At 63.3% G+C, this 56,900-nt stretch carries 52 protein-coding genes; 27 read left to right on the plus strand and 25 right to left on the minus strand.

Translation table 11 applies throughout. The features are described from left to right. Together FA04_RS22745 and FA04_RS22750 are read right to left on the minus strand one after the other, a co-directional pair. Window positions 1-1,362: a sigma-54-dependent transcriptional regulator gene (locus FA04_RS22745; RefSeq protein WP_034799619.1), complete on the minus strand. Its 1,362-nt coding sequence runs from the start codon at window positions 1,360-1,362 to the stop codon at window positions 1-3. Next, window positions 1,359-3,185, minus strand: coding sequence for a sensor histidine kinase (locus tag FA04_RS22750; RefSeq protein WP_034799620.1), 1,827 nt, complete (start codon window positions 3,183-3,185; stop codon window positions 1,359-1,361). Before FA04_RS22750 ends, FA04_RS22745 begins: the two co-directional genes overlap by 4 nt. Window positions 3,186-3,419: 234 nt before the next feature. On the opposite strand from FA04_RS22750, the gene FA04_RS22755 reads away from it, so the two are divergent. Then, window positions 3,420-4,349: a VOC family protein gene (locus tag FA04_RS22755; RefSeq protein WP_034799621.1), complete on the plus strand. Its 930-nt coding sequence runs from the start codon at window positions 3,420-3,422 to the stop codon at window positions 4,347-4,349. A gap of 155 nt (window positions 4,350-4,504) precedes the next feature. After that, a complete protein-coding gene (locus FA04_RS22760; RefSeq protein WP_034799622.1) occupies window positions 4,505-5,107 on the plus strand; it encodes an alpha/beta hydrolase in 603 nt (200 codons plus the stop codon). Here FA04_RS22760 and FA04_RS22765 read toward each other — a convergent pair whose 3' ends face one another. The 8 genes from FA04_RS22765 to FA04_RS22800 all read right to left on the minus strand — a co-directional run bounded on the left by FA04_RS22765 (window position 5,108) and on the right by FA04_RS22800 (window position 14,346). After that, window positions 5,108-6,220, minus strand: coding sequence for an ABC transporter permease (locus FA04_RS22765; RefSeq protein ID WP_034799623.1), 1,113 nt, complete (start codon window positions 6,218-6,220; stop codon window positions 5,108-5,110). Window position 6,221: 1 nt separating this feature from the next. After that, a complete protein-coding gene (locus FA04_RS22770; RefSeq protein ID WP_034799624.1) occupies window positions 6,222-7,370 on the minus strand; it encodes an ABC transporter permease in 1,149 nt (382 codons plus the stop codon). Further along, entirely contained in the window at window positions 7,367-9,097 is a 1,731-nt protein-coding gene (locus FA04_RS22775; protein ID WP_034799625.1) for an ATP-binding cassette domain-containing protein, read from the minus strand. Before FA04_RS22775 ends, FA04_RS22770 begins: the two co-directional genes overlap by 4 nt. Then, window positions 9,094-10,101, minus strand: coding sequence for a secretion protein HlyD (gene hlyD / locus FA04_RS22780; RefSeq protein ID WP_034799626.1), 1,008 nt, complete (start codon window positions 10,099-10,101; stop codon window positions 9,094-9,096). Before hlyD ends, FA04_RS22775 begins: the two co-directional genes overlap by 4 nt. Beyond that, window positions 10,098-10,799 carry a CerR family C-terminal domain-containing protein gene (locus tag FA04_RS22785; protein WP_034799627.1) on the minus strand — a complete coding sequence of 234 codons (702 nt, stop codon included), beginning with the start codon at window positions 10,797-10,799 and terminating at the stop codon, window positions 10,098-10,100. Before FA04_RS22785 ends, hlyD begins: the two co-directional genes overlap by 4 nt. Window positions 10,800-10,980: 181 nt before the next feature. Beyond that, the gene (locus FA04_RS22790) at window positions 10,981-12,147 is read right to left on the minus strand and encodes an HPP family protein (RefSeq protein ID WP_034799628.1); all 1,167 of its coding nucleotides are present in this window, start codon (window positions 12,145-12,147) and stop codon (window positions 10,981-10,983) included. A gap of 169 nt (window positions 12,148-12,316) precedes the next feature. Next, complete coding sequence (locus FA04_RS22795) at window positions 12,317-13,675, minus strand: sensor histidine kinase (protein WP_034799629.1); 1,359 nt, start codon at window positions 13,673-13,675, stop codon at window positions 12,317-12,319. Next, window positions 13,672-14,346, minus strand: a complete 675-nt coding sequence (locus FA04_RS22800; protein ID WP_034799630.1) for a response regulator transcription factor — start codon at window positions 14,344-14,346, stop codon at window positions 13,672-13,674. Before FA04_RS22800 ends, FA04_RS22795 begins: the two co-directional genes overlap by 4 nt. Before the next feature lie 270 nt (window positions 14,347-14,616). Here FA04_RS22800 and FA04_RS22805 point away from each other — a divergent pair, with 270 nt between their 5' ends. From FA04_RS22805 to FA04_RS22820, 4 genes are all read left to right on the plus strand, one after another. Then, on the plus strand, window positions 14,617-16,329 hold the full coding sequence (locus FA04_RS22805; RefSeq protein ID WP_034799631.1) for a phosphoethanolamine transferase: 1,713 nt from the start codon (window positions 14,617-14,619) through the stop codon (window positions 16,327-16,329). Window positions 16,330-16,471: 142 nt separating this feature from the next. Beyond that, window positions 16,472-16,843 carry a hypothetical protein gene (locus tag FA04_RS22810; protein WP_034799632.1) on the plus strand — a complete coding sequence of 124 codons (372 nt, stop codon included), beginning with the start codon at window positions 16,472-16,474 and terminating at the stop codon, window positions 16,841-16,843. Between the two features lie 214 nt (window positions 16,844-17,057). Continuing rightward, window positions 17,058-17,729 (plus strand): metallophosphoesterase family protein, encoded by a 672-nt coding sequence (locus tag FA04_RS22815; RefSeq protein ID WP_034799633.1) that lies wholly within the window; start codon window positions 17,058-17,060, stop codon window positions 17,727-17,729. Between the two features lie 113 nt (window positions 17,730-17,842). Beyond that, window positions 17,843-18,517, plus strand: coding sequence for an HAD family hydrolase (locus tag FA04_RS22820; protein WP_034799634.1), 675 nt, complete (start codon window positions 17,843-17,845; stop codon window positions 18,515-18,517). A 59-nt stretch (window positions 18,518-18,576) separates the two neighbouring features. Here the strand turns inward: FA04_RS22820 and FA04_RS22825 are convergent, their stop codons facing one another. Next, the gene (locus FA04_RS22825; RefSeq protein WP_034799635.1) at window positions 18,577-20,166 is read right to left on the minus strand and encodes an ABC transporter substrate-binding protein; all 1,590 of its coding nucleotides are present in this window, start codon (window positions 20,164-20,166) and stop codon (window positions 18,577-18,579) included. 154 nt (window positions 20,167-20,320) lie between these two features. Continuing rightward, entirely contained in the window at window positions 20,321-21,007 is a 687-nt protein-coding gene (locus FA04_RS22830; RefSeq protein ID WP_034799636.1) for a GntR family transcriptional regulator, read from the minus strand. 239 nt (window positions 21,008-21,246) lie between these two features. Here FA04_RS22830 and FA04_RS22835 point away from each other — a divergent pair, with 239 nt between their 5' ends. The 4 genes from FA04_RS22835 to FA04_RS22850 all read left to right on the plus strand — a co-directional run bounded on the left by FA04_RS22835 (window position 21,247) and on the right by FA04_RS22850 (window position 26,140). Further along, window positions 21,247-22,278, plus strand: coding sequence for an amino acid ABC transporter substrate-binding protein (locus FA04_RS22835; protein WP_051659497.1), 1,032 nt, complete (start codon window positions 21,247-21,249; stop codon window positions 22,276-22,278). Between the two features lie 171 nt (window positions 22,279-22,449). Next, window positions 22,450-23,598 carry an amino acid ABC transporter permease gene (locus FA04_RS22840; RefSeq protein WP_051659498.1) on the plus strand — a complete coding sequence of 383 codons (1,149 nt, stop codon included), beginning with the start codon at window positions 22,450-22,452 and terminating at the stop codon, window positions 23,596-23,598. A 3-nt stretch (window positions 23,599-23,601) separates the two neighbouring features. Next, window positions 23,602-24,708 carry an amino acid ABC transporter permease gene (locus tag FA04_RS22845; RefSeq protein ID WP_034799638.1) on the plus strand — a complete coding sequence of 369 codons (1,107 nt, stop codon included), beginning with the start codon at window positions 23,602-23,604 and terminating at the stop codon, window positions 24,706-24,708. Next, window positions 24,701-26,140: an amidohydrolase family protein gene (locus tag FA04_RS22850; protein WP_034799639.1), complete on the plus strand. Its 1,440-nt coding sequence runs from the start codon at window positions 24,701-24,703 to the stop codon at window positions 26,138-26,140. The genes FA04_RS22845 and FA04_RS22850 overlap by 8 nt, the downstream gene beginning before the upstream one ends. 16 nt (window positions 26,141-26,156) lie before the next feature. On the opposite strand, the gene FA04_RS22855 is transcribed toward FA04_RS22850, so the two are convergent. After that, complete coding sequence (locus FA04_RS22855; protein ID WP_034799640.1) at window positions 26,157-26,744, minus strand: YqaA family protein; 588 nt, start codon at window positions 26,742-26,744, stop codon at window positions 26,157-26,159. Window positions 26,745-26,873: 129 nt separating this feature from the next. Continuing rightward, a complete protein-coding gene (locus FA04_RS22860; RefSeq protein WP_034799641.1) occupies window positions 26,874-27,779 on the minus strand; it encodes an AraC family transcriptional regulator in 906 nt (301 codons plus the stop codon). Between the two features lie 97 nt (window positions 27,780-27,876). Between FA04_RS22860 and FA04_RS22865 the strand changes: the two genes are divergently transcribed. Beyond that, window positions 27,877-28,620 (plus strand): SDR family oxidoreductase, encoded by a 744-nt coding sequence (locus tag FA04_RS22865; protein ID WP_034799642.1) that lies wholly within the window; start codon window positions 27,877-27,879, stop codon window positions 28,618-28,620. Between the two features lie 25 nt (window positions 28,621-28,645). Here the strand turns inward: FA04_RS22865 and FA04_RS22870 are convergent, their stop codons facing one another. The 3 genes from FA04_RS22870 to FA04_RS22880 form a co-directional block, all read right to left on the minus strand. Then, window positions 28,646-29,455 carry a phosphate/phosphite/phosphonate ABC transporter substrate-binding protein gene (locus FA04_RS22870; protein ID WP_034799769.1) on the minus strand — a complete coding sequence of 270 codons (810 nt, stop codon included), beginning with the start codon at window positions 29,453-29,455 and terminating at the stop codon, window positions 28,646-28,648. Window positions 29,456-29,582: 127 nt separating this feature from the next. Then, window positions 29,583-31,862: a methyl-accepting chemotaxis protein gene (locus FA04_RS22875; RefSeq protein WP_051659499.1), complete on the minus strand. Its 2,280-nt coding sequence runs from the start codon at window positions 31,860-31,862 to the stop codon at window positions 29,583-29,585. Window positions 31,863-32,026: 164 nt separating this feature from the next. Further along, window positions 32,027-32,674: a TetR/AcrR family transcriptional regulator gene (locus tag FA04_RS22880; RefSeq protein WP_034799643.1), complete on the minus strand. Its 648-nt coding sequence runs from the start codon at window positions 32,672-32,674 to the stop codon at window positions 32,027-32,029. 133 nt (window positions 32,675-32,807) lie between these two features. Between FA04_RS22880 and ligD the strand changes: the two genes are divergently transcribed. The 6 genes from ligD to FA04_RS22910 all read left to right on the plus strand — a co-directional run bounded on the left by ligD (window position 32,808) and on the right by FA04_RS22910 (window position 39,072). Beyond that, entirely contained in the window at window positions 32,808-35,279 is a 2,472-nt protein-coding gene (gene ligD / locus FA04_RS22885) for a DNA ligase D (protein ID WP_034799644.1), read from the plus strand. Between the two features lie 26 nt (window positions 35,280-35,305). After that, window positions 35,306-36,190 carry a non-homologous end joining protein Ku gene (ku, locus tag FA04_RS22890; RefSeq protein WP_034799645.1) on the plus strand — a complete coding sequence of 295 codons (885 nt, stop codon included), beginning with the start codon at window positions 35,306-35,308 and terminating at the stop codon, window positions 36,188-36,190. Next, entirely contained in the window at window positions 36,190-37,272 is a 1,083-nt protein-coding gene (locus tag FA04_RS22895) for a tetratricopeptide repeat protein (protein ID WP_034799646.1), read from the plus strand. The genes ku and FA04_RS22895 overlap by 1 nt, the downstream gene beginning before the upstream one ends. Before the next feature lies 1 nt (window position 37,273). After that, on the plus strand, window positions 37,274-37,915 hold the full coding sequence (locus FA04_RS22900) for an alpha/beta hydrolase family protein (protein WP_034799647.1): 642 nt from the start codon (window positions 37,274-37,276) through the stop codon (window positions 37,913-37,915). A gap of 13 nt (window positions 37,916-37,928) precedes the next feature. After that, window positions 37,929-38,702 carry an exodeoxyribonuclease III gene (xth, locus tag FA04_RS22905; protein WP_034799648.1) on the plus strand — a complete coding sequence of 258 codons (774 nt, stop codon included), beginning with the start codon at window positions 37,929-37,931 and terminating at the stop codon, window positions 38,700-38,702. A gap of 163 nt (window positions 38,703-38,865) precedes the next feature. Further along, window positions 38,866-39,072 carry a TOBE domain-containing protein gene (locus FA04_RS22910; RefSeq protein ID WP_034799649.1) on the plus strand — a complete coding sequence of 69 codons (207 nt, stop codon included), beginning with the start codon at window positions 38,866-38,868 and terminating at the stop codon, window positions 39,070-39,072. A 58-nt stretch (window positions 39,073-39,130) separates the two neighbouring features. On the opposite strand, the gene tsaA is transcribed toward FA04_RS22910, so the two are convergent. The 4 genes from tsaA to FA04_RS22930 are packed head-to-tail and all read right to left on the minus strand — an operon-like array spanning window position 39,131 to window position 42,516. After that, window positions 39,131-39,652 (minus strand): tRNA (N6-threonylcarbamoyladenosine(37)-N6)-methyltransferase TrmO, encoded by a 522-nt coding sequence (gene tsaA / locus FA04_RS22915; RefSeq protein ID WP_034799650.1) that lies wholly within the window; start codon window positions 39,650-39,652, stop codon window positions 39,131-39,133. Then, complete coding sequence (locus tag FA04_RS22920; RefSeq protein WP_051659500.1) at window positions 39,627-40,451, minus strand: ABC transporter ATP-binding protein; 825 nt, start codon at window positions 40,449-40,451, stop codon at window positions 39,627-39,629. Before FA04_RS22920 ends, tsaA begins: the two co-directional genes overlap by 26 nt. Next, window positions 40,448-41,455 carry a FecCD family ABC transporter permease gene (locus FA04_RS22925; protein ID WP_034799652.1) on the minus strand — a complete coding sequence of 336 codons (1,008 nt, stop codon included), beginning with the start codon at window positions 41,453-41,455 and terminating at the stop codon, window positions 40,448-40,450. The genes FA04_RS22920 and FA04_RS22925 overlap by 4 nt, the downstream gene beginning before the upstream one ends. Before the next feature lie 23 nt (window positions 41,456-41,478). Further along, a complete protein-coding gene (locus FA04_RS22930; protein ID WP_034799653.1) occupies window positions 41,479-42,516 on the minus strand; it encodes an iron ABC transporter substrate-binding protein in 1,038 nt (345 codons plus the stop codon). 226 nt (window positions 42,517-42,742) lie between these two features. Between FA04_RS22930 and FA04_RS22935 the strand changes: the two genes are divergently transcribed. The 10 genes from FA04_RS22935 to FA04_RS22980 all read left to right on the plus strand — a co-directional run bounded on the left by FA04_RS22935 (window position 42,743) and on the right by FA04_RS22980 (window position 53,248). Beyond that, window positions 42,743-44,512, plus strand: a complete 1,770-nt coding sequence (locus FA04_RS22935) for a cytochrome c biogenesis protein DipZ (RefSeq protein WP_034799654.1) — start codon at window positions 42,743-42,745, stop codon at window positions 44,510-44,512. Window positions 44,513-44,521: 9 nt separating this feature from the next. After that, entirely contained in the window at window positions 44,522-45,262 is a 741-nt protein-coding gene (msrA, locus tag FA04_RS22940; protein ID WP_034799657.1) for a peptide-methionine (S)-S-oxide reductase MsrA, read from the plus strand. A 182-nt stretch (window positions 45,263-45,444) separates the two neighbouring features. Continuing rightward, on the plus strand, window positions 45,445-45,639 hold the full coding sequence (locus tag FA04_RS22945) for a hypothetical protein (RefSeq protein ID WP_034799659.1): 195 nt from the start codon (window positions 45,445-45,447) through the stop codon (window positions 45,637-45,639). Between the two features lie 63 nt (window positions 45,640-45,702). Further along, window positions 45,703-47,028, plus strand: coding sequence for an acetamidase/formamidase family protein (locus tag FA04_RS22950; RefSeq protein WP_051659501.1), 1,326 nt, complete (start codon window positions 45,703-45,705; stop codon window positions 47,026-47,028). A gap of 344 nt (window positions 47,029-47,372) precedes the next feature. Then, window positions 47,373-48,170, plus strand: coding sequence for an SDR family NAD(P)-dependent oxidoreductase (locus FA04_RS22955; protein ID WP_034799661.1), 798 nt, complete (start codon window positions 47,373-47,375; stop codon window positions 48,168-48,170). Between the two features lie 97 nt (window positions 48,171-48,267). Continuing rightward, a complete protein-coding gene (locus FA04_RS22960; protein ID WP_089043834.1) occupies window positions 48,268-49,596 on the plus strand; it encodes an epoxide hydrolase family protein in 1,329 nt (442 codons plus the stop codon). A gap of 53 nt (window positions 49,597-49,649) precedes the next feature. Beyond that, window positions 49,650-50,288, plus strand: coding sequence for a VOC family protein (locus FA04_RS22965; protein WP_034799665.1), 639 nt, complete (start codon window positions 49,650-49,652; stop codon window positions 50,286-50,288). Window positions 50,289-50,376: 88 nt separating this feature from the next. Continuing rightward, window positions 50,377-51,318 (plus strand): GlxA family transcriptional regulator, encoded by a 942-nt coding sequence (locus tag FA04_RS22970; protein ID WP_034799667.1) that lies wholly within the window; start codon window positions 50,377-50,379, stop codon window positions 51,316-51,318. Window positions 51,319-51,472: 154 nt separating this feature from the next. Next, window positions 51,473-52,525 (plus strand): alpha/beta fold hydrolase, encoded by a 1,053-nt coding sequence (locus FA04_RS22975; protein ID WP_034799669.1) that lies wholly within the window; start codon window positions 51,473-51,475, stop codon window positions 52,523-52,525. Window positions 52,526-52,831: 306 nt separating this feature from the next. After that, on the plus strand, window positions 52,832-53,248 hold the full coding sequence (locus FA04_RS22980; protein ID WP_034799671.1) for an organic hydroperoxide resistance protein: 417 nt from the start codon (window positions 52,832-52,834) through the stop codon (window positions 53,246-53,248). Between the two features lie 188 nt (window positions 53,249-53,436). On the opposite strand, the gene FA04_RS22985 is transcribed toward FA04_RS22980, so the two are convergent. From FA04_RS22985 to FA04_RS23000, 4 genes are all read right to left on the minus strand, one after another. Continuing rightward, window positions 53,437-54,765 (minus strand): sensor histidine kinase, encoded by a 1,329-nt coding sequence (locus FA04_RS22985; RefSeq protein ID WP_034799673.1) that lies wholly within the window; start codon window positions 54,763-54,765, stop codon window positions 53,437-53,439. Further along, a complete protein-coding gene (locus tag FA04_RS22990) occupies window positions 54,762-55,502 on the minus strand; it encodes a response regulator (protein ID WP_034799675.1) in 741 nt (246 codons plus the stop codon). Before FA04_RS22990 ends, FA04_RS22985 begins: the two co-directional genes overlap by 4 nt. A gap of 238 nt (window positions 55,503-55,740) precedes the next feature. Then, the gene (locus tag FA04_RS22995) at window positions 55,741-55,980 is read right to left on the minus strand and encodes a tautomerase family protein (protein ID WP_034799678.1); all 240 of its coding nucleotides are present in this window, start codon (window positions 55,978-55,980) and stop codon (window positions 55,741-55,743) included. A gap of 65 nt (window positions 55,981-56,045) precedes the next feature. Beyond that, window positions 56,046-56,759 (minus strand): SDR family NAD(P)-dependent oxidoreductase, encoded by a 714-nt coding sequence (locus FA04_RS23000; RefSeq protein WP_034799680.1) that lies wholly within the window; start codon window positions 56,757-56,759, stop codon window positions 56,046-56,048. Window positions 56,760-56,900: the final 141 nt, after the last annotated feature.

A 56,900-nucleotide genomic window follows, 5' to 3' on the forward strand; every position in this document is an offset into this window, starting at 1 on the left:
TCAGGTCTCGTTCTCTGCGGAGAAATCGGAAGCGACGAGTTTCTTGTCGAGCCCGAACTTCTGCATCTTTTCGTAGAGCGTCTTGCGCGAGATGCCGAGGGTCTCGTAGACCGGCTTCAGCGCGCCGCCATGGGCGGCGATTGCGCTGGCGATGAGGCCTTTTTCATAGGCCGCCACCTTGTCGGCGAGGCGGTTGCCGTTTTCCGATCGCGCGCTGTCGTCGGGAGCCGCATCGAGCCCGAGCACCAGCCGCTCGGCGGCATTGCGCAACTCGCGCACGTTGCCCGGCCAGTCGCGCTCGGCGATTTCGGCCAGCATCGATTGGGAGATCTCCACCTCATCCCGGCCGTAGCGAGCGGCCGACTCCCTGACCAGTTGCAGAAAGAGCAGCGGAATGTCGGCGCGCCGCTGGGCAAGCGAGGGGACGCGGAGCGTCGCGACGTTGAGGCGATAGAGGAGGTCCGCCCGGAAGCGCCCGGCGGCGACTTCCTTTTCGAGATCGACCTTGCTGGTGGCGATGAAACGGACGTCGAGCGGGACCTGCTCGTTCGATCCGAGCCGGGTGATGACGCGTTCCTGCAGCACCCGCAGAAACTTTGCCTGGAGGTCGAAGGGCATCGAGCCAATCTCGTCGAGCAGGATCGTACCGCCGCGACCATGTTCGAACTTGCCGTAGCGTGGACGGATGGCGCCGGGAAAGGCGCCGGGCTCGTGGCCGAAGAGCTCGCTTTCGATCAGGTTTTCGGGCAGTGCGGCGCAGTTGATGGCGATGAACGGGCTGTTGGCGCGGGTGCTCAGATCATGCAGCGTGCGGGCCAGCACCTCCTTGCCGACGCCGGTATCGCCGATGATCAAGGTATCGGCATCGGCCGCGCCGAGCGCGCGGATGCGGTAGCGCAGATCGACCATGACCTGGCTTCGACCGGGCAGCCGCTGTTCGATGTCGTCGCGTTTGCCGGCAACCGCCTTCAGCCGGCGGTTTTCAAGAACGAGCGCGCGCCAGTCCAGTGCCCGGCGGATCGTGCCGGCGAGCATCTGCGCTGCGAAGGGCTTCTCGACGAAGTCATAGGCGCCTTCGCGCATGGCCCGGACCGCGAGTTGCACATCGCCATGGCCGGTGACGAGGATAACCGGTACCTCCGCATCGATTTCGCGGATGCGCTGCAGGAGGGTCATGCCGTCCATGCCCGGCATGCGGATATCGCTGATCACCACGCCAGGAAAACTGTAGCTGATGAATTCGAGCGCGTGTTCGGCGGCCGAGAAGGCATCGACGCGGAAACCGGCCAGCTCCAGCGCCTGGGCGCTCGAATGGCGCACATCCTCTTCGTCATCGACGAGCAGGATCCGGCTCTCGATCATTCGGCGGCCTCCCGGGCATTGCTGTTGTCGGCAGCGAGTTCGATGCGGAACTCGGCGCCGCCTTCCGCGAGGTTAGTGGCGACAAGGCTTCCGCCGAAATCCTTGATAATGTTATAGGAAATCGAAAGGCCAAGGCCCAGCCCCTTGCCGACGCCCTTTGTGGAAAAGAATGGGTCGAAGATACGTTCGGCAATCGCCGGCGCAATGCCGGGGCCGCGGTCGCTGACGGTCAGCACGACTTTGCCGTCTTCCTGCTTCGCACGCAGGCGGATGGTGCGGTCGTCAAGGCCCTCGACGGCATCGGCGGCATTGGAAATGATGTTGACGAGCACCTGCTGCAGGCGGACCGAGCCGGCCCGGACGACGAGCGGTTCGTTGCCGAGATCGATGTCGATGGTCGCCGCCGCCGCCTTCAGCCGAACCGACACGATCTCCATCGTGTCGCGCACCACTTCCTCGACCGGGACCGGCCCGAGTTTCTCGTTCGGTTTGCGGGCGAAATTGCGCAGGTGCTTGCTGATCGCCGCCATGCGGTCGACAAGCCCGGAGATGCGGCGGATATTGTCCGTCGCCTCGTCGGACCGACCCCGCTCGATCAGCAGTGCGGCGCTGTCAGCATAGGTCTTGGCGGCGGCGAGCGGCTGGTTGAATTCGTGCGAGAGGGCGGCGGACATCTGCCCGAGCCCTGCCAGTTTTCCGGCCTGGATCAGATCGGCCTGCGTCCGTCGCAGTTGCTTCTCCGTCAGCCGCCGTTCGGCGATCTCTTCCTCGATCTGGCCGTTGACGCGGGCAAGGTCAGCGGTGCGTTCGTCTACGCGGCGTTCCAGCTCGGCCTGTGCTTCCGCCTGCATCGACAGGCGCTCGTTGAGCCGCGCGCGCCGCTGGAGAATGATGGCGACGCCGAGACCGGCAAGGCAGAGCAGAAGCAGAGCGGCGATAACAGTCGTCAGCGCCTGTGTTCGCACCGACGCGGTGTCGACCAGCACATTCACCGTCCAGTCGGCGTCGGGCATCCGCTGCGAAAGCATCAGGTATTCGCGGCTCGAGTTTTCGGCCGAGACGGTGAGGAAATGACGGTCGGACGAAACGCGCTCCGACACGGGAAGGGCATGTACGGTCGCATCGGCGTAGCGCCTGGAGGCCTCGGTTCGTGCAAGCCGGTCCGACGTCAGCGGCAGGATCGACGCGTAGCGCCATTCCGGATCGCCGGACATGAAGACGATGCCTTCCGGGTCGGAGACGAAGATCTTGTACTCGCCGCCCTGCCAGGACGCTTCGATGCGCTCGACATCGACCTTGAACACCATGACGCCGCGGATCTCGTTGCCGACCCGGATCGGGGAGCCGAAAAAGTAGCCGCGTTTCAACGACGTGGTTCCGAGTGCATAGAACCGCGATTGCTCGCCGCGAAGCGCTTCCTGGAAATAGGGCCGGTAGCTGAAATTCTGCCCAACGAAGCTCGTCGGCCCGTCATAGTTGCTGGCGGCGATGGTGTTGCCATCCGGCGTGATCACGTAGATGTCCGAGGACTGCAACAGGCCGTTGATGTCCTTGAGGTAGCTGTCGACGGCCTCCCGCAGTCGCCGGTCCCGTGGGCGGGTGACGAGCTCGCGGACATCGTCATGATCCGCGATCAGTGCCGGCAACGCCTGGTAGCGGTTGAGGTGGCCGTCGAGCGCGGTGACGGCGAGGCGCAGCGCCGTGGTCGCCTGAGCACCTGCCTCGCGCAAATAGCTGTCGGTCGTGACCGCATAGCCTTTCCATGCCAGCATGGTTGCAAGCAGCGGCAACAGCAGGAACGCAAGGACCAAGCGATGTTTCACAGATATGCGCGCCCCTCCTCGCGTCGTTGCAGCAAATGCCGCCCGCCGATCTTAAGCATCGGGGCGAGGGCTCACAAGTCGCCGCTGCAACTCGCTTCTGTTGACGAGTTTTAGGCGTCGTCAATGATCTGTTGACAATGCGTTTGGTTGCGGCCGTCTTTCGCCGAGAAGCGGATAGGCGCATCTAAGACCCAACGGAGCGCCCGGTGGCGCCGGAGAGAAAGGATCACGGCAATGCTCAATCAGATCAAGGGTCTGCATCACGTCACCTCGATGGCGGACGATGCGCGCGAGAACAACCTGTTCTTCACCAAGTCGCTCGGCCTGCGCCGTGTCAAGAAGACGGTCAACTTCGACTCGCCGGATGTCTACCACCTCTATTACGGCGACGAAGCCGGCACGCCTGGTACCGTCATGACCTATTTCCCGTTCCCGCAGATGCCGCGTGGCCGCGCCGGTACTGGCGAAGTCGGAACCACCGTCTTCTCCGTGCCCGAAGGTTCGCTCGGTTTCTGGAAAGAGCGGCTGGCGACGCTCGGCGCCACCGGTCTCAAGGATGAAGAAACCTTCGGTGAAAAGCGCCTGAACTTTGCCGGTCCTGATGGTGACGGCTTTGCGCTTGTCGAGGTCAGGGACGATGGGCGCACGCCCTGGACGGAAGGCGGCATTTCCGCTGATCATGCGATCCGCGGGTTCCATTCGGCAGCACTGCGCCTGCGTGACGAAGGTGCGACGGCGGAACTTCTGAAGTTCATGGGCTACGAAGAACTTGACCGCAAGGATGGTGTAACTCGTCTAATCGTGCCCGGCGGCAACGATGCCCGCGTCATCGACCTCGAAACGATGCCGAATATTGGCCGCGCCTCGCAAGGGGCAGGCTCGGTGCACCACATCGCCTTCGCGGTCGATAACCGCGAAAAGCAACTCGAGGTGCGCAAGGCACTGATGGACACGGGCTATCAGGTGACGCCGGTCATCGACCGCGATTACTTCTGGGCGATCTATTTCCGCACGCCGGGCGGCGTCCTGTTCGAGATCGCGACAAACGAGCCTGGCTTCGACCGGGACGAGGACCTCGCCCATCTCGGCGAGGCGCTGAAGCTGCCGCAGCAGCACAAGCACCTGCGCCCGATCCTCGAAAGTCACCTGCAGAAGATCGACTAAGACGCCAAGAAGGCTCGCCGCGGCGGCGAGCCTTCGCTACCCGATCTTGCACAGGTCGGTTCACAGTTTCGTCGAAACCGTGAAGTCAACGCTTTGAAATCAGGCAGGTTCGCACGAGGCTTCGACCCGTCGGAGGCCTGCCCCAGGAGACAAAAATGGTAGATCATGGCTATGTTCACAAGCTGAAGGCCGGAAAGCCCGGCCAGCCGATTTTCTTCGTGTTCCACGGGACCGGCGGTGACGAGAACCAGTTCTTCACTTTCGCATCCGAGTTGCTGCCCGACGCGACGATCGTTTCGCCACGAGGCGACGTTTCGGAATTTGGCGCCGCACGCTTCTTCAAGCGCACCGGCGAGGGTGTCTACGATATGGCCGACCTTGCTCGCGCCACCGAAAAGATGACGGGCTTCGTCAAGGCGCTGGCTACGGAGCATCAGGCTTCTCAGGTGATCGGCCTTGGTTATTCCAACGGCGCAAACATCCTTGCCAACGTGCTGATCGAAGGTGGTGTTTTCGACAAGGCGGTGCTGATGCATCCCTTGATCCCGTTCCGCCCGAAGGACAATGCGGGGCTGAAGGAGCGTAGCGTCCTGATCACCGCCGGCGAGCGTGACCCCATCTGCCCGGCGCCGCTGACCCAGGCGCTCGCGGACTATTTCCAGGGGCAGGGCGCGGCAACCGAGATCGAGTGGCATTCGGGCGGGCACGACATCCGCCAGAATGAAATCGCGGCGATCGCGCGCTTCCTGAAGGATTGATCACTCCAGCCGGCGACGGAAGAGCCAGGAGGCGGCCGAGAGGGTGACGATGGCGATCAGAAACAATGGGATCGTCTGTCGCGCCACCTCGACCGCCGGAATGTCCTTGAGGAACACGCCCTTCACGATCACGAGGAAGTAGCGCAGCGGATTGACATAGGTGATCGGCTGCAGCCAGGAGGGCATGTTCTCGATCGGCGTGGCGAAACCCGAAAGCAGCATCGCCGGCACCATGAACAGGAACGCGCCGAGGATCGCCTGCTGCTGCGTCATCGACAGGGCAGAAATGAACAGGCCGAGGCCGACGACGGAGGCGAGGTAGAACACCGCGCTGCCGTAGAGCAAAAGCAGCGAGCCGCGCAGCGGCACGCCGAAGATGAAGACGGCCGCCAGGATGTAAATGCTGATGTGGAAGAGGCCGATCATTATCGGCGGGATCAGCTTGCCGATCAGGATCTCGTGGGTTCGAAGCGGCGAGACCATCAGTTGATCGAAAGTGCCGAGCTCCCGTTCGCGCGCGATCGATAGCGCCGTGACAATAAGACCGATCAACAATGCGATGCTGGCGACGAGGTTCGGAACCATGAACCACTGGTAGGTAAGGTTTGGATTGAACCAGTTGCGGGCAACGACGGTGACCGCCCCCGATGCCACGCGCTTGCCGGCGGGCGTCTCGGCGGCAAGCGCGCCGACGATACGGCCGAGATAACCGGAGACGATCTGCGACGCATTGGAGCGGCGGCCGTCGAGGATGACCTGCACCTCCGCCGGCCGGCCGGCCTCGATATCGCGCGAGAAGGTGGGGCCGATTTCGATCGCCGCAATGACCTGCTGGGTGTCGATCGCCAGGCGTACCTCCTGCTGACTGTCGGTGAAGCGGATGCTTCGGAAGGTTGGCGAGCCGTCGATCCCCTCGATCAGATCCTGGCTCCAGTGGCCGTTGTCGCGGTTCAGCACCAGCACGTCGACATTCGTGACCTCCAGCGTCGCAGCGTAGGAGAACACCAGAAGCTGCAGGATCGGCGGTACGATCAGCACGGTGCGCCCCTTGGGGTCGCTCAGCACCGCCAGCAACTCCTTGACGATCAGGGCCTTCAGTCTCGTCCACCACATGTCAGCCGATCCTCTTGCGGGTACTGCGGGCGGCGAGCGCGAAGAACACGCTGCCGATCAGGAGCATGGCGGCAATGGACTTGCCGAACATCGGCCAGATGTCGCCAGCCAGAAACACCGTCTGCAGGCTCGGGATCAGATAGCGCGCCGGCACGATAAAGGTGATCCACTGGATGACCGTCGGCATCGAATTGATCTCGAAGAGAAATCCCGAAAGCAGAAAGGCCGGAAGAAACGCCGAAATCAGCGCGAGCTGCGAGGCGAGGAATTGGTTCTTGGTCGCCGCCGAAATCAACAGGCCCTGACCGAGCGCCGGCATCAGGAAAGTCGCTGACAGCGCGTAGAGCGCTGCGACCGAACCGCGAAAAGGAACGCCGAAGAGGAAGACGGCAAGGAGGACGCAGAGCGTCATCGAGGTGAGCCCGAGAATAAAATAGGGCAGCAGCTTGCCGGCAAGGAGTTCGGCTGCCGAAACCGGCGTCGCCATCATCGCCTCCATCGTGCCGCGCTCCCATTCACGTGCAACGACGAGCGAGGTGAGCAGCGTCCCGACCAGCGTCATGACGATGGCGATCGAGCCCGGCACCAGGAAGTTCCGGCTGGTCAGCTCCGGGTTGAACCAGAAGCGCTGCTCGGCCGAGATCGCCGGCGGCCGGCCGGCGCTGTCGCTCAACCGCTGGCGCTCCCAATTGGCTACGGTCGCCTGCGCATAGTTCTGGACGAAGTTCGCGGTGTTGGGATCGGAGCCGTCGACGAGCACCTGCAAGGCGGGGTGCCGACCGGCCGAGTAGTCGGCCACGAAGCTCTTGGGGATTACAACGATGCCGCGGACCCGGCCAAGCACTAAGTCTTCCTCGAACTCGCGGCGGTCCCGACCGACCGCCACCGTGAAATAACGCGAGGCCTGAAATCCCGCAGCGAGATCGCGCGTCAGCGGGGCCTCTTCTTCGACGACGAGGCCGATGCGGGTCTGCGTCGTGTCGAGCGAAACACCATAGCCGAAGAGAAACAACAGGATCATCGGCAGCACGAAGGCGATCAGGATGCTGCTCGGGTCGCGAACGATCTGATAGCTTTCCTTGCGCACCAACGCGGCAAAGCGTCTGGCTCTCGTGGCCCGGCCCTCGGTCGTTGCGGCGCGCGCGCTCATGCGGCCTCCTTCTCCTCCGAGCCTTGAACCAGAGCGATGAAGGCATCCTCCATGGTCGGGTCCGGAAGGTCGGGGCTGGCGACCTGCGCCTTCAATTCGTCTGGTGAGCCGAGCGCGATCGACCGGCCGCGATAAATCAGCGAAATGCGGTCGCAATATTCGGCTTCGTCCATGAAGTGGGTGGTGACGAGTACGGTGACGCCCTTTTCGACAAGGCCGTTGATGTGGGTCCAAAATTCGCGCCGGGTGATGGGGTCGACGCCGGAGGTCGGTTCGTCGAGAAACAGCGCTTCCGGTTCGTGCAATACGGCGCAGGCGAGTGCCAGACGCTGCTTGAGGCCGAGCGGCAGATCTTTCGCCGACATGTCGAGCAGGCGGGCGAAGCCGAAGATTTCCGTCATCAACTGGATGCGTTCGCGTTTGCGCGCGCCGGCAAGACCGTAGACGCCCGCAAAGAAGCTGAGGTTCTGGCCGACGCTCAAATCGCCGTAGAGCGAGAATTTTTGCGCCATGTAGCCCAGCCGGTTGCGTGCTTCCGCTGCGTCTCGCCGTAGATCGAAACCGGCGACGCGGCCTTCGCCGGCTGTGGGCTTCAACAGCCCGCACAGCATCTTGAAGGTCGTGGATTTGCCGGCGCCGTTCGGGCCTAAGAGCCCGAAGATCTGACCGCGCGGTATGTCGAAGGTGATCGCATCCGCGGCGGTGAAATCGCCGAATCGTTTCGTCAGTCCGCGCGCTTCGATGACCGGGCGTTCGCCGTCGGTCGGGAAGGGGGTCTGGGTTTCCGCGAGCTTGGAGCGGCCACCGGGACCGCCGCCGAGCATGTCGATGAACGCATCCTCGAAACGCGGCGTGGTCGTCGCCACGCCCGATGCGGACGAATGTCCCTCCGGGGTTGGCGGTTTGGTCCCTGGCTTCATGACCAGGCGGATCGCTTCGCCCTGGATGACCCCGTCGACGACATCGTCGTCGTCGAGATAGCTTGCGAGCTTCTGGCGCCGCCCATGGGGAATGCCGGAAACCTTGAAGACGCGATCGGCGACCCTGGCGGTCAATTCGGCGGGACTGCCCGTGAACAGGAGCTTGCCTTCGTTCAAGAGCAGAACGCTGTCGCAGGCCTCCGCCTCGTCCAGATAGGCCGTCGACCAGACGACGCCGATGCCTTCCTTCGTCAGGTTTTCGACCATCTTCCAGAGATCTCGGCGCGAGATCGGGTCGACGCCGACGCCCGGTTCGTCGAGGAGAAGCAGCCTCGGCTTGCGCAGCAGGGCGCAGGCAAGGCCAAGCTTCTGCTTCATGCCGCCGGAGAGCTTGCCGGCAAGGCGGCTAGTGAAACGCTTGAGGTCGGTAAATTCGAGCAGTTCGTCGAAGGTCGCTGTGCGCTCGCCAAGCGGCAGGCCGCGCAGATCGGCGTAGAGATTGAGGTTTTCCTGAACGGAAAGGTCCTCATAGAGGCCGAAGCGTTGCGGCATGTAGCCGATGGCCGCCTGGATATCGGCAGCATTCGCCACCGTATCGAAACCGAGAACCTCGACCTTGCCTTCGTCCGGCACCATCAGCCCGGTCATCAGGCGGATCAGCGTGGTCTTTCCGGCGCCATCCGGGCCGACGAGCCCGGTGATCCGCCCGCCCAAGATTTCGCCAGCGATATGGTCGAGCGCCGGCGGGGCATCGCCGAAGCGCTTGACCACATCCGCGATGCGAACGAACGGCACCTCGTCGCTCATTGCGCGGCTCCAGCCTTTTCCGGCAGATGCACGGTCACGGGCATGCCCTGCCGGAGATCGGGGCCCGGCTTGTCGACCACGATGCGCAGGCGATAAACGAGATCGGTGCGCAGTTCCGGCGTTTCCACCGACTTGGGCGTGAATTCGGCGACCGGTGAAATGAACCCGACCGTCGCCTTGTAGCGGTGGTCCGGGGCGCTGTCGGACGTGACCTCGACGGCCATGCCGGGATGCACCCGGCCAAGGTCCGGTTCCGCCACATAGGCGCGCACCCAGACGGGTTCGTTCAGCGAGACGACGTAGACGGTGTCGGAAGGCGCGACGATGGCACCAGCCTCGCGCACCCGTGACAGGACCGTGCCGGCGCTCGGCGCGAACAATTGGGTATCGGCAAGCGAGGTGCGGGCGCTTTCGAGCTTGGCTTCGGCGGCGAGCACCTGCGCCTGGGCGGCGTCAATATCCTCGATCCGGCTTCCCTCTTCGATGAGCGCCAGGGCCTCGCGGGCGGAGGTGGCGCGCGCTGCGGCTGCCGCCCTGTTGGCGTTCGCCTCGTCGAGATTGGCCTGGGAGATGGTGCCGTTCGGGCGCAATTGCCGGGCGCGTTCATAAGCGAGATTGGCGTTTTCGAGATCGGCCAGACGTTCCTCATGGGTCGCGCGCGCCTGGGCGATCTCGGTCGGGCGTGCCCCCGCCCTCAGCTTTGCAAGGTTGGCCCTGAGCGCACCGAGATCGGCCTGCGCCGCGGCGACCGCCTGCTCGAACGGGGCGGCGTCCAGCGTCGCCAGAACGTCCCCGGGCTTGACCACGTCTCCTTCGTCGACGCCAAGGCTTGCGATGCGGCCGCTGACGCGGAAGCCGAGTGAAACCTGCCGAATGTCGACATTGCCGTAGAGCACCGAGGTCTGCTCCGTGCCGATCCAGCCGAGCCGCTGCGGCACGTCGAACCACCAGGCACTGGCCGCGGCTCCGGCAAGCAATACAAGGGCTACTGCCGGCTTGTTCATGACCGGTCCTCCCGCTTGCTTCCAATGGTCGCGACCAGCTCGGCAGCATGTCGGCGCAAGAGGTCGAGCTCGTCAGGACCGACCGCCTGCCATTTCATCTGCCGAAGCACGGCTGCGTGGGCCATGCGGAAGACCAGGATGCTGCCGACGAAGGACAGGGTTTTCAGCCGGACATGTTCCGATTGAGGAGGCTCGCCAAGGATGGTGGCAACCAGCCTGCCGGCCATGCCGATCATCGGGCCCATGACGTTGGAATAGACGCGCTCAAAGGCTTCCGTCGGCTCCATCTGTTCGCGGATGATGAAGCGCGCCCAGCTTTCGGACTGACGGCTCACGAAGAGGGCGACCATGTGCTGCGCCAGCTGGGTGAGCATGTCGCGGGCTTCCCGGGGTTCCAACGGCTGGCCTTGGCTGTCGAGGTGGGCAAGGCGAGCAAGAACCGCGTTTCGAAGGTCTGCGACGTGGTCGATGATGATCGAGGCAAGGTGCTCCGCAGCGGCGATATGGAGGCCTTCCTTGCCGCCGAAGTAATAGGGGATTGCCTGGAGGTTCACGCCTGCCGTTTCGGCGAGCATGCGAGTGGTTGCGCCGTCAAAGCCGTAGCGGCCAAAGACGTCGATGGAACTGGTCAGCAGTTTCTCGCGGGTGACATCTCCGCGGTCCTGCTTGGTCGGACGGGGCGAGGTTTCTTTTTTCATGGCATACTGAAATTACATCATTCCATTGATTAAGTCAATCGAATGAATTTACGCGACGGATGACGACATGCCTTGGTTCGATGAGGTCGTGTTGCAGAAAGCGAGTCGCGCAAAGGCGCACAGCGGTTTTGCTGTGGCGCTCTATTTTGCGGGCGAGGAACCTCCGGTGAACCTTTTTGGCCTAAGCGACGTCTCGCTCTTCGCCCCGTTCGAGGCGGCGCTGAAAGAGGGCGGCGATGAGATCCGATTGGGTGACGACGCCGAGCAGCCGGTTATCCGGATCGACCACGGGCATATGGTGCAGCCCCATGTCGGACATCGGCGGCACGAGTTTGGCGATCATGGTTTCCGGCAGGGCGGATTGCACCTTGCGGGTCATGATGTCGGATACGAGCCGTGGTGTTTTCGGCCCGAAGCCGATAACGTTTCCGAGCCGCTGGCGGATGCCGCCCTGCGGCGTGAGCATCGCGTGTTTCATGAAATCGGTTTGCGTGACGATACCGACGAGGCCGTCCTTTTCAGTCACGACCGGTAGCGCCTTGATGTGATGCTTGATCAGGGTCTGCCAGGCCTGGCGCAAGGTCGTCTCGGGCGTGGCCGTGGCGACGTCGCGCGACATGATCTCGGCGCAGGTGATTTCGCCGGAGCGGCGGTTGAAGGCGCGGATCTGCGCCTGGTGGATCAACGCGTCGAGCTCTTCGGGACTGACGTCGACCACTTCACCATATTGGGCGAGAACGGCCTGCAGGTCTTCGGGGACGATGCCGAGCCTGTGCGTCGGCGCGGGGTCGCTCGTTCCATGCAGCGTCGGCGCCTGCGCAAGATGCGGGTAGCGGCGACCGGTCACGTTGTTGAACGCCAGCGCGATCAAGAGGATGACGACCGAATTGATGGCGACCGGAGACAGGACGAACCAGTAGCCCGCCTCGTGGATCGCCGGGCCACCGAGCACGGCGGTCAGCGCAACCGCCCCGCTCGGCGGATGAAGGCAGCCGAGCAGCAGCATGATCGCGATGGCGAGCCCGACGGCGACTGCGGCTGCGACGACCGGATCCGGGATCAGCAACGCCGCGGTCACGCCGATCAGCGAAGAGATGGTGTTGCCGCCGACGATCGACCAGGGCTGGGCGAGCGGGCTCGCCGGGGCGGCAAAGAGAAGGACGGCCGAGGCGCCCATTGGCGCGATCAGCAGCGGCAGGCTGGCGCCCGCCCCGAGGGCATAGCTGCTGATCAAGCCGGTAAGCAGGATGCCAAGAAGAGCGCCCAAAGACGCACGCAGGCGTTCCAGATGGCTGATCGGAACGAGCGATGGGATGAAACGCTTGATGTACGCGCGGGCCTTCGACATGGAGCCTCTCGGGAGGGGAGGTACGGACTTGGGCACGCCATTAGCACATGGCGCAGCATTGGGCATGAAATCCGCATCCAAAAACCGGCGTTGGATTGAAATATATGCATCGCGCCTAAAAAATGTGCGATGCACACGCGGGCGCGTGCTGTCCCTGTCGTCGGGCTCGTCAGCCCGACAGGGCGGCGGAAAAATCGATCGAGAACCGGGTGCCACGGCCAGGCGTCGTATCGACCGCGACGGTTGCCTGGTGCAATTCGCTGATACGCCGCACGATCTTCAGGCCGAGGCCGAGCTGCCCGGAGCTTTTTACATAGCCGAGGTCTTCGTTGTGCTCCGGAAGGTCTATCAGCCCCTTGCCGTCATCCTCGACAGAGACGACCGGGCCGGGGCCACAGGTCAGGACGATCCGGGTTCCCGGCGGGTTGTGCTTGACGGCGTTCTCGATGAGGTTGCGCAGCATGTTTTGGACGAGCGCCGGAATGGCGGTTATCTGTGGCGTGCCTTCGTCTACGAATTCGAGGGACTTGTCGTGGTCGAAGACGAAAGGTGCAATCGCCTCCGCAACGGCGGCGCCGATCTGAGACAGGCTGGTGCGCTGGTAGGCGGAGGGATCGACGGCATCGGCGCGCGCGAGCGAGGTCAACTGCTCCAGAATATGGGTGAGTGCGTCCAGGTCGCGCTCCGCATTGCGCGCCCGCGGGTCGTCGATGCGGCTCAGTTCCATCTTGGCGATCGACACCGGTGTGCGGATTTCATGGGCGATCGACGACGAGAACAGCTTTTGCGACTGGATGAGATCGGCAACCCGGGTCAGCATCCGATTGACTGCGGTGACGAGACGGGCGATTTCCTGCGGCATCCGCGTCAACGGCAGGCGCGCATTGCTGTCGCGCGGGTCGAGGGCGTCGGCGGCCTGCGCGGCCATGGCGACCGGCCGCAAGGCGCTGCGCACCGACCAGATCGTCGCGCCGATCACGAGACAGAACATTAGCGTCATCGGCACGATCATCGAATCGAACATCTCGTGCAGCAAGGCGCCGTACATGAAGCCGTTCGGATCGTTGAGGATCGCGAGTTCGACCAGGACGACCAGGCCGCCCCGTTCGAAAGTCTGGCCGCCGGCAACGCTGAAAGGTTTGCCCGGCGCGATCAGGCGTTTCCAGAATTGCGGCGCGTCGACGTTGAGCGGCAGGAAGTGCTGGGCACATTCGGCCGTGCAGTTCGAATGGATCATCTCGCCGGACGCAGTGCGGATACGCAGGAAAATCGCGCCGTTGTCGTCGGACCGGTCGAGATAGCGTTCGCGCACGTCGCGATTGGGCTCGTAACGCGCCACGCCGTCACGCACCTGGACATACTCGATCAGGTTTTCGGTTTCCTGCTGCAGCATGAGCACGCTCAGCTTGTCGTCGTCGAACCAGTAGTCGGCGAAGACGACGCCGATCTGGATCGCCATGGCCAACAGCGAGAAGGCGATGATGCGGCGGGCTACGATACCGATCAGGGAAGGGTTTCGGCTCCTCATGGAGCTTGCCTGAGGAGGTAGCCGATGCCGCGCACCGTCTCGATCTGAACGCCGCTATCGAGCGGCTGCAGGCGTTTGCGCACCCTTGAAACAGCCAGTTCCAGGGCATTGGGAGTGACTTCCTGGCCATATTCCGAAAGGGCCGTTTCGAGCTTCCGCTTCGGCACGACGCGACCGACCTCGCGCATCAGGATCTCGATCAACGACCGCTCGCGCGGCGGCAAAGGCACCACCGTGCCGTCGCAGGTGAGGTCGGCGGTTGCCGGGTCGTAGCGCAATGTCCCAGCTTCCAGTACCGGCTGTACGGCCTGGGGATTGCGCCGCAGCATCGCGCGACAGCGCGACAGCAGCTCGCGATGGTGGAACGGTTTTACGAGATAGTCGTCGGCCCCGGCGTCGAGCCCGGCGATGCGCTCGTCGACAGAGCCCTTGGCCGTGATGATCAGCACCGGCAGCCCGGGATACTCCAGGCGGACGCGGCGAAGCAGCGACAGGCCGTCGCCATCGGGCAGCCCGAGGTCAAGCAGCACCAGGTCATGCTCGCGCGCCGCGATCGCCGTTTCGGCATCGGCCACGCTTGAAACCGCATCGAGGCGCCAGCCCGCATCCCGCATGGTTTCACCGACCAGTTCAACCAGTCGCGGACTGTCTTCGACCAGGAGCAGGCGCATTGATTCGTCTCGATATTACAGGGCCACCGCCGACCATATGGGCTTTCGCCGGGACTGCCAACTGCCTGCGCGACACCTACCAGCGCGCGTATCGGCGCAACAATGAGCAATCTTGACGGGGTTTGGACAGCTTGTCCGTCGTATCTCAACGGCTGAGGGGGAGGCTGCAACCTAGCAGGTGGCCGCCACGCGGCCTCCATCTCGATTGAATGCCCGTGCCTGCAACGCCCTTCCCAGGCGCTCTTGCAGTCACCGCAGGAGACTACAGTTTTGAGATTTTCAGGTATTCGCCGCCCCGAAATCGGCAGTATTGCGCTCAGCGCTCTTGTCAGTGCCTATCTGCTCCTTGCCACCAACAAATCCTTCTGGACACACACGGTCGCCTATTTCGACGATTCCCTCACGGCGCGTCTGTCTTTCAGCGCGGCTCTGTGTCTGCTGACCTTCGCAGGCCTGACGCTGGCCTCCGTCAAATATGTGATGAAGCCGGTGATGATCTTCCTGATCATGGTATCGGCCGCCGCCTCCTACTTCATCGATACTTTCGGCGTCATCATCGACAAGGACATGATCGGCAACGCGGCGGTGACGACGCAGGCCGAAGCCAGCCACCTCCTGACCGGCAGTCTGGCGACGCATCTGCTGCTTTACGGGGTACTTCCGTCGCTGCTGGTGATCTGGTTCAAGCTCCGCTACCGGCCCTTCCTGTCGAATGCTGCGGTCAACCTGGCGGTGATCATTCCCTGCCTCCTCGTCAGCGGGGGTCTGGTCTACGCGAACTTTGCAAACGTCGCCTACGTGATCCGCGAACACAAGGACCTGATGAAGCGGTTCAACCCGACGGGGCCGGTTTCGGCTGCCGTGCGATATGCATCCTCGACCTATAAGCAGCGCAACATCGTCGTGCAGCCACTCGCAACCGATGCCCGACAGGGTGCGCGGATTGAAGCTGCCGGCAAGCCCGTGGTTGTCGTCGTCGTTGCCGGCGAAACCGCGCGCGCGATGAACTTCTCGCTGAACGGCTATGGGCGCGAGACCAATCCGGAACTCAAGGCTCTGGGCGTCGTCAACTACACCGACACCACGAGCTGCGGCACGGCGACGGCAACGTCGCTCCCCTGCATGTTCTCCGTCTACCCGCGTGATGAGTACAGCGACTGGAAGGCTCGCTCGACGGAAAACCTCATGAACGTGCTGACGCGCGCCGGAGTTTCGACCACCTGGTGGGACAACAACACCGGAAGCAAGGGCATTGCCGACCTCATCAACTTCGCCAGCATGACCGACCAGAAGAACAGCCCGCTCTGCAAAAACGGGGAATGCCTGGACGAGATCTTCCTCGGCGAGCTCGACAAGAAGCTCTCGGCGACCAAGAAGAACAGCGTGATCGTACTCCACCAACTCGGCAGCCACGGACCGTCCTATTACCTGCGCTATCCCGAGAAGTTCCGGCGTTTCACGCCCGATTGCCGCACGCCCGAACTGATGAAGTGTTCGGTTGAAGAAATCACGAACGCCTATGACAACACGATCCTCTACACCGACTACGTGGTGGCGAGTGTCGCCCGGTTGCTGGAAAAGCATCAGGACCAGATCGCGGGCGCGATGATCTATATGTCCGATCACGGCGAGTCGCTCGGCGAGAACGGCATCTATCTGCACGGCGCGCCCTATGCCATCGCCCCGCGCGAACAGACGCAGGTGCCGTTTATTGCGTGGTTCTCGAAGCCCTACCAGGCGGCAATGGGTGTCGATACGGCGTGCCTCGCCAAGGATACGGCGCAGCCGAAATCCCACGACAACCTGTTTCATACCGTGCTCGGCATGATGAATGTCGAGACCAAGGTCTACAAGCCGGGCCTTGATGCCTTTGCGAGCTGCACGAAGAAGCCGGGCGGCGGGGCGGCGTTCCAGGCCGCGGATACGACCAACGACTTGCCGGCAAGCCCCGTGCGTTCCTCAGGGTTTCCAGGCGCCCTTTAACGGCCCGTAAATTTGCCCACGGTCGGAACAAAACCCGGCCTCGACGCTTCCTTGAAAACACACCCCGATTTCGTTCCCGCCACGGCCGAGGCGGCCAACGCGGCCTCGGCCCTTCGGGACGGCCCAAGGAAGGAGAGGTCCGATGCGCATCGTCGGCCTGCAGGTCACTGCCGAAAGAGCCGGTCGCTCAGGGTTCACCGTCGAATTCATAGGCGACGGCGATGAGGTGGTGACAGTGATGTGTCCCCAGGACAAGGCCGGATCCCTTAACCGGCTGAACGCGATCGCGAAGGCAAAGGAAATTCTGCATGCGGCCATTGCGGCCGACGAAACGGTCGCGGCCGCCGGCGACCAGGCAGGGGTGCGTCGCGGCACCCTGCCGAACGCGCGCCGGGCGCATGATCGCGATGCGATGGAAGAGCAACTCGACGAAGGACTCGAGGATACTTTTCCGGCAAGCGACCCGGTGTCGATCGCCAGCTCGACCATCGCCAAGGGTCATTCCCGACGCTGACATCAGGACGGCACAATAGTGGCTCCCAAGTGCGGGCATCTCGCCCGTGGCTCCTTACACGGCGGCCCTCATTCTTAATTGTCGCACGGGTCCGCGTCGCGGCCGCCGCATCTTGCATCCTTTCCGCAAAAGGCATGTTATAGCGCCTTGATCTGGCGATATTTTCGGCCTCGAACCGGCCGGCGCCCGCTATCGGAATTTGGAGAGTGAATGCATGGCCGTCCGGCATCTGACGTTCGCCGTCGGCGATATTCACGGCTGCCTCGACCAGCTGCGCGCGCTGCTGGATGAAATCGAAGACTATGCGCCAACGGGGCGGGTGATCTTTCTCGGCGACCTGATCGACCGGGGGCCGGACAGCCGCGCCGTCATTGAACTGATCATGGCTGGTCCGACGAAGCCCGGCTGGACCTGGCTGACCCTCAAGGGCAACCACGAGGAAATGCTTTGGGGTGCCAGCAGTGGTGAAAGCGATGTCGACTGGTGGCTGGTCAACGGTGGCCGCGAGACGCTGATCTCCTATGACGGCACGGTTCCCGGGCGGCACCTGAAATGGATCAAGGAGCTGCCGACGATCCTGGTCGAGCGCTTTCGCATTTTCGTTCATGCGGGCGTCGACGACACGCGGCCGCTGGAACAACAGGACGACGGGGTTTTCCTCTGGATCCGGCCGCCCGACGACTATTCCGGCGAGTACTGGGGCCGGCACCTTTGTCATGGCCACACGCCGAGCACGGCCAATCCGCGCACGGTCGGAAACCGCACCAATGTCGATTCCGGCGCGGTGTTCAGCGGCATCCTCTCCTGCGCCATCTTCGACGACGATCAGGCGGGCGGGCCGATCGACTTCCTGACGGCGAGCAAGGCTGCCTGGCGCGTCGAGTGAGCGTTGGCATCGGTGGCGTAAATGGCATTGTGCGGGCGGCTCTCCGGTAGTAGGTGTGGCTTCTCCGCTGGGCGAAGCCTTTGCCGCCCGTCTCATCATCTCAGGGGATTGCCTTGGACGCCGCGCCTTCATCCGTTTTCACGAAGAATTTTGCTGCCCTCCTGTTCGATATGGATGGCACGTTGCTGAACTCCATGGCCGTGGTCGAGCGTGTCTGGGGCGCATGGGCGGAGCGCAATGGTCTCGACCCAGTCGAGTTTACCAAAACCGTACATGGCGTGCGCGCCGTCGATACGATCCGCAATCTCGAGCTGCCGGACATCGATCCGGAGAAGGAAGCCTACGACCTGGCGCTGGCCGAGATCGCCGACGTTGAAGGTATTGTCGAGATCCCCGGTGCGGTTGATTTCCTGAATTCTCTGCCGCCGGAAAGGTGGGCGATCGTGACGTCCGCGCCGCTGGATCTCGCCGTGCGCCGTCTCGCGGCCGCCGGCATTCCGATGCCCCAACTGATGATCACCGGTGAGGATGTTTCCATCGGCAAGCCCGATCCACAGGGCTACCGGATGGCGGCCGAGCGGCTGGGCGTGCGTGCGGAGGATTGCCTGGTGTTCGAGGACGCGCCGGCCGGAATTCTGGCCGGGCTCGCAGCCGGGGCCGATGTCGTCGTCGTCACCGGTGCGCATGCGGCCGCCGAGGGAACGCCGCACATGACGCTTGCCCGCTACCACGACATCGCGGTGGAGCGCGCAACAGACGGCACGGTATCACTGCGCCGTACCGCTTGAAAACCCGTCGATGAGAACGGGAGGCCGCGTGCGGACCTCCCGTCATTCGCGTCGCTGGTTTAGGCGTTGAGCCAGCATTTCGTCAGCGCGTGCCCGCCCATCAGTTCGCCGTTCGGATCGTCGATCCAACCGCCGACCTTGTCGTTGGTCGCGTCGATATAGTTGTTGAACATCGGTACGATGACGCCGCCTTCGTCGCGCAGCATCATCGCCGCCTGATGATAGAGTGCCTTGCGCTTGGCGTTGTCGAGTTCACCACGCGCCGCAAATATCAGCTTGTCGAAGTCCTCCCGGAGGAAGCGGGTATCGTTCCACTCGGCCTTGGAGAGATAGGCGATCGAATAGACCTGGTCCTGCGTCGGCCGGCCGGTCCAATAGGACATGCTGAAGGGCTGCTTGTTCCAGACGTCCGACCAGTAGCCGTCGCCCGGTTCGCGCTTCAGGTCGATGGTGATCCCGCATTTGGCGGCGCTCATCTGGAAGAGTTGTGCCGCATCGACAGCGCCGGGAAAGGCGACATCGGAGGTCCGAAGCAGAACCGAGCCGCTGTGCCCGGATTTCTTGTAGTGGAACTTCGCCTTGTCCGGATCGAAGACGCGCTGCTCGATATCGTTGTCGAACAGCGGATAGCCCTTGATCATCGGCGTGTCGTTGCCGACGGTGCCATAGCCGGCGAGCACCTTTGCCACCATCTCCTCGCGGTCGACGGCATATTTCAGCGCCAGGCGCAGGTCGTTGTTGTCGAAGGGCGCCGTGTTGCAATGGGTGATGAAGACATAGTGACCCTTGCCCGGCACATTCCGTATGACGACGCCGGGAAGGCGACTGATCAGGGCGACCACCTTGGGCTCGATGCGGTTGATCATGTGGATCTGGCCGCTCTGGAGGGCCGCGGTTCGAGCGGTCGAGTCATTGATGACAGCGATTTCGATCTGATCGGCATGGCCGCGCTCGGCCGAGCCCCAATAACCTTCGTGCCGCTCTGCGATATGTTTGACGCCCGGCTCGTTGGACACGACCTTGTAGGGGCCGGTGCCGATGCCCGCCGTCGGGTCGTCCTTGCCGCCGTTCGGCTGGATCATCAGGTGGTAATCGCTGACGATATAGGGCAGGTCGGCATTGGGCGCGCGCAGCGTGATGACCACGCTGTCGCCATCGACTTTGATCGTCTCGAAGTCCTGAACGAAGGGCAGGGCCGCAGACTTGGAGTCCGCGTCGCCATGACGCTCGAACGTCGCCACCACGTCGGCCGGGGTCAGCTCCTTGCCGTTGTGGAAGGTCACGTCCTTGCGGATCTTGAAGCGCCAGGTCTTGGCGTCCGGCGTCGCCTCGTAGGCTTCCGCAAGCCGGTACTCGATCTCGCCCGTCGGCGAGACTTCGACGAGCTGTTCGCCCCAGCAGCGCCCGAGCGTGTAGGGGACCTGACTTGCCCAGGTTGCCGGGTCCAGGCTGTTCGTCGATTCCCCGCCGACGAGGCCCGCCTTGAGTGTTCCGCCCTTGACCGGCCCTGCGGCGCGGGCCGCTTGGCCAAGCAGCAGGTTCGCCGAGGCGGCGGTTATCCCGAGTGCCGCGGCCCGTCCGAGAAACTCCCGTCGCGACAGCCGGCCCGCGGCAACCTGCTTGCTCATGAATTCCAGTTCAATTGGCATGTCTTACTCCCTCTCTTGCAAGACCCACCCGGTGTAACCGGTATCGTTGCAGATATTGGAGGCAGATGCCGCGCCTGGTGTGTTGCCGCGCGACAGATGGTGGCGCAGATCGGCGAAAGAAAGTCGTGTTCTCGACCGAATAGTTGAGGCGCCGTCACCCCTTGCGGGCGTAGCGTTGCAGGATCGCGGAGATATCCGGCTCGGTCTTGTCGGTGTCGAGTTCGGCGCGAAGCTCGACCGCGTCGAGGTGTTCGAGCATGATCCGTTCCGCCGTGGCGGTGTCGCGCGATTGCAGGGCGCGGATGATCTGGACATGCTCGTCGACGGCACATTCCGGCGAATGCAGCCGCGCGAACCGGGCAAGGATCAGCGAACAGCGTGAGACGATCTCGCGGACGAACCGCGTCAGCGCCTGTGAGCCCGTAAGCTCGGCAAGCAGGATGTGAAACTCGCCAGCGAGCCGGATCGAAAGCGGGCCGTGATCTGTAAGCGCCGTCTCCTCCTGCCGGACATGCTGCTGCAGCCGCTTGACGCCGGCGGCGTCGAGATCGGCGACGAGCCGTCGGATCACCTCGGCTTCGAGCATGCGTCTCAGTGCGAAGATGTCGCGGGCTTCCTCCAATGTCGGCTCGGCCACGCAGGCGCCCTTATTGGCGCGTAAATCGACAATGCCTTCTGCGTTGAGCCGGACCAGGGCCGCCCGAACGCTGGTACGGCTGACCTTGAAATGGTCGGCGATCGTATCTTCGGAAAGTTTCGTTCCGGGCCTCAGGGCCTGTTCCAGGATCGCCTGGCGCAAAAGCTTGTAGACCACTTCGCTGCGGCTAGATTTCTCAGACAAGGTTGCCTCCCCAACGGGCCGATCGGGGACCGGCCGAACATGTCCCTTGTCTTCGATAGCGCCCGTCCAAATGGTCGTCAATATTGTATACAATAATGTTGATGTTTGTATTCTCTTGTCGTATGCAATTGCAGGCGCCGACAAACAAGACCGGTGCCGGCCGGTTCGGGAGGAGGCGTGCGGAGAGGACCGCGCGACCTGAGAAGGCCTGAAAGGGAACAGCCAATGGGAGGGAATTCATGAACAGCAGGATTCTGCAGCTCTGTGCGACAGTTGCCGGCATCGCCGTCGGCCTGGTGGCCGCGACCGCTGCCAACGCCGCGACGACGCTCGAAACCGTCAAGGCCCGCGGCAAGCTGATCTGCGGCGTCTCGATGAGCACGCCGGGCTTTGCGACGGCCGATGCCAAGGGTCACATGGAAGGCTTCGACGTCGATGTCTGCCGCGCCGTGGCGGCTGCCGTATTCGGCGATCCGGAAAAGGTCGACTTCGTCCTGACCAACATCAATACGCGCTTCCAGGCGCTTCAGTCCGGCGAGATCGACATGCTGTCGCGCCAGACGACCATGACCTTTTCGCGCGAAACCTCACTCGGGCTCGATTTCGGCCCGACCGTGTTCTACGACGGCCAGGGTCTGATGGTGCCGAAGTCGCTCGGCGTCAGCAGCGCCAAGGAACTGACCGACGCAGCGATCTGCACGCTGCCGGGCACCACGACCGCCCAGAACCTCAGCGACTTCTTCCGTACGATCGGCGGCAAGTTCGAGCTGGTCGTCTTCGAAAGCCCGGACGAAAACCGCAACGCCTTCTTCTCCGGCCGCTGCGAGGCGATCTCGTCCGACCGTTCGGACCTTGCCTCGATCCGCGCCGTTGCCAACAACCCGGACGATTACGTCGTGCTGCCGGAAACGATCTCAAAGGAGCCGCTGGCGCCGGCCGTTCGCCAGAACGATTCCAACTGGCGTGACATCGTCTCCTGGTCTGCCTGGATGCTGATGGCTGCCGAAGAGCGTGGGATCACCCAGGCCAATGTCGACGAGATGACCAAGAGCGAGGATCCGGAGATCCAGCGCATGCTCGGCGTCAGCGAAGAACTCGGCAAGATGCTGAACCTCGACAACAAGTGGGGCTACAACATCATCAAGGGCGTCGGGAACTACGGCGAAGTGTTCGAGCGCAACCTCGGCACCAAGACCGCGCTTGGCCTGACGCGTGGCCCGAACACGCGCTGGAGCGAAGGTGGCCTGCTCTACGCACCGCCGTTCCGTTGAGAATCGACGGGCCCGCGCGTTTCGCTCGGGTCCACGTCTCCACATGGTGCCTAATCGGCCCGTGGAGAGTGCGCGCGGTATGCCGCCGTACTATAAACGATAGAAATCGATCAAGTTATGATCTTGGGTCGCGCCGGCCCGAGATCATTGTGCTCCAAGGGACGGGTGCCGATGCCCCTGTTTTATGACGCGCGCATTCGCGCCTATCTCTATCAAGTGATCGCCGTCGGCGTCGTGCTGCTCATCGCCTGGGTGATGTTCAGCACCGCAAGCGCCAATCTTGCCAAGCAGGATATTGCGACCGGTTTCGGCTTCCTGGCGCGCCAGGCCGGATTTGTCATTACCGAATCTGCCATCACCTATGAGCCGACGGATACGATCGGCCGCGCGATCCTCGTCGGCATCACCAACACGGTCAAGGTTTCGCTGCTCGCTGCCCTGTTCGGCACTGTTCTCGGGCTGTTGGTCGGCATCGGGCGGCTGTCGCACAATCCGGTGTTGTCGCGGCTGATGCTTGCCTATGTGGAAGCGCTGCGCAACGTGCCGCTGCTGCTTTATCTTCTGCTCTGGTATTCGCTGATCATCTCCGTGTTTCCGCCAGTCAAGCAGGCGATCGAGATGCTTCCCGGCGTCTTTCTGTCGAACAGCGGTCTGGTCACGCCGGCGCTGCACTGGCAGAGCGGTTTCGCTGCGCTGGTCACGGCCTTTGTTGTCGGCGTCGCTGCCGCCGTCGTTACCGCGCGCATTCTCGGCCGCCGCCGCATCGTAACCGGCAAGGAGCGGCCGATTGCCCTGTTCGCGACGATCGCGTTTCTGCTGCCGCTCGCCGCAACCATCCTCTTCGCAAACATCTCGGTCACCTGGGATGTGCCGGAACTCGGCCGCTTCCGCCTGAGCGGCGGCTATCATTTGCGCCCCGAATTCGTGGCGCTTCTGCTAGGGCTGACGCTCAGCGTGTCGGCCAATGTCGCGGAAATCGTTCGCGCTGGCATCCAGGCAGTCAGCAAGGGGCAGTGGGAAGCGGCGACGGCACTTGGCCTGTCGCGGGCACGCACGCTGAAGCTCGTGATCCTGCCGCAGGCGCTGCGCATCATCATTCCGCCGCTCACGAACACCTATCTGACCGTGTTCAAGAACAGCTCGCTCGCGATCGCCATCGGCTATCCGGATCTGGTGATGGTCTCAAACACGATTATGAACCAGACGGGCCAGGCGATTGAAGCCATTGCCATTTTCATGGGCGTCTATCTCGGCCTGTCGATCCTGATCTCGCTGGTGATGAACTGGTACAATGCGCGGGTCGCGCTGAGGGAGCGCTGAGCCATGACACAGGTCGACACCCTCGCGAGCAATGCGACGCTTGCGCCGAGCCGCGAAGCGCCACCGGCATCGCGCAGCCGCTGGTTCAGCGCCTATTTCGGCACGCCCGGCAATGCGCTGATCACCATCCTCTGCCTCGGCACGGTCTTTGCGCTCGCCAAGCTCGCAATCGGCTGGCTCTTCGTCGACGCCACCTTTGTGGGCACGCCGGCGGAATGCAAGGCGACCAGCGGCGCCTGCTGGCCGTTCCTGTCGGCGAAGATGCGCTACATCTTTTTCGGCTTTTATCCCTTTGAAGAGCAATGGCGTCCGCTGACGGCGATGCTTCTGTTTCTCGGCGCCTGCCTCGTCTCGATGATGCCGAAGGTCTGGGGGCGGGGACTGCTGATCGCCTGGGTCGCCGTCGTCCTGCCGGTGCTCTATGTGCTGATGGCGGGCGGCTATTTCGGGCTCACGGTCGTGCCCACGACGCAATGGGGCGGGCTGCCGCTTTCCTTCATGCTCTCCTTCATCGGGCTTGCCTGCGCGCTCCCGCTTGGCATTGCGCTGGCGCTCGCCCGCGCATCGAGCCTTCCGGCAATCCGCGTCCTCGGCGTCGGCTTCATCGAGATCGTGCGCGGGGTGCCGCTGATCAGCATCCTGTTCATGGCGACGGTCATGCTGCCCCTGTTCATGCCCAATGGCATCACCATCGACAAGCTCGTCCGGGCGCAGGTGGCGATCATCCTCTTTGCCGCCGCCTATATCGCCGAGATCGTGCGCGGCGGCCTGCAGGCGGTTCCCAACGGGCAGGTCGAGGCCGGCCATTCGCTGGGTCTGCATTACTGGCAGATCATGCGTAAAATCGTGCTGCCGCAGGCGCTGAAGAAGGTCATTCCGCCCTTGGTCAGCCTGTTCATCGGCTTCTTCCAGGATACAACGCTGGTGACGATCGTCGGTCTGCTCGACTTCCTCGACACCGTCCGCACCGCCATGCGCGACCCGCAATGGCAGGGCATCGCGGTGCTGGAGGGCTATGTCTTCGCGGCTGTTGTATACTTCGTTTTCAGCGCTCTCATGGGGGCTTACAGCCGTTTCCTTGAGCAATATTTCAGGACCACGCATGACTAAAGAGATCCACGTCATCCGCAAAGCGCATACGCTCGTCGCCTTCGACCGCAAGCTTAATGGCCATGTCTATCTCAACGACGCCGACGTCGCCTATGACGAGAAGGGCTTCGTGCATGTCGGCGGCCACTATGACGGTCCGTTCGTCAGCGAAAGCTCCGGCCGCGACCGGATGATCCTGCCGGGCTTCGTCAACGTGCATTGCCATTCCGGCGAGGAGCCGATCTCCAAGGGCATCTTCGAGGACATGGGGACGGCAGCGCTCTGGGGCAATGCGCTCTACGAATACTCCAACCTTCTGGAAATCGATGACGATGCGATCGAGGCGTCGCTGACGGTCATGGTCGGCGACCTGATGCGTAGTGGCGTCACCACGTTGCTCGATATTGCCGGCCCGCATGCGAGCTGGCTGCCGACGCTTGCCAAGAGTGGTGCACGCACCTTCGTCGCGCCGGGTTTCCGCGAAGCGCAATGGCACGTCGAAGACAGCCATCGTCTTGACTTCCGTTGGGACAGGGCGCGGGGGCGCGATGCCTTTGCGCGAGCGCTTGAGGTCGTCGATACTGCGAATGCACACCCATCGGGCCGCCTTGGCGGCGTCGTCGCACCGTCGCAGATCGAGACCTGCTCGCCGGAACTGCTGCAGGATGCGGTGGCGGCAGCGCGTCAGCGCGGCATGCCGATCACCATTCATGCTGCCCAGACCATGACCGAGCACGAAGAACTCTTGCGCCGGCACGGGCTGACGGCCGTACAATATCTTGAAAAGCTGGGTCTGCTCGGCAAGGACCTGATCCTTGGTCATTGCATCTTCGTCGACAGCCATTCCTGGACGCGACAGCGCACGGAGATCGACTTGCGTCTGCTCGCCGAACGCCAGACGACCGTCGCCCATTGCCCGGTCACCTTCTCGCGCAGCGGCATGGCACTGGAATCGGTCGGCCGCTACCGCCGCGCCGGCGTCAACGTCGCGCTCGGAACCGACAGCTATCCGTTCAACATGCTCGAAGAAATGCGCCAGGCGATGATCTGCGCGCGGCTCTCGGGCAAGTCCGTCTTCGACGTATCCACCGGCGACATCTTCGAGGCGGCGACGACCGCCGGCGCGCGGGCACTTGGCCGGGACGACATCGGCCGGATCGCCGTCGGCTCGAAGGCGGATTTCCTGGTGGTCGATCTCAGGCACCACGCCATGCAGCCGGTCTACGACCCCTTGCGCAATCTCCTGCATTGCGCGGCCGAGCGGGCGATCGAGCGTGTCCACGTGGACGGCACTTGCGTCGTCAGTGATGGCCGCCCGACCTTGATCGATTATGACGGCGCGCTCGCAAAGCTCCAGGAAGCGCAGGACTACGCTTGCCGCAAGGCGGCTGAGAACGACACGAAGGGTCGCGCAATGGGGACGCTTGCGCCGCTCTCACTGCCGCGCAGGTAATTCCGGCCGCGGTCCGTCAGGACAGAAAGCGGTGTGCGGCGAAGAGGCAGATCAGGACTGTCGCCGCCGCGCCCGCCAGCGCGCCAAGACGCCTTTCGAGGAAATCCCGGATCTCTTCGCCGAAACGGCGCAGCAGCCAGGCGAGCAGGAAGAATCGCGCGCCGCGGGCAATGATCGCCGAGACGATGAACAGGCCGAGATTGATGTTGGCGGCGCCTGAAAGGATGGTCACGACCTTGATCGGCGGCAGATGCGCCAGGCCCGAGGTGACGAGCAGCAATGCCAGCATCTCACTGTCGACCGAGGCCTTCAGATGCTCGAAGGTGTCGAGCTTGCCGTAGAACTCGAGCAATGGCCTTGCGATGGTGTCGAAGGCATAATGGCCGAGATACCAGCCGGCGATGCCGCCAAGTACCGAGCAGACCGTCGCCACGAGCGCATAGCGCCAGGCCCGTTCCGGGCGCGCCAGCGCCATCGGGATCAAGAGAAGATCGGCCGGAACCGGGAAGATCGAGCTTTCGACAAAGGCAATGATGCCAAGCCAGACAATGGCGGTTTCCCGTGTCGCGAGCGACATTGTCCAATCGTACAGGCGTCGGAGCATGAGGTGCGGTTCTCTGTTGGCCCGGGGTCCGTTTACGGGCCCCAAGGCTCGTCTATAGGCCAGAGAGCAGGGTGTAAATGTGGCTGACTTCTGTATTTGAGACAATTCTCACGAGAAGCCGTGCCGGTATTATTGGGCAGCCGCCATGCGCGCGTAGCGCCCTGGCGGTTGCCCGACATGGCGGCTGAAGGCCGTGCTGAAGGTGCTTGCCGAGCTGTAGCCGACATGTTCGGCGACGGCGGCAAGATCCAGTTCGCGTTGCCGCAGCAGGTCCTTGGCGATCGCCATGCGCCAGACGAGCAGATACTCCATCGGTGGCACGCCGACGGCGCGCGTGAAGCGCTCGAAGAAGACGGAGCGCGACAGTGCGGCCTCGTGCGCCAGCTCCGTCACGGTCCAGGGATGGGCGGGATCGGCGTGGATCTGGCGAATGGCCACCGCCAGCCGCGCATCTCCCAGCCCGCGCAACAGGCCGGGTGCCGCGCTCTCCCCTTCAATTGATCGAAGCGCCTCGACAAGCATCACTTCCACAAGGCGTGCGAGAACCAGGTCGTGGCCCGGGCGTTCGTCGCGTGCTTCTTCGCCCACAATGCGGACGAGCGTCGAAAGCCGTTCTATCCCGCGCAAATGCATCAATGCCGGCAGCAGCGAAACGAGCAGTCCGGCGTCGGGCGAGTCGAGGACGAAATAGCCGCCGAGCAGGCGCACGTCCGGTTCGCCGTCCTGCCTGCCATGGCGAACTTCGCCGACCGGTGACGGCGCCGCCTTGGGATCGATGAAGGTCGGCTGAACCGGATCGAAGCCCGAGATGGTGAAGCCGGGCGTGCGAGGCAACAACACGAAGTCGCCCGCCTGCAGCGTCACCGGCGCCTCGCCATCGACTGCCAGCCGGCACGATCCCTCGATGGCGGTACAAAAGCTCGGATGACCGAATTCGGAGTAGCGAACCGCCCAGCGGCCGGCACCGCTGATGCCTTTGGTGAACACTGTGCGTGGGCGGAGAAGCTGAATAAGCTGCGAGAGGGGATCGGTCATTTCAGGATGCTAGCAAATAAAATCAGGACTTCAAGCCGTAGAACGTCCGCAGTCCGCGCAGTACTCCGTTTCCATCGCAACCACGAAGGATACCGCTATGAAGACCGTACTGATCACTGGCTGCTCTTCCGGCTACGGGCTGGAGACTGCGCGCCGCTTTCATGCCGAAGGCTGGAGCGTGATTGCCACGATGCGCTCGCCCCGACACGATATTCTGCCGAATTCGAAGCGGCTTCGTTTGCTGGCACTCGATGTCACCGATCCCGACAGCGTCTCAGCCGCCATCGCGGAAAGCGGTCCGATCGATGCGCTCGTCAACAATGCGGGCATCGGCGTGGTGGGTGCCTTCGAGGCAACGCCGATGTCCCATATCCGCAAGGTCTTCGACACCAATACCTTCGGCGTGATGGCGATGACCCAGGCGGTGATCCCGCAGTTCCGTGCTCGCCGGTCCGGCGTCGTCGTCAACGTCACCTCCAGCGTGACGCTTGCTTCCATGCCGCTGGCTGCCGCCTATACCGCCAGCAAGACGGCGATCACTGGCTTCACCGGTTCGCTTGCCCACGAGCTTGCCGCCTTCGATATCCGTGTCAAGCTGGTCGAGCCGGGTTACGCGCCAACCACGCGCTTTGCTCACAACACGACGATGCGGGTCGAGGACCTGATCCCCGAGGCCTATGCCGAATTCGCAGCGCCGATCTTCGCCCAATTTGCAGCACCGTCTCTGGTGACGACCGAGGCCGACGTCGCGGAGGCCGTCTGGCAAGCGGCGAACGATTTGTCCGGCCAGCTCCATTTCCCGGCCGGCGACGATGCGGTGGCGCTGGCACAGGCAGGCTGACGTACCTGAACTCAACTGCGCGTCTTCAGGCGATCTCGGGGTAGCCGAGACGATGCGCGAACCGCGCCAGTTCCGCCACAGGCTCGTAATCGGCATCCGACAGAACCGCGAAGTCTTTTAGGGAAAGCACAGCGCGGGCCTCAGCCAAATTGGGCTCCGTAATCGCCCGTCCGAGTGAACTGCACAGCAGCAAAAGCTCGTCGTCCGAGGCGTCGCCGCGGGTGACGAGAGGCAGGCCCGGCGTGCTGGCAGTGGCGGTCAAGACCCGCAGACCGGCCACGCGTTCCGGATCAAAACGTTGCGTATTGCCATAGGTCACGCAGTCGATGGCGGCCACGTCGGCAGTGTCCGATGCAACCGCATCGATGCTTGCCAAATGGCTGCCGGTTTCGGCAACAGAGGAGAAGAACCGGCCATTGCGGCTGCGGGGCGCGATCGCCGCGCGCAACAGGTTGGTTCCGGAATTGCTGATCGGATCGTTGATGGCAGCCCGTGTCCCCCGGAGATCTTCAAGGGAACGGACCGGTGCGTTTGCTCGCACGATGACGAAGCTGCACATGTCGGGCCCGTCGCAGCCCGGGTGCCCGTAGACCGGCGTAGCGACAAGGCGAACCTTGCCGCGCAAATGCCGCACGTAGGGATAACCGCACGTCTGCGCGAGCAGCAGCGCCGGATGAAGCCAGGCATCGGCATGATGGAGGACGGCGTCCAATCGGTCGGGCACATCCGTCAGGCCCTCGCGCCGCAGGTCGTCGCGCAGGAACGCCCAGAGCGTTGCCGTTGCGGCCGCGAGCGGCTGAGGGCTGACATACATCGCAAGGCTGGCTATCCGCATGATTTCCCCGCGCTCCATGAGCACTCCCGCCATGGCGTAAAATGCGTTCGGCGAAGCGTCAAGGCCGTGGTCGCGGCGCCAAAGCGGTGGCAGCCATGCGTCTGGATGGCGGCGCCGATGTGCGGTGCTAGGCCGTGCGGCGAAGGCCAGCCCACTCCACCGCGGCCGTTTCAGATCGACGTCCGCTGGATGTCGTGCGGAAGCGCTCGACCAGATCGAACAGGGCGGATGCCTGGCCTGAGAGCCTGTGGGTCATGGCGGTGCTGTCCTCGACCATCGCATTGTTCTGCTGGGTCACGGCGTCCAGCGACAGCATGGTCTGGTTGATGTGCTGCAGGTCGGTTGCCTGGTTGCGCGCGTCGCCCGCGATCTGCAGCGTCTGCTCGTTGATCGCGTGGATCTGACCGGAGATTTCGTCGAGCGCGTCGCCAGCGGCCCTGACGAGAGAAACGCCCTTCGCCACTTCCTCGGCCGACGCGGTGATGATCGCCTTGATCTCCCGGGCGGCCTGCGCCGACTTCTGCGCGAGTTCCCGCACCTCATGGGCAACGACCGCAAAGCCCTTACCCGCTTCGCCGGCACGCGCCGCCTCGACCCCTGCGTTCAGCGCCAGGAGGTTGGTCTGGAAGGCGATATCGTTGATCGTGCCGATGATCTGAGAGATGGCGACCGATCCCTTCTCGATCTGGGCCATGGCGCAGACGGCGTTCATCACCACCTGACCCGAACGATCGGAACTCGCCTTGGCAGCGGCGGCGATCGTGGTTGCGGATGTGGCGTGTTCTGCGGTGCGGCCGATGGTGGCGGTGATTGCGCCGAGCGCCGCGGTCGCTTCCTCCAGCGTCGCCGCCTGATGTTCGGTGCGCTTGGCGAGTTGGCCGATGGCGTCGCGCATCTCGCCGGTTTCGCCGTCGATCTCGGCGCTTCTCGCCTTCACGTCACCGAGCGTGACCGCCAGGCTCTCCAGCGACAGGTTGAAGTCCGAGCGCAGGCGATCGAAGCCGGCGCCGAAGGGGCGGTCGATGCGGGCCGTCAGATCGCCGTGGGACAAGCGTTCGAGCCCCGAGGCCAGCATTTCGACGGCCTCGTTGATCTGGCGCGATACCTCGGCCTGGGTCGTCTCGCGGCCGTGCCGTTCCTCCTCGATCATGGTTCGCGTCTCCGCTGCCTCGGTTTCGAGGCGGGCACGGTCGCGAAGAGCGTCCCGGAAAACAAGGACGGAGCGGGCCATGTCACCGATCTCGTCCTTGCGGGTACCGCCAACACCGCTGATCGTCGTGTCGCCATCGGCGAGCCTGCTCATGTCGCGGACGAGACCGGTAATCGGGTGCGTCAGTCGGCGCGAGTACCAGATGGAGATCGCCAGCGCAGCCGCGAGGACGGCAAGCGCGGTCGCGAGCGTCCAGTTGCGCAAGGCGGTAACCGCGGAAAAGGCCTCCCGCGAGGTCATGACCGCAGCAATGGTCCAGCGCGTGCCGAAAACATCAAGATTGGTGGCCGCCATCTGGGCTTCCTCGCCGCGGAAATCCGCAAGCCTGCTGCTGACGATGCCGTCTTCCGCCGGCTGGTCGGCCACGATCCGGGCGTTCAGCATATCGTTGCCGGGTGTGGCGGCGCTGTCGGCGAGGAAGAACCCGTTACTGTCGAGCAAAATCGTTTCGCCGGTTTCGCCAAGGCCCGTGCGGTTGCCGACATTTTCGCCGATGCGCCCATCCGGCATTTCAAGGATCAGCGTGCCGATCTTGCCGTCAATCGATTCCAGGGGGATGGCGACGAACGCAGCGGGGCTGCCGCCAAGCGGGGCATAGGCTTCGTAGGACGCAAAGGCGAGCTTGCTCTTGTCCGTTCCCTCGGCCGTTTCCCGGAAGACGCGGCCAAGCCCGGTGTCCTTCCAGGCCACGTCCTTGAGGTTGACGCCAAAATCCCCTTTCTTGTTGAGGGCGTATACGACATCGCCGCTGAGATTGGCGAGCAGCACGTCGCGATAGCCGTGGGCTTCGGCGAAGCGCCGGAAGAACGGGTGATAGCGCGCATGCAGCGCGTCGTAGTCGTCGACGCCGGCGGAGCTGTAGAGGGCGCGCTTGTCTTCGGCGTTGGGGTTTTCCGCCAGGTAGCGGCGCTGCAATTCGCTTTCGGTCTTTTCCCCGAACTTGGCGGCTGCGCCATTGAGGTCGGTTAGCGCCTTGGCGACGGACTTCTGTGCTTGCAGATTGCGCAGGTCGTTTTCCACGGTGGTGAGGTAATGGCGTAGCTCGTTGCGGCGGGCATCGGCGAGCGCCTCCAGCTTTTCGATTGCCGCGCGTGACGAGAGATTGCCGCTGACGGTCAGGCTGGCAAGACTGGTGGCAGCAATGGAAAAGGCGGCCAGAGCCGCCGCAGCGAGAGGAAGCTTCGCGGACAAACGCATAACAATCACCGGACGTGCAAGGGGAGGAGGCCATGCCGAAGGCTGGTCGCGACGCCTCATGCGTCCGGCGGAAGGGCTTCCGCGCGGAGAGTTATACTGTCTCACGTTACAGCTTGATGACAGCTGGATGACATCGCCAAAGTTTGCCGTGGAGAGCGACGGCTCTATCTCGGCAAGGCGCCTGTCAGGAAAATGTCGGCGCAGCTTTCTGCTCGCGCCGTGATCGTCGCCTCGTCGATGGTGCCAAGGCAACCCATCATGACGGCGCGTTGCGGCTCCATCGCCATCATGCCGCGCAGCATGCCTGCGGTCAGACGCGGGTCTGCCACCGCGAGCCGGCCGTGGGCCACCTGCGTCCTCAGCCATCGCTCCAAGGTGGCACTTGTCCGCTGGATCGCCTGTTCCCAGAAGGTGGCAGCAACTTCGGGAAAGCGTTCTGCCTCGGCGAGCACCAGGCGGATGATCGCGATCGTGTCGTGCGAGAGCACGAGATGTCCGTAGGCGGCAAGCAGGTGCACCAGGCCACCCCTTACGCCCAGATCTTCCAGGTTCTCTTCATCGGCTTCCAGTACGAACTCGGCGATCCTGAGGGAGATGACGCGCTCGAAGAGATCGGCCTTGGTGGGAAACAGCCGATAGAGCGTCTTGGTGGAAACGCCGGCATTCTGAGCTATGACGTTGATGTTCGCCGCCTCGTAGCCGAGGTCGCAGAATTGCCGTTCGGCGGCGAGGACGATCACCTGGCGCGTCTCGTCGTCCGGTCGGACCTGGGGACGGCCGCGGGAGCGTGGCGGCTTCTGCTTTTCGATCATGGCGGCTTTCCAAATTCTTCGAATTTTTAGGTGAGCCGAGTTGAGAAAGCAATTGTTTTCCGAAATTTCTGTGCCGCGTGTCCTGGCCGTGGCGGATATTGCGACCTTTGCGAACACGTTCTAGCTTTGCTGCATGGCGACGTCGAAACTCACGACCTATCGTGCGAAGCGGGACTTTTCCCGGACGCCGGAGCCTGCCGGAAGAAGTGGCGGGGAGGGCAATCGTTTCGTCGTGCACAAGCACCATGCCACTGCCGATCACTATGATCTCAGATTACAGGTCGGCGACGTGCTGAAAAGCTGGGCGGTCCCCAGGGGGCCGTCGCTCAACCCCGCCGACAAACGGCTGGCTGTCGAGACCGAGGATCATCCGCTCGACTACATCGACTTCGAGGGCGTCATCCCGGAAGGCGAATATGGCGGTGGACCGATGATCGTCTGGGACACCGGCGTCTGGGCACCGATGGACGATATCGAAAAGAGCCTGAGAACCGGCGCGTTCAAGTTCCGTCTAGCCGGCGAGAAGCTCAATGGCGGCTGGATGCTGACGCGGCTGAAGCCGAAACCGGGAGACGACGACACGCGCAACTGGCTGCTGTTCAAAGAGCATGATCCAGCCGCCGATCCTGATGTCGACATTCTGACGGCACGCCCGGAGAGCGTGAAAAGCGGGCGGCGCATCGAAGAGTTGGTCGAGCCGCCAAAGAAGCCGGCTAAAGCGGCGAAGCCGGCCGTCCTCAAGCCTGGTTCGCTGCCGGGCGCTGTGAAAGGTCCGAAGCCGCAGCGGATCGAGCCGCAGCTCGCCAGCCCTATCCCGAAACCGCCCGGGGCCTCACCGGGAGAACAGACTTGGCTGCACGAAATCAAGTTCGATGGCTACCGCACGATGGCGGATCTCTCGGATGGTTCCGTACGGCTGATCACGCGCAGCGGGCTCGACTGGACGAAACGCTACGGCGATCTGCCAGACGCATTCCGAAAGTTGCCTTGTCGGGAAGCGATGATCGATGGCGAGATCGTCGCTCTCGACGACAAGGGCATCAGCCGCTTCTCGCTGTTGCAGGAGGCTCTTTCATCCGGGACCGATGGCAAGCTCGTCTTCTATGCCTTCGACATCCTCCATCTCGACGGCTGGAATCTCACCGAAGTTCCGTTGGAAGAGCGCAAGGGTCTGCTGGCTCAGCTGCTTGAAGGGCAGATATCGAGCCGTTCCGCCATTCAGTTCAGCGATCATGTGGAAGGTGACGGGCGCGGGCTCTACGATCAGGCGGCCGAGCTGGGGCTGGAAGGGATCGTATCAAAGCGTGCCTCCGCACCCTACCGCAGCGGACGCACCCAGACCTGGACCAAGACCAAAGCGCTCAAAAGCGAAGACTTCGTGATCGCAGGCTACACCGTCTCCGAGGCGGCCGAGGGGCTGGCGGCACTGGCGCTCGGGGAGTGGGTGGGCGGCGAGCTGCACTACCGCGGCAAGGTCGGCACCGGCTTCGATGCGGCGACAGCCAAGCAATTACTCGCCCGGCTGCAAGCCTTGCGCGGGGGGGAGACCGCGCTGGACGGTGCGCCCAAGGAAATCCTCTGGGTGCGGCCGGTGCTATCCGCCCGCATCCACTACTCCAACCGCACGACCGACAATGTCTTGCGGCATGCGGTGTTCAAGGGGCTTCGCGATGTCGAGCTTTCGGCCCCGGCGACGGCGCCGCGCAAGCGGCTGATCACGGACGCCGACCTGGCGACGATCCAGGTGACCAACGCCGACCGCCGGGTGTTCGGAAGATCCGGACCGACCAAACTCGACATTGCCGTCTACTATGCGCTCGTCGGCGATTTCATGCTGCCGCATATCCTCGGACGACCGGTGTCGCTTTTCCGCTGCCCGACGGGGAAGCGGGCCGATTGCTTCTTCCAGCGCCATCCCTTCACCGGCATGCCGCCCTCCATCGTCGGCTTCAACGCGACCAATTCCGAGGGCGAGAGCAAGTCCTTCCTCTCGATCGAAGGCACGAAGGGTTATCTGGCGCTCGCTCAGTTCGGCGTGATCGAGCTTCATAGCTGGGGTTCGCGGCGCACGCGCTTGGAGAAGCCCGATCGCGTCGTCTTCGATCTTGATCCCGGCGAGGGGATCTCGTGGCGCGACGTGGTCGAGGCAGCGGTCCATATTCGCGGCGAGCTGGAAGCAATCGGCCTCGTTCCTTTCGTCAAGACGTCTGGCGGCAGCGGCATCCACGTCGTGGTGCCGGTCAAGCCGAAGCTGGACTGGAAGAAGACACACCAGGCAACGAGCGCGATAGCGACGCGGTTGGCGGCGACCGCACCCCAGACCTTTACCACGACCATGGGCAAGGAAAACCGCGTCAAGCGCATCTTCATCGACTTCCACCGCAATGCCCGCAGCCATACGGCGGCCGCTCCCTATTCGCTGCGGGCACGCACCAATCTGCCGGCTTCGGCCCCGCTTCAGTGGGCGGATCTGGAGACTATCGACGCTCCGGAGGATTTGAACTATTCTTCGCTGCCTGGACTTCTGGATACTTTCGGCGATCCCTGGGCGGATATCGACGACTTTGCCAAGGATCTGCCGCTTCTGTCCGAAACGAGGACGTAATGCGTTTGGCCGCGTAGGAGACATCAATGGCGCCCAGGGCAAGTTGGAAAGGTTATCTCAAACTCAGTCTCGTCAGTTGCCCCGTCAGGCTCTATCCGGCGACCAGTTCGAGCGAGCGCATCAGCTTCAACCAGCTGCACAAGGACACCCACAACCGGATCAACATGAAGCCGGTCGATCCGGAACTCGGGCTCGTCGAGCGCTCGGATCTGGTCAAGGGCTACGAATACGAGGACAAGAAGTACATCATCATCGAGGACAGCGATCTCGACAGCGTCAGGATCGAATCCAATCACACGATGAACATCGAGGCCTTCGTCGATGAAGGCTCCGTCGACGTGATCTACCAGGACGCGCCCTATTATCTCGCGCCCGACGGCGCGATGGCCGAGGAAACCTTCGTCGTCCTGCGCGAAGCGCTGAAAAAGAGCGGCAAGGTGGCGATCGCGCGCCTGGTGCTTTCGAGCCGTGAACGCGTCGTGACCATCGGCGCGCGCGAAACCGGAATGTTCGTCTGTACGCTGAGAAACCCGAGCGAAGTGCGCGGAACCGCTGAATATTTCGGCAATGTACCCGTTGGTCATCCGGACCCTGAAATGCTGCAGCTTGCCGAAGCCTTGATCCAGCAGAAGATGACGGTCTTCGACCCGAAGAACTATGAGGATCGTTATGAGATCGCGCTGATGAAGATGATCCGCGAGAAGCTCAAAGGTCATAAGCCGATCATTGCGGCAGCCCCTGAGCGCGGCAATGTCATCAACCTTATGGATGCGCTGAAGGCGAGCCTGTCGCAGTCGAAGCCGCCTGCAAAGAGCAAGCCCAAGGCCGAGCCGGCAGCCAAGCAAACCACCAAGGCGGCAGCGCCAGCCAAGCGGACGGCGGCAAAGCCGGCCGCGAAGAAGAAAGCCTGATGGCTGTTGCAGGCCAGACATTCGGTATCGTCGGGGCGTTGTCGGCCTTCCCGCGCCGGCTTGTGGCGCGCGAGGTCGAGCGCCAGCACGGCCACGTGCGTCGCGGCGTGACGCGCCAGACGACCTATCTGGTGTTCGGCCGCAGCCTGCTTGCCAAATCGAGCGAGGCGGAGATCGAAGCCCGTTTCGATGCCGAACATTCGTCCGGGCGGTGGCTTATCAGCGAGAACGGCTTTCTTCGCCTTTTGGGGTTGATGTCGGTGCCGGCTGCGTCCGCGCTTAGTCGCCAGTCGCTGATCGATCAGGCGAGGCTCTCGCCGCGCATCTTCGACTTGCTCTCCCTGTTCGACGCTTTCGAGCATGGCAGCGAGCCCTACTCGTTCCGCGACCTCATCCTCGCCAGGAAATATGCCGAGCTGATTGCCAGCGGCGCGAGTTGGAGCGCGATCGCCCGGTCCGTTCATCGCTCCGGACCGGTCGCCTCGTTGACGGCGCTTTCGCTGCACCACGGTGGCACCGATGCGATCTATGCCCGCAGCGCCGAGGGCCTGAGCGAGCTGAATGGGCAATTGCTCTTCGATCTCGACACACCCGACGATGCCGCCCTGGAAGATCTCTTCGATCTGGCCGAGGAGGCGGAAGCCAATGGCGACTACCTGGAGGCTGCGGCCTTCTATCAACGCTATCTTGCCATGGACCGGACGGATTCGGTCGCGGCCTTCAACCGCGCCAATTGCCTGAAGGCAGCCGGACGGGAGCTAGATGCGGCCCATGATTACGCCCGCGCCATCAAGCTCGATCCATCCTTCGTCGAGGCCTGGTTCAACCTCGCGGGGCTGATGAACGAACGGGGGCGGATCGACGCCGCGCGCAGGCATCTCGGGAAGGCGATCGAGATCGACGGCGACTATGCCGACGCCGTCTTCAACTTGGCGAAACTCGAATTCGATGCCGGCGATCTCGCGGAGGCGAAGCGTTGGTGGACCCGCTATCTCGAACTCGATAGCGATAGCGAATGGGCGCGAACGGCGGAGCGCGGCGTGCAATATGTCGACCTGCAGAGCCGCCCGAGAACAGGCTGATATGGGCGACAAATTTCTCTTCGACGGACCCGACGATGCCGCGGTCACCATCCTTCTTGCCCATGGCGCCGGCGCGCCGATGGATTCGGCTTCGATGACCGCGACCGCAGGGGCGCTTGCGACGGCAGGCTTTCGCGTTGCACGCTTCGAGTTCGGCTATATGGCGGCAAGGCGCACCGTTGAGGGGCGCAAGCCGCCGCCTCGCGCCGACACGCTCAATCCGGAATATCTCGCCGCCATCGAGGATCTGGACGTCAAAGGCCCACTTATCATCGGCGGCAAGTCGATGGGGGGACGCGTCGCGAGCATGATCGCCGATCCGCTGCATGCGGCCGGCAGGATCACCGGGCTGCTCTGCCTCGGTTATCCCTTCCATCCGCCAGCCAAGCCCGAGCAACTGCGCACCAAGCACCTGGCCGGCCTCAAGACGCCGACGCTGATCTGCCAGGGAACCCGCGACGAATTCGGCACGCGCGAGGAAGTGCAGAACTACGTGCTTTCCGATGCGATCGAAGTCCTGTGGCTCGAGGACGGAGACCATGATCTCAAACCGCGCAAGAGCATTTCCGGCTTTTCGACCGCCGATCATTTAAGGACCTTGGCCGATGCGGTGGCAGCCTGGGCTGCCCGGCTGACACGCTGATCCGATCGCCGGAATGAAGATCGCCACCTTCAATATCAACGGCATCAACAGGCGGCTCGACAACCTGATCGCCTGGCTGGGCGAGGCGGAGCCGGACATCGTCTGTCTGCAAGAGTTGAAGGCGCCCGATCGGCAGTTCCCGCGCTCGGCGATCGAAGCGGCCGGCTACGGCGCCGTGCGGCAGGGACAATCCGCGTGGAACGGTGTCGCGATCCTCGCCCGAGACAGCGAGCCGGTGCTGACCCGTGTCGGGCTCGACGGCGACCCGTCGGATGCCGAGGCGCGCTATATCGAGGCTGCCGTCAGCGGCATCCTGGTCGCCTGTCTCTACGCGCCCAACGGCAACCCACAGCCAGGCCCCAAGTTCGTCTACAAGCTTGCCTGGCACGAGCGTCTGGCCAAACATGCCGCCGAACTCTTCGCCCTAGATCTGCCTGTCGTGCTTGCCGGCGACTACAACATAGTTCCGGAGCCGCGCGACATTTACCCGACAACCTCCTACGACGACAATGCGCTGGTCCAGCCCGAAAGCCGCGCCGCATTCGGCGAACTTCTCGACCAGGGCTGGCTCGATGCGCTGCGCAAGATCCACCCGAAGGACCAGCTTTTCACCTTCTGGGACTATCGCCGGAACCGTTGGCAGCGCAACGCGGGGCTTCGGCTCGATCATATGCTGCTCAGCCGCAAGCTTTCTCGCAAGCTTACCGGTGCCGGCATCGACCGGGAGGTTCGTGGCATGGAGGGTGCGAGCGATCATGCGCCGGTGTGGATCACGCTCCGCGATTGACCTGACAATGCTGCGGGGAGACTGCACGTCCATGCGCGACGGTGATACTGTTTCGCCTCGAACGCCGCTATTCGCAGCCGCGATCCGGGGTAAACCCCGTCCGGCCTAGCGGCTGAATGCGGTGACCGCGACATTCAGCCTGGTCAACACGAAGGAGAACCGCATGAAAATCAGCGCGCGCAACCGCCTCAAGGGCAAGATTGTCGAAGTCATCAAGGGCGCCACCACCGCCCATGTCCGGATCGACGTCGGCGGCTCGATCGTGACTGCAGCGATCACCAACGAGTCGGTCGACGAACTTGGCCTGAAGGTCGGTGGCGAAGCCTATGCGGTCATCAAGGCCTCGGATGTCATGGTCGGCATCGACTGATACGCTTGCGGCAAGGGCGCGTGGATCGACCGTCGCGCCCTGCCAAATCGCGACCGGATCACGCCTTCTGGCAGTAATGCGCTTTGCCGTCGCCGGTCTCGAAGTCGCCGCGTTGCGGCGGCGCAATCGGCTTGAACAGCGTCCGGTCGGGCTTCAGATCGATGAGTGGCGTACCGTCGAGGCAATCAAGGCCGCGCACGAGAAGGCTCGAGCCTTCCACGGCTTCGAGCTTGACGATCGAGGTGCCGATCGGGTTCGGCCGAACCGGCGAGCGCAGTGAAAATGTTCCGTGCACTTCGCCGTTGCTGGCTGGGCTTTGCAACACCAGATCGCGCCGCGAACGGTCGAGCCAGTAGAGGATTTCCAGCCGCTCGAACGCCTCCACGCCTTTCAGCGCCAGGACCCAGGGTTCGAAGATTTCGATACGGCAGACCGGGCCGTCATGCCGACCCTGGCGAGGGGTTTCCATGCGCGAGGTCCAGGGCGTGGAAATGCGGCCGATAAAGACGAGACCGGCGTCGGTTGCCGCGGGCGGTACCACGGCCACCTCGTTCTCACGGATTTCGTTCTGGCGGACCATGGTCAGTTCCTTTCCTTATAGAGGGGGTGGTGAGGCGCGGCGCACAGAGACGGGCGTCGCTGCCGTCGATCGAGCCGATCACCACATCGATGTCGTAGAGTTGTTTGAGAGAGGCGGGCGTCAACACGTCCTTGGGTAAGCCGAGCGCGCTGAGTTTCGAGGCGTGGAGAAGGGCGACGCGGTCCGCGACCAGGAAGGCGTGATCCGGATTGTGCGTCGAAAGCACGACCGAAAGCCCGCGTGCCGCCAGCGCTCGGACATGCGAAAGCACCCGCATCTGGTTGCCATAGTCGAGATTGGCGGTCGGCTCGTCCATGACGAGGATGGCGGGTTCCTGCGTCAGTGCGCGGGCGATCAACGCCATCTGGCGTTCGCCACCGCTGATCTCGGTATAGGGGCGCATGGCAAGGTGGGCCATGCCGAGGCCGCCAAGCGCTTCCATGGCAATCCGACGGTCGCGAGCGCCAGGCGATGAGAACGGCGCGAGGTGAGGGGCTCGCCCCATCAACACCACCTCCAGCACTGTAAACGGGAAAAGTGCCGCATGCGCCTGCGGAACATAGGCGATCTGCCTGGCGCGTTCGCGCCGCGACCAGGCGGAAAGCGGTCGACCGTCCAGGATAATATCGCCGGCCTTGACCGGCAGGAGACCGAGGACGGTCTTGAACAGCGTCGTCTTGCCGGCGCCGTTGGGGCCAAGCAGGGCCAGAACCTCGCCGGACTCAAGCGACAGGGAGGCATTCTCGCCTACCGTGCGTCCGCCATAGCCGAAGGCGAGATTCTTGATGTCCAGCGTCATAGCCAGGCCCTCCGGCCGGAGGCGAGCAGCCACAGGAAGAAGGGCGCGCCAACGGCAGCGGTCAGGATGCCGAGCGGCACTTCGATGAGCGCAATGCTGCGCGCCAGCATGTCGACAACAAGCAGATAGGCAGCACCAGATATCATCGAGGCCGGCAGCAGGCGGCGGAAGTCCGGGCCGACCAGCATGCGCGCAATGTGCGGGATGACGAGGCCGATCCAGCCGATGACGCCGCTGACGGAGACGGCCGCCGCAGTGATCAGCGTTGCCGCCGCGATCAGCAATGCGCGGGTAAGACGCGTGTCGACGCCCAAGGTCTGGGCTTCCTCGTCGCCGAGCGTCATCAGGTTCATGCGCCAGCGAAAAAGCACCAGCGGCACCAGCCCGATCAAAAGCGACGGCAGGATCGAAACGACGTCGAGACGCGTGATCGCAGTGAGGCTGCCGAGCAGCCAATAGGTGATCGCCGGCAACTGGTCATAGGGATCGGCGAGGATCTTGATCAGCGATATGCCGGCACCGACGAGAGCGCCGATGGCGATCCCTGCCAGAACGAGCGTCAGGGCCGGATCGCGTCCGCGGATTGCCATGCCGACGGCATAGACTGCGGCGACGGCGAGCAGCCCGCCTGCGAAGCTGATCGCCTGGATTGCCAGGACCGGCAGCGACAGAAAGATGCCGATGACGGCGCCGAGACTGGCACCGCCGGAAACGCCAAGGATATCCGGCGAGACGAGGGGATTGCGGAAAAGCCCCTGATAGGTGGCGCCGGCTGCGGCAAGTGCTGCGCCGATCAGGATCGCACCCGCCACCCGAGGCAGCCGCACGTTCCAGAGCACGGTTGAAAGAACGGGGTCGCTCGGCTGTCCCGATAGGGCCGCGTGCAGCGCCCCGGCGATCTCCGACGGGCCGGCATATTTGCCGACCGACATCGACACCAGGGCGAGCAGGAGGAGGGGGCCGACGAGGAGCCAGAGATTGCCCTTGCGCCCGTCGGCCAGCATGCCCGATGTTTCCTGCCTCCGGTTCATTTCGAAGCCGGCACCGCCCCCTTCAGGAGCGTGGCCACTTGTTCGTCCGTCAGGTCGACCTGGTAGAACAGCTTGTAGAAATCGCGGGTCTCAGCCTTCAGGTCCCCCTTGAAGCGGTCGGGATAAAACAGCTTCTGCAGCCAGACGACGCCGATCACTCGGTTGATCGCAGGCGGCGAATCGAACCAGCCGTAAGGCAGGGACGGCGCGGTGAAGACTCGACCGGTCGTGATTGCCTTCACGTCGGCCCAGAGCGGGTCCTTCTTTGCCGAGGCTGCGAACTTTCCGCTTGCCGCGATGATGACGTCCGGGTTCCAGGAGAGAATCTGTTCGAGCGACACCTGGGTCAGGCTGCCCTTGCCGGCTGCCGCCGCGACGTTTTCGGCGCCGACGGCTTCCAGGATCTCGACATTGATCGAGCCGGAAAGCCCCGTTTCCAGCCCTTCCGGGCCGCGGCCATAATAGACGCGCGGCCTTTGATCGGCCGGTATCATGGCGAGACTGTCGTTCAGATCCTTGATCCGCTGGTCGGCATAGGTTGCGAGCGTTTCGGCGCGTGCGGCCGCGCCAAGCAGCGCGCCGACGTCGCGCAGCGTCTTGCCGCTATCAGCGAAGCGTCCATCGATCAGCACGTAGGGAATGCCGGTCTGCGCCTGCACCTTGTCGGCCAGCGAGCGGTAGGTGTCGTTGACGGTTCCAACGTCGAGGATGATGTCCGGCTTGGCGGCAAGCACCGCCTCGACGTTGGCGCTGCCGCCCTTGCCCGTGAGTTGGCCATAGGTCGGCAGGTCGCGGACCGACGGTAGCAGGTACGCCTTTTGCTCCTCCGTCGGCTCGCGCACCCAGCCGGCGAGCTTGTCCGGCGCCAGAACATAGGTGAGCACCGAGGCCGGCGGGCCGGCAGCAAGGACGCGGGTGATGGTATCGGGAACCTCAACCGTCCGCCCTGCGGCATCGGTGATCGTACGCGCCTCGGCGGCGCCTGAGGCAAGGCCGAGCACGGCTGAGAAGATTATCGCAAGAGATTTCAACATGAAGGCCACGATAGCGAGAGGGATCGGTCAGGCCGCACTATGGCATGTCGTTATATTTCATGGAATATATTGATTGCGCGATTTGCGATGTTTGGGGAGCCACCCTGATGCACTGAGATACAAATCCGCTCCTGTCGGAAACATCCGCGATACGTCGCGATGGTCCTCTGCCGCACGTGACAAGCGATCTGTGCCTCGGGCATTGATCCCATGCGGAGAGACGGTGATGATCCTCTTTGTTGTAGCCTATCTTGCCGGCGTGCTGACGATCGTCAGCCCGTGCATCCTGCCGGTGCTGCCATTCGTGTTTGCCCGCGCCGGCCAACCCTTTTCCACCAGCATTCTTCCGATGCTGCTCGCCAAGATCGTGACCTTTGCGGGTATCGCCTCGCTTGCAGCCCTAGGCGGCAACTGGGCGGTGCAGGCGAACGCCTATGGCCGCTACGCGGCGATCGCGATGCTCGCAGTCTTCGGCGTGACGCTGCTCTCGACGCGGGCTGCCGCCTTTGTGACCGGTCCGCTCGTGGAACTCGGCAACCGATTGTCGAGAAAGGCTGCGACCGGGGAGAAGGGCAGCATCGGCGGCTCGATCCTCCTTGGCGTTGCGACCGGATTGCTCTGGGCGCCCTGCGCCGGACCGGTGCTCGGTCTGGTGCTGACCGGGGCGGCGCTGAACGGCGCGAATGCGCAGACCACGCTGCTGCTTGTGGCCTATGCGGCCGGTGCTGCGACCTCGCTGGCGCTCGCCGTCCTGGCCGGTGCCAGAGTATTCGCGGCGATGAAGCGCTTCCTCGGCCTTGGCGACCGCATCCGCCAGGGTCTCGGCGTCGCGGTGCTCGCCGGTGTTGGCGCGATCGCACTGGGGCTCGACACCGGTCTTTTGGCGCAGCTTTCCTATGCCAGCACGTCGGGCGTCGAACAGTCGATCCTCGATCGCCTGCGCAGCGGTGCTTCGCCCGTGGACGTCGCAAGCACCCGCATGACCCTTGCCGCAAAGGATACGCGACAGGCGGCCTATCGCAGCGACCTTCCGGTGGAAGGGCAATTTCCGTCGCTCGACGGCGCGGTTCAGTGGCTGAATTCGAAGCCGCTGACGCCGGCCGAGCTTCGCGGCAAGGTCATTCTCGTCGATTTCTGGACCTATTCCTGCATCAACTGCATCCGCACCATCCCTTACGTTCGGGCCTGGGCGGAGAAGTACCGGGACCAAGGTTTGGTCGTCATTGGCGTGCACGCCCCCGAATTCGCCTTCGAAAAGCAGATCGGCAACGTCGAGAAGGCGGTGCGCGATTTCAAGATCACCTATCCGGTGGCGATCGACAACAACTTCGCCATCTGGCGCGCCTTCTCCAACAGCTACTGGCCGGCCCACTACTTCATCGATGCAGAGGGGCAGATCCGCTACACCCATTTCGGCGAGGGCGACTATGAAGGGTCCGAGCGGGTGATCCAGGATCTGCTGGCGGAAGCCGCCGGCAAGAAGAAGGCCGAAGACGATCTGGTGAAGCCGAATGCTGGGGGTGCCGAGGCCTCGCCGGACCTGGCACGCCTCGGATCCGGCGAGACCTATGTCGGTTATGCGCGTGCCGCAAACTTCGTCTCGCCCGAGGGCGTCTCGGCCAATACGTCCGCGCGGTACACGGTCGGCAACCCGGGGCTCAATGAATGGGGGCTGACCGGCAACTGGACGGTCGGCGCCGAAGAGGCACGCCTCAACGAGGCCGGCGGCGGCATCACCTACCGGTTCCGCGCGCGGGACCTGCACCTGGTGCTCGGCCCTGGCGCCGGCGGCAGGCCGGTCCCGTTTCAGATAACCATCGATGGGGTGGCGCCGGGCGCGGACCATGGCGCGGATATCGATGCGGCCGGCAAAGGTACCGTTACGGCGACCCGCCTTTATCAACTCGTCCGCCAGTCCGGAGCAGCCCGGGAGCGGACCTTCGAGATCCGCTTTCTCGCACCCGGCGCAGAAGCCTTCGTTTTCACCTTTGGATGAGAGTTTGCCATGAGCGACAATGAAAAACGGCGCGGGCGCACCTGGTCCGCCTTCACGCGACGCCTTCTCGTCGCCGCAACCATGGTCGGTGGCGGATTGATCTTCGTTCTCAACGGGCCGCCGTCGGCGGCACAGGAGACCAAGCCTGTGCCGATGGCGCTCCACGATATCGCGCCGACGGACGGCCGCCAGACGGCGGTCTTTGCCGGCGGTTGCTTCTGGGGCGTGCAGGCGGTGTTCCAGCACGTGGCCGGCGTCGCGAGTGTCACGTCAGGATACGCGGGCGGCAGCGCCGCGACGGCGACCTACGAAAAGACGGAGACCGGCGCCACAGGGCATGCCGAAGCGGTGGAGATCACGTTCGACCCGAAGCAGGTGAGCTACGGCAAGCTGCTCGAGATCTACTTCTCCGTCGCTCATGATCCGACGCAGCTTGGTGGGCAGGGACCCGATAGCGGACCGCAATATCGATCGGCGATTTTTCCGCGCGATGAAAAGCAGGCGAAGGTTGCCACCGACTATATCGCGCAACTGGATGCGAGCGGCGTTTTCAGCCGCCCGATTGCGACGACCATCGAGGACGGCAAGACCTTTTACCCGGCCGAGGCGTATCACCAGGATTACGTCTACAACAATCCCGGCCAGCCCTATGTGGTCATCTACGAGAAACCGAAGATCGGCGCGCTGCATCGTCTGTTTCCGGGCCTCTATCGGCAGAAGCCGGTGCTTGTGTCAGACAGCGCTTCTTAGCTGACGAGGTGCCGTGAGGCCTCCCGAAGGGGCGCGCCGGTTCGGGCCTTTACACAAGGATACAGTTTCGCGGCCTGCTGCACGCACCCGCGATACGTCCAAGAGACACTCTGGCCGCGAGCACGTTTCGAGCCTTCGGCGACGAAACGCCGCTGCTGACATCAATAACGGAAGGAGCCATCATGCGTATCTTCGCGACAGTTTTCGCCATCGCCGCGCTCGCGGCGGCACCATGCGCCTGGGATAGCGACCCGAGAGAACCCTCGCTTCTTGCCGCACTCGTCTCCGGATCCGGATCCGCAACGGTTGCTGAGAAGGGAGCAGGATTGCTGCAAGGGGCGCCGCACGAGGAGCTTGCCGATCCGTTCTTCGACTGACGATAGTACCGCCGAGACGGGCGGCCCGAACCTTTGATGCCAATCAACCTGGAGGAAAGTGACATGCTGGAGAAAACGAGAGAGCGCCAGACGACCGGGGCTCGGACAGTATTTGTCAACGAGTTGACCAACGGGATACTCGACCCCGCCGAGCCGATGCTGGGGCCTGTCGCCGATGGCGGTGTCATCATCGCGAACACGGCGCCCGGATGTTGGGGGCCGATGATCACGCCGGAGATCCGCGGCGGACATGAGGTGACGCGCCCTGTGGCGGTCGCGGGCGCTGAAGTCGGCGACGCCGTTGCCATTCGGATCCGATCGCTGATCGTCACGTCCGCGGCGACGGCCTCGGGCAACGACGAGGTGGTGGCTGGTCGCTTCAACGGTGATCCCTTCTGCGCGGCCGTTTGCCCGGGCTGCGGCACGGAATGGCCGCGCACGCGCGTGGAGGGCACCGGCCAGACTGCGATCCGCTGCGAGAAGTGCGGCGCGGACGCGACGCCCTTTATCTTCACCAACGGCTACACGATCGCCTTCGACGATGAGCGCCAGGTGGGGCTGACCGTCGGCAAAGCGACTGCCGAGACCTTTGCCACGGATGCGGAACGGCTGCTGGCCCTGCCGGACGGCTCGATCCAGCATCCGATCCTGACCTTCGCGCCAGCGGACGTCATCGGTGTTGCCACAAGGCTTCGGCCATTCCTCGGCCAATTGGGCACGACGCCGTCGAAGGCGATGCCGGACTCGCACAATGCCGGCGATTTCGGCCAGTTTCTGACCGACGCACCACATGCTTATTCCCTGACCGCGGACGAACTCGTCCAGCATAAGACTGACGGCCACATGGACGTGAATACCGTGCGGGAAGGCGCGATCCTGATCTGCCCGGTCAAGGTACCGGGTGGTGGCATCTATATGGGGGACATGCATGCCCTGCAGGGCGACGGCGAAATTGCCGGCCATACCTGCGACGTCGCCGGCACGGTGACGCTGGAGGTCCATGTCATCAAGGGGCTCAATATCGACGGGCCGATCCTTCTGCCGGTGCTGGAAGATGTACCGTTCCTTGCACGTCCGCTTGACGAGGCGGAACGAACGCGGGTGGCGGCACTTGCCCGCAAGCACGGTGTCCGAGAGGTCGAAGCTGACGCCCCGGTCACCTTCATCGGCACGGGCGCGAACCTCAACGATGCGACCACGAACGGGCTGGAGCGGGCGGCGGACCTGCTCGGTCTCAGCGTTCCCGAAGTGATGAACCGGGCAACGATCGCAGGTGCAATCGAGATCGGCCGCCATCCGGGCGTGGCGCGGGTAACGTTTCGTGCCCCGCTCAACCTGCTCGACGCAAAGGGCATCGGCGCGTTCGCGCGCAGTCTCTACAATCTCTGAGCCTCCTGTATTTTCAAGGACCTGTATTTTCAAGGAGTTGCTTGCAGACGATAGCGGGGCCGACGTCATGTCGGCCCCGTTTCGCTTTCTGACGCTAAGGCGCAGCGGCAGAAATCCCAGGGCATTTCGTATCGGTTTGCCGCCGTCCGCGGCCGTTCAAACATTGCGATACACAGACGCCGCTTCCGAACACATCGCGGATACACAGCACACGCATGGTCACGGCGAAATTTGGTTCGCGTCCGCCCAGGCGGGCTATGTCCTGAAAAGACGGAATTACGACATTTGAGACGCGATCTTTCGGCCGTACCATCGAGGCTCCAACCCAAGCAAAGGAGCTTGAAATGAGCAAATCAAAAGGCACTGCACTGATCACCGGTGCTTCGTCCGGTATCGGCGCGATCTATGCTGACCGCCTGGCACATCGCGGATATGACCTCATTCTCGTCGCGCGCAACCGCGTACGCCTCGACGATCTAGCCCGCCGGCTGGCGGACGAAACCGGCCGCGCCATCGAAGTCGTCGCCGCGGACCTCGGCAACAGGGATGATGTCAGGCGGGTCGAGAAGATCCTCGAAAGCGATGCGAGCATCACGATGCTGGTCAACAATGCCGGGGTCGGCGCGACGGCGCCGCTGCTCGCCTCCGATGTCGACAAGATGGACGAGATGATCACGCTCAACGTCAGCGCGCTGACGCGGCTGACCTATGCGGTGGCACCCGGATTTGCGGCGCGCAGCACTGGCACGATCATCAACATCGCCTCGATCGTCGGCGTGGCGCCGGAAGTTCTGAACGGCGTCTATGGCGGCACCAAGGCCTTCGTCCTGGCCTTCACCCTGTCGTTGCAAAAGGAACTTGCCGAGAAGAATATCCGCATCCAGGCCGTGTTGCCGGGTGCGACCGCCACCGATTTCTGGGGCATTGCCGGCACCCCCATCGAACACGTGCCGAGCGAGATCGTCATGCGCGCCGAGGACATGGTGGACGCGGCACTTGCCGGCCTCGACGAGGGCGAAGTGATCACTATCCCAGCGCTGCCGGATGCCGCTGACTGGGCAGCCTATGAGGCCGCACGGCAGAAGCTGATGCCGAACCTTTCCAGGAAAACGCCGGCCGCTCGCTACCGTATCGGGAGCTAGCGCCCGCTCACCTTCCGGCAACCTCCCAACCCGGACTTTCGAGGCGGTTCCTCGCCTCGCCAATCGAACCAGGAGAATGATGATGTTCAGACGTTCCATGCCCATTGTCCAAAACCGCCGACTGGCCGCCTTGGCATTGTCGGGCGCGATCGCGATCCTGCTTCCTCCGCTCGCCGCTCAAGCGGCGGGCGTCTCCGCCGGCGGCGACGTCCAAATCACGTCGGCTGCCAAACCGGCCACGGACGAATCCATCCGCCCTTTCCAATTCCACGCCAGTGATGCCGCACTTGCCGACCTCAAGCAGCGCATCGCGGCGACCAAGTGGCCGGATCGCGAACTGGTGGCGGACGGCACCCAGGGCGTGCGGCTTGCCACCATGCAGAAGCTCGCCGACTATTGGGCAACAAACTACGATTGGCGCCGCGTGGAGAAGACACTCAACGACCTGCCGCAGTTCGTGACCAACATCGACGGCGTTGACATCCACTTCATTCACGTGCGCTCCAAGCATAAGAACGCGATGCCACTCATCGTCACCCACGGCTGGCCGGGCTCGATCATCGAGCAGTTGAAGATCATCGATCCCCTGACCAATCCGAACGCGCATGGAGGCACGGAAGCCGATGCTTTCGACGTGGTCATCCCCTCGCTTCCCGGCTACGGCTTCTCCGGCAAACCGACGGAGCGCGGCTGGGACCCTGTCCGGATCGCGCGCGCCTGGGCAGTGCTGATGCAGCGTCTCGGCTATTCCCATTACGTCGCGCAGGGTGGCGACTGGGGCGACGCTGTTACCGAGCAGATGGCGCTGCAGCAGCCGGCGGGCTTGCTCGGGATCCACACCAACATGCCGGCGACCGTGCCTGACGAGATCCAGAAGAGCCTCGATGCCGGCCAGCCGGCACCAGCGAACCTTTCGGCCGACGAGCGCCGCGCCTATGAGCAGCTCGACTTCTTCTACCGGAACGGGCTGTCCTATGCGCAGGAGATGAGCAAACGTCCGCAAACGCTTTATGCGATTGAGGATTCGCCGATCGGGCTTGCGAGCTGGATGCTCGACCACGATGCCCGCAGCTACGAGTTGATCGCCCGCGTCTTCGATGGCAAGCCGGAAGGGCTGACGCGCGATGACGTGCTCGACAATGTCACGCTCTACTGGCTGACCAATACCGCCGTGTCGTCGGCACGGCTCTATTGGGAAAACAAGCTTGCCTTCTTCCAGCCGAAGGGCGTGCAGATCCCGGTGGCCGTCAGCGCCTTCCCGGACGAGCTTTATCAGGCACCAAAATCCTGGGCGGAGAAGGCATTCCCCAAGCTCATCCATTATAATCGTCTCGCCAAGGGCGGGCACTTTGCAGCCTGGGAACAGCCGCAAGCCCTAGTCGACGAGTTGAGGGCTTCATTCAAGTCACTGCGTCAACCGAGCTGACAGGAAGAGGCGTGCGAAAGCGCGCCCCACCGTCGCAACAAAGGAGAAGTGTCATGACAGGTGCAGATGGCAACAACAGAGCACCATCGGTCGATCTGAAGTTCGAGGTCGCCGTCATTCCGGTCGCGGATGTCGATCGCGCCAAAAATTTCTACGGTCGCCTCGGTTGGCGGCTCGATGCCGACTTTCCCGTCGGCGATGCGTTTCGCGTTGTGCAGTTCACTCCCCCGGGCTCGCCGGCATCGATCCACTTCGGCACCGGGCTGACCTCGGCTACGCCCGGTTCGGCGAGCGGCCTCTATCTGGTCGTTTCGGATATCGAAGCCGCGCGTGCGGAACTCGTCGAACGGGGCGCCGAGGTCAGCGACATCTTCCACCGCGAGGGCCCCGGAAAGCCAGCGATCAGCGGACGCGATCCCGCGCGCCGCAGCTACCGCTCCTATGCCACCTTCAGCGACCCCGACGGCAACGGCTGGCTGCTGCAAGAGGTGACCGAACGTCTGCCCGGGCGTGTGGATACCGAGGTGACGGACTTTGCTTCCGTCGGTGACCTTGCGGGGGCCCTGCGTCGCGCTGCCGCCGCCCATGGCGAGCACGAGAAGCGCAACGGTGGTGAGCACGACCATAACTGGCCGGATTGGTATGCGGCCTACATGGTGGCCGAACATGCGGGCAAGCCGCTTCCCGAATGAGCGCCGGCCATGACCGTCGCGTTTCCTCCATGGCGTAAATCTGCTATAAGCGGCCATTCCAGACAGAGTCGGACAGGGGTGGTGTGAGATGCACAGGATCGGCTACGTCGTCTTTCCGGGATTTCAGCTCATGGGGTTCGCGGCGGTCACCGCCTTCGAGATCGCCAACCTGACGCTTGGCGAACCAGCCTATGCGATCGAATTGCTGTCGGAGGCCGGCGGCGAGATCAAGGCGTCCGCCGGCTTCGGCGTGCTCACGAAGGCCTTCGACGACGCGGTCTATGACACCGTCATGTTCGGCGCGGGCACCGTGATCGAGCCGGTAACGCCGGGACTCGCCGCCTTCGCGCGCCATGCCTTGGAGGTCTCGCGCCGGGTGGCAGCCCCTTGCACAGGCGCCTTCATCCTCGCCGAGTCCGGACTGCTCGACGGTCGTCGCGCCACGACCCATTGGGTGTTCGCCCGTCAACTGCGCGAGCGATTTCCCGAGGTCAAGGTCGAGGAGGATCGTATCTTCATCGTCGATGGCAGCGTGTGGACCTCGGCCGGCATGACGGCAAGCATTGATCTGGCGCTGGCGATGATCGAGAAGGACCATGGCGAGGATGTCGCCCGTCAGGTGGCACGCAAGCTCGTCGTCTATCACCGGCGCGCCGGCGGCCAGTCGCAGTTTTCCGCCCTGCTGGAACTCGATCCGAAGTCGGACCGCATTCAGAAGTCGGTCAATTACGCCAAGGCCAACCTGCGAAACGTCCTCTCGGTAGACGAACTCGCGGACGCCGCGGGCTTAAGTGCGCGCCAGTTCAGTCGCGCCTTCCGTTCGGAGACCGGCCAGTCGCCGGCAAAAGCGGTCGAGCATCTGCGGGTGGAAGCCGCGCGGCTCTTGATGGAGCAGGGGCGTCACTCGATGGACGTGATTGCCGAGCAGACCGGTTTTTCCGATAGCGACCGCATGCGCCGGGCCTTCCTGCGCACGCTCGGGCAGCCGCCCCAGACGATCCGACGCAATGCGCGCGAAGGCGTTGCCTGACGGTAATAACCTGCCTTGAAAATGCGATTGTATCGCCGTGTATCCAGCCCCTGCGGTTTCTACACGTGCTTTCAATAGGACGCCGCCAAGCACACGCCCCAGATACACCAGCACTCCATTCGTGATGCCAGTTCAGTTCCCCGGAGGGTAGTCAATGTCGGACGAAATCAACCACCCGCGCCGTCGTTTCATCGGCGCAATCGCACTCTCGCTGGCGGCAACGCAGTTCGCATCGGCTGGCGCGGTCAGAGCGCAAGCGGGAGCCGGTGAGGCGCCGCGCCTACCCGCCGTCGCCCCGGGCACGAACAAGTCCTTCCCCGTCCTCAAGCAGATCGATGCGGGCGTGCTCAACGTCGGCTACGCCGAACTTGGCGCCAGCGATGCTCCTGCCGTGATCCTGCTGCACGGCTGGCCCTATGACGTTCACACCTATGTGGACGTGGCGCCGGTGCTCGCCAATGCCGGCTATCGCGTCATCGTTCCCTATCTGCGCGGCTATGGCACGACTCGGTTCCTGTCCGCCGAGACTCCAAGGAACGGCCAGCAGGCTGTGATCGCAACGGATATCATTGCCCTGATGGACGCGCTCAAGATCGAGAAGGCGGTCATCGGCGGCTGCGACTGGGGTGCGCGAACCGCCAACATCATCGCGGCCCTGTGGCCCGAGCGCTGCAAGGCGCTGGTCTCCGTCAGCGGCTATCTCATCGGCAGCCAGGAGGTGAACAGGAAGCCACTTTCGCCGCAGGGCGAGCTTGCCTGGTGGTACCAGTTCTACTTCGCCACCGAGCGGGGCTATGAGGGCTACAAGCAGAACCGAAAGGAATTCGCCCGGCTGATCTGGAAGCTTGCCTCGCCCAAGTGGAACTTCGACGACGCCACTTTCGACAGGAGTGCCGAGGCGCTTGAAAACCCCGATCATGTCGATATCTCGATCCACAACTACCGTTGGCGGCTCAGCCTGGCCGAGGGGGAAGCACAGTACGACGACCTCGAAAAGCGGCTGGCGCAGTTCCCTACCATTACCGTCCCGACCATCACGCTTGAGGGCGACGCCAATGGCGCGCCGCATCCCGATCCCGCCGCCTACGCCAAGCGTTTTTCCGGCAGATACGAGCATCGGCTGCTTGCCGGCGGCATCGGCCATAACCTGCCGCAGGAGGCGCCGCTCGCTTTTGCCGAGGCAATTGTCGCCGTCGATCGTTTCTAGTTTTTCTCCCGCAGATTGCGTGGAGGCGCGGGGATCCGGTTCGCCGGCCCCGCGTTTTTTTGTGCGCGGTGATTGGAGACAGGGCCCGCCGGATGCGGCGCCGCGTCATGCTGGTGTGGCGCAATGGGCGACAACCACTTTCGGATGGACTTCGTATCAGCGTGTATCGGCGCCGGCACCTGGGCAGGTTTCCATACATTTTCGGGCGTCGGTGAAACATCCGATACATCTTAAAGGCGCCAGATGCGTCTCGACAGTCGCAGGGCAATCGGGCCCGGACGGCAAACCTGTCGAAAGGAAAACACCATGAGCGCAGCTGAAAAGGTACTCTACACCGGCAAGACCCACACGACCGGCGGCCGCGACGGCGCTGCCCGCAGCGACGACGGACGCCTGGACACCAAGCTTTCCACGCCCGGCAGTTCCCGGCCGGGGACGAACCCGGAGCAACTTTTTGCCGCCGGTTGGTCCGCGTGTTTCATCGGCGCGATCGGTCTGGCGGCCGGCCAGTCGAAGGTCGCGCTTCCCGCCGACGTCGCCGTTGATGCCGAAGTGGATCTGCTGAACCGCGACGGCGGCTACTTCCTGAAGGCACGGCTGAATGTCAGCCTACCGGGGATCGACGCCGACGTCGCGCGTCGGCTCGTCGATGCCGCGCACCAGACCTGCCCCTATTCCAAGGCGACCCGGGGGAACATTGACGTGACGATCAATCTCGTCTGATCAGCACTACCTCTTGTCACCTCCGGAGCGGCGACCATCAGGGTCGCCGCTCTTTTGCATCGGCCATGGGCGTGGCCGAGCCCGGCAAGCCTATTCTTCTTGAGCTTTTGATCTCAATCGTGACATTAGGAAAATAATATATGCGATTGTTTTATATCGCATTATACGGCGTTTTATGAAACTCCTCTCTACTGAGGGCGGATCACCAGCTCGCCCAAAAGGCCGCCGCCGTCACGATTGCGCAAGGTCAGAGACGCGTTGATGGAGACTGCCAACTGCTGGGCGATGGCGAGACCAAGGCCGGTCCCGCCGGTCTCGCGATTGCGGGAATCCTCCAGCCGGACGAAGGGTTTCAAAACGGCGCCCAGTTGATCATCCGGGATGCCCGGCCCGCGGTCGAGCACGCTGATAACCACCGTATCGTCAGCAAGCCGCCGTGCCTCGATCTCGGCGCTGCCTGCGAATTTGAGCGCGTTGTCGACGAGGTTGGTGAGAATGCGCCTGAGCGCCTGCGGCCGGGTCGCGATCGTGCCGCCATCGATATCGCTGGCGCTGACGGACTTGCCGGTGTCCTGATAATCGTAGACGAGGCTTTCGATAAATGAGGCGAGATCGACGCGCGTCGATTTCTCGACATTACCGTGGGCGCTGCGGGCATAGGCAACCCCCTCCTTCACAAGGCTCTCGATCTGGCCGAGGTCTTGGATCAGCTTCTCCCGATCGGCGAAATCCTCGGCCATTTCCGCGCGCAGCTTCATGCGGGTGATCGGCGTCTGCAGGTCGTGGGAAATGGCTGCCAGGATCTGGACACGCTCTTCGAGATATTGGGCGATGCGGTCGCGCATGGCATTGAACGCGGTTGCCGCATAGGCGACCTCCGTCGGGCCGGTTTCACTGAGCCGCGGCGTGTTGCGGTTCGGGTCGAGCGTGTCGGCGGCTGCGGCAAGGTTGACGAGCGGGCGGACGGCCTGGCGCATGGCAAACCAGCTGCAGAAAAGCAGGAGCGCGAGTTGCGCCAGCAGCACGTAAGGCAGCCAATCGGCGAGCGGCATTACCCCCTTGGGATAGACGTCGATCGTCAGCGGCGAGCCGTCGCTCAATGTCAGATGCGCCTGCACGTGGCGGCGATTGCCGGGGATCGTCTCGATGGTGACCGGATATTTCGGGCCGGTCGCGCGCTGGATGTTGGCGGAGAGCTCCGCGGTGGCCGGATCGACCGACGCGTTGCCGGGCACGCCCGGTCCGAGAATGAAGCCGTAGTTGTCGCGGCTGAGGCGATTGAGCCAGGAGGCACGCTCGTTAGCGGGCAGGCGGTCGAGGATTGCGATCGAGGTCGCTATGTCGTTTTCGAGCGTGTTGAACATGACAGACTTGGCTGACATGTAGCGCTCGAAGAACAGAACTGTGAACGACATCACATGTGCGATGGCGAGGCCGGCCAGCAGAATAACAAAGAGCCGCGCCCTGAGCGTGCGCGGCCATAGTCGAAAGCCTCTTTCAGCAGCGTTCGCGGTCATTCGCGCGCCTCCACGATCTCGATCGGCACCGAGAAGACATAGCCTTCGCTGCGCACCGTCTTGATGTAGGCCGGCTCGCGGGCGTCGTCGCCGAGTCGCTGGCGGACCCGGCTGACGAGCAGGTCGATCGAGCGGTCGAAGAGATCGGCCTCGCGGCCTTGCGTGAGATTGAGCAACTGGTCGCGGTTGAGCACGCGCTGGGGGTGGTCGATGAACACCTTCAGCAGCCGATACTCCGCTCCGCTCAGCGCGATCACGGTGCCATCAGCATCGATCAGGTGCCGCGCCGTCGTGTCGAGCTTCCATCGGCCGAAGCGCAGCAACTGCCCGGCCTCCGAAATCTGCAGGTTGGGCGGCAGCATGCGCGCGCGCCGAAGCACGGCCTTGATACGGGCCAGCAGTTCACGCGCGGAGAATGGCTTAGAGAGATAATCGTCGGCACCCATTTCGAGCCCAAGAATGCGATCCATCTCGTCCGAGCGGGCGGTCAGCATGATGATCGGGATCGCTTTATGCTTGCCGGCGCGCAGCTCGCGGCTGAGCACCAACCCGTCGTCGCCCGGCATCATCACGTCGAGGACGATCAGATCGACGGTATCGCCTTCGAGGAAGCTGCGCATCTGTCGCCCGTCGGCGACCGCGGTCGCGCGCAGGCCGTTTTTCTTCAGGTAGCTCGACACGAGTTCCCGGATCTCTCGGTCGTCGTCGACAATCAGCACATGGTCGATATGCTCCATCGAGCAAACTCCTCAAGTCGGTTTGGTCTTCGCATGGTGCCGCCGCTTCTGGGCGAGGGGGCTGTGCCACTTGCTCTGTCTGGTTGACGCTCTGGATATGTCGTCGGTGTGTTCGCAACATCCAGACTTGCATGCGAATGTAATGCAAGCGCCTGCAGATACATTTCGACACAATTTCACAAAGGAAACCCGCCGCTTGCTGTCAAGCGGCGGGTCGTGGGAACTGTGGCTGATCGCGTCAGGCTTTAGCTTTTGCAGCAAGCTGCGCGCGATACTGGGCGGTGGGCAGGCCGCCCCAGCCCCAATTGTCGAGATCGACTTCCTCGATGACCACATAGGTCGATTCCAGCGGCTTGTTGAGCACGTCGAGCAGCACTTGGCTGACGCCTTTGATGATCTCGGCCTTTTCCTCCGCCGTCACCGTTTGACGCTCCGGCGTGGTGCCCTCGCGGGTCACCTGAACTGTTACGATCGGCATTGCCGTCTCCTTTCTGGAACTTGATGGCACCCAAAGGTGCCGCGTTTGTTTGGAGAGTTACTGGCCTACCAGCGTCCGGCGTTCTGGCCGCCGTCCACATGCAGGATCTCGCCCGTTACGAAGCCGGCACCCTCCAGGTAGAGAACGGCGTCGACGATATCGCGGATCTCGCCCATTCGTCCGACCGGGTGAAGTGTCGAAAGCGCCGCATGCGTTTCCGGCGCGTGCATCGGCGTCTTGATGATGCCGGGCGAAACCGCGTTGACGCGAACGCCTGAAGTCGCGAATTCGATCGCGAGCGCCTGGGTTACCGAATTCAGGCCGCCCTTGGTGATGGAGGCGAGCGCGGCGGGCACGCCGGCGATCGGCTGGTTGACGAGGCTGGTAGTGATGCTGACGATGTGGCCGGAGCCCTGCTTCAGCATCTCGCGGGCGGCGTGCTGGGTAATATGGAAGAAGCCGGCGACATTGACGCTCATGTTCAGGTCGTAGTCTTCCTGGGTGAAGTCCGTGAACGGCTTGGCGGTGAAGACGCCGGCATTGTTGACCAGGGTGTCGATGCGGCCGAACCGTTCGAGGCCCTGGCGCACGACGCGCTCGGCGGTCTCGGGATTTCCGATATCGCCTGCAACGGCGAGGATGCCAGCATCCGCGCTCTCCCTAATCGAGCGCGACGTGGCGATGACACGGTAGTTGCGATCGCGGTAGGCCTGCACCAGGGCGGCGCCGATACCTTGCGATGCACCGGTGATGATGGCGACCTTCTGTTCGTTGCTCATGGATGTGATCCTTCTTCGATTGCAACGGGCGTTCGTGCAGCCCGTCCCTTCGCCCTCGGCGTTGGTGCAATCAGATTTAGACCCATCCGGTCTGTGCGAGAATTGACGACAATCGGCAGTAAATCAACCGAAATTCGGCAT

It is taken from the genome of Ensifer adhaerens, assembly GCF_000697965.2.
In the GTDB taxonomy this organism is placed as follows: domain Bacteria; phylum Pseudomonadota; class Alphaproteobacteria; order Rhizobiales; family Rhizobiaceae; genus Ensifer; species Ensifer adhaerens.

Bases quoted from the DNA above. Each gene is read 5' to 3' on its own strand.
- FA04_RS22850 (WP_034799639.1), top strand. From the start codon at position 24,701: ATGACTAAAGAGATCCACGTCATCCGCAAAGCGCATACGCTCGTCGCC.
- FA04_RS22920 (WP_051659500.1), bottom strand. From the start codon at position 40,451: ATGACGCTGGACATCAAGAATCTCGCCTTCGGCTATGGCGGACGCACG.
- FA04_RS22865 (WP_034799642.1), top strand. From the start codon at position 27,877: ATGAAGACCGTACTGATCACTGGCTGCTCTTCCGGCTACGGGCTGGAG.
- xth (WP_034799648.1), top strand. From the start codon at position 37,929: ATGAAGATCGCCACCTTCAATATCAACGGCATCAACAGGCGGCTCGAC.
- msrA (WP_034799657.1), top strand. From the start codon at position 44,522: ATGAGCGACAATGAAAAACGGCGCGGGCGCACCTGGTCCGCCTTCACG.
- FA04_RS22785 (WP_034799627.1), bottom strand. From the start codon at position 10,799: ATGAAAAAAGAAACCTCGCCCCGTCCGACCAAGCAGGACCGCGGAGAT.
- FA04_RS22945 (WP_034799659.1), top strand. From the start codon at position 45,445: ATGCGTATCTTCGCGACAGTTTTCGCCATCGCCGCGCTCGCGGCGGCA.
- FA04_RS22950 (WP_051659501.1), top strand. From the start codon at position 45,703: ATGCTGGAGAAAACGAGAGAGCGCCAGACGACCGGGGCTCGGACAGTA.
- FA04_RS22745 (WP_034799619.1), bottom strand. From the start codon at position 1,362: ATGATCGAGAGCCGGATCCTGCTCGTCGATGACGAAGAGGATGTGCGC.
- FA04_RS22770 (WP_034799624.1), bottom strand. From the start codon at position 7,370: ATGAGCGCGCGCGCCGCAACGACCGAGGGCCGGGCCACGAGAGCCAGA.
- FA04_RS22765 (WP_034799623.1), bottom strand. From the start codon at position 6,220: ATGTGGTGGACGAGACTGAAGGCCCTGATCGTCAAGGAGTTGCTGGCG.
- FA04_RS22845 (WP_034799638.1), top strand. From the start codon at position 23,602: ATGACACAGGTCGACACCCTCGCGAGCAATGCGACGCTTGCGCCGAGC.
- FA04_RS22790 (WP_034799628.1), bottom strand. From the start codon at position 12,147: ATGTCGAAGGCCCGCGCGTACATCAAGCGTTTCATCCCATCGCTCGTT.
- FA04_RS22955 (WP_034799661.1), top strand. From the start codon at position 47,373: ATGAGCAAATCAAAAGGCACTGCACTGATCACCGGTGCTTCGTCCGGT.
- FA04_RS22990 (WP_034799675.1), bottom strand. From the start codon at position 55,502: ATGGAGCATATCGACCATGTGCTGATTGTCGACGACGACCGAGAGATC.
- FA04_RS22985 (WP_034799673.1), bottom strand. From the start codon at position 54,765: ATGACCGCGAACGCTGCTGAAAGAGGCTTTCGACTATGGCCGCGCACG.
- hlyD (WP_034799626.1), bottom strand. From the start codon at position 10,101: ATGAACAAGCCGGCAGTAGCCCTTGTATTGCTTGCCGGAGCCGCGGCC.
- FA04_RS22870 (WP_034799769.1), bottom strand. From the start codon at position 29,455: ATGCGGATAGCCAGCCTTGCGATGTATGTCAGCCCTCAGCCGCTCGCG.
- FA04_RS22835 (WP_051659497.1), top strand. From the start codon at position 21,247: ATGAACAGCAGGATTCTGCAGCTCTGTGCGACAGTTGCCGGCATCGCC.
- FA04_RS22760 (WP_034799622.1), top strand. From the start codon at position 4,505: ATGGTAGATCATGGCTATGTTCACAAGCTGAAGGCCGGAAAGCCCGGC.
- FA04_RS22855 (WP_034799640.1), bottom strand. From the start codon at position 26,744: ATGCTCCGACGCCTGTACGATTGGACAATGTCGCTCGCGACACGGGAA.
- FA04_RS22755 (WP_034799621.1), top strand. From the start codon at position 3,420: ATGCTCAATCAGATCAAGGGTCTGCATCACGTCACCTCGATGGCGGAC.
- FA04_RS22815 (WP_034799633.1), top strand. From the start codon at position 17,058: ATGGCCGTCCGGCATCTGACGTTCGCCGTCGGCGATATTCACGGCTGC.
- FA04_RS22970 (WP_034799667.1), top strand. From the start codon at position 50,377: ATGCACAGGATCGGCTACGTCGTCTTTCCGGGATTTCAGCTCATGGGG.
- FA04_RS22795 (WP_034799629.1), bottom strand. From the start codon at position 13,675: ATGAGGAGCCGAAACCCTTCCCTGATCGGTATCGTAGCCCGCCGCATC.
- FA04_RS22995 (WP_034799678.1), bottom strand. From the start codon at position 55,980: ATGCCGATCGTAACAGTTCAGGTGACCCGCGAGGGCACCACGCCGGAG.
- FA04_RS22825 (WP_034799635.1), bottom strand. From the start codon at position 20,166: ATGCCAATTGAACTGGAATTCATGAGCAAGCAGGTTGCCGCGGGCCGG.
- FA04_RS22900 (WP_034799647.1), top strand. From the start codon at position 37,274: ATGGGCGACAAATTTCTCTTCGACGGACCCGACGATGCCGCGGTCACC.
- FA04_RS22840 (WP_051659498.1), top strand. From the start codon at position 22,450: ATGCCCCTGTTTTATGACGCGCGCATTCGCGCCTATCTCTATCAAGTG.
- tsaA (WP_034799650.1), bottom strand. From the start codon at position 39,652: ATGGTCCGCCAGAACGAAATCCGTGAGAACGAGGTGGCCGTGGTACCG.
- FA04_RS22980 (WP_034799671.1), top strand. From the start codon at position 52,832: ATGAGCGCAGCTGAAAAGGTACTCTACACCGGCAAGACCCACACGACC.
- FA04_RS22910 (WP_034799649.1), top strand. From the start codon at position 38,866: ATGAAAATCAGCGCGCGCAACCGCCTCAAGGGCAAGATTGTCGAAGTC.
- FA04_RS22810 (WP_034799632.1), top strand. From the start codon at position 16,472: ATGCGCATCGTCGGCCTGCAGGTCACTGCCGAAAGAGCCGGTCGCTCA.
- FA04_RS22960 (WP_089043834.1), top strand. From the start codon at position 48,268: ATGCCCATTGTCCAAAACCGCCGACTGGCCGCCTTGGCATTGTCGGGC.
- ku (WP_034799645.1), top strand. From the start codon at position 35,306: ATGGCGCCCAGGGCAAGTTGGAAAGGTTATCTCAAACTCAGTCTCGTC.
- FA04_RS22975 (WP_034799669.1), top strand. From the start codon at position 51,473: ATGTCGGACGAAATCAACCACCCGCGCCGTCGTTTCATCGGCGCAATC.
- FA04_RS22800 (WP_034799630.1), bottom strand. From the start codon at position 14,346: ATGCGCCTGCTCCTGGTCGAAGACAGTCCGCGACTGGTTGAACTGGTC.
- FA04_RS22930 (WP_034799653.1), bottom strand. From the start codon at position 42,516: ATGTTGAAATCTCTTGCGATAATCTTCTCAGCCGTGCTCGGCCTTGCC.
- FA04_RS22775 (WP_034799625.1), bottom strand. From the start codon at position 9,097: ATGAGCGACGAGGTGCCGTTCGTTCGCATCGCGGATGTGGTCAAGCGC.
- FA04_RS22935 (WP_034799654.1), top strand. From the start codon at position 42,743: ATGATCCTCTTTGTTGTAGCCTATCTTGCCGGCGTGCTGACGATCGTC.
- FA04_RS22925 (WP_034799652.1), bottom strand. From the start codon at position 41,455: ATGCTGGCCGACGGGCGCAAGGGCAATCTCTGGCTCCTCGTCGGCCCC.
- FA04_RS22860 (WP_034799641.1), bottom strand. From the start codon at position 27,779: ATGACCGATCCCCTCTCGCAGCTTATTCAGCTTCTCCGCCCACGCACA.
- FA04_RS22895 (WP_034799646.1), top strand. From the start codon at position 36,190: ATGGCTGTTGCAGGCCAGACATTCGGTATCGTCGGGGCGTTGTCGGCC.
- FA04_RS22875 (WP_051659499.1), bottom strand. From the start codon at position 31,862: ATGCGTTTGTCCGCGAAGCTTCCTCTCGCTGCGGCGGCTCTGGCCGCC.
- FA04_RS22965 (WP_034799665.1), top strand. From the start codon at position 49,650: ATGACAGGTGCAGATGGCAACAACAGAGCACCATCGGTCGATCTGAAG.
- ligD (WP_034799644.1), top strand. From the start codon at position 32,808: ATGGCGACGTCGAAACTCACGACCTATCGTGCGAAGCGGGACTTTTCC.
- FA04_RS22880 (WP_034799643.1), bottom strand. From the start codon at position 32,674: ATGATCGAAAAGCAGAAGCCGCCACGCTCCCGCGGCCGTCCCCAGGTC.
- FA04_RS23000 (WP_034799680.1), bottom strand. From the start codon at position 56,759: ATGAGCAACGAACAGAAGGTCGCCATCATCACCGGTGCATCGCAAGGT.